At 40.7% G+C, this 54644-nt stretch carries 74 protein-coding genes, 2 pseudogenes and 1 riboswitch (1 of these 77 cut by a window edge); of the genes and pseudogenes, 12 read left to right on the top strand and 64 right to left on the bottom strand.

The features are described 5' to 3' along the window. The 60 genes and pseudogenes from rplQ to HT719_RS06600 all read right to left on the bottom strand — a co-directional run. On the bottom strand, positions 1 to 18 hold the beginning of the coding sequence (gene rplQ / locus HT719_RS06890) for a 50S ribosomal protein L17 (protein ID WP_000331493.1). The gene continues 369 nt to the left of window position 1, outside the view; 18 of the gene's 387 nt are visible here — the first part of the coding sequence; the start codon lies at positions 16 to 18; its stop codon lies beyond the left edge, outside the window. 11 nt (positions 19 to 29) lie between these two features. Continuing rightward, positions 30 to 965: a DNA-directed RNA polymerase subunit alpha gene (locus HT719_RS06885; RefSeq protein WP_000568988.1), complete on the bottom strand. Its 936-nt coding sequence runs from the start codon at positions 963 to 965 to the stop codon at positions 30 to 32. Positions 966 to 1007: 42 nt separating this feature from the next. Beyond that, positions 1008 to 1391, bottom strand: coding sequence for a 30S ribosomal protein S11 (rpsK, locus tag HT719_RS06880; protein ID WP_001118385.1), 384 nt, complete (start codon positions 1389 to 1391; stop codon positions 1008 to 1010). A gap of 17 nt (positions 1392 to 1408) precedes the next feature. Continuing rightward, positions 1409 to 1774, bottom strand: coding sequence for a 30S ribosomal protein S13 (rpsM, locus tag HT719_RS06875; RefSeq protein ID WP_000090781.1), 366 nt, complete (start codon positions 1772 to 1774; stop codon positions 1409 to 1411). 17 nt (positions 1775 to 1791) lie between these two features. Next, a complete protein-coding gene (gene rpmJ / locus HT719_RS06870) occupies positions 1792 to 1908 on the bottom strand; it encodes a 50S ribosomal protein L36 (protein WP_001808836.1) in 117 nt (38 codons plus the stop codon). A gap of 24 nt (positions 1909 to 1932) precedes the next feature. Continuing rightward, positions 1933 to 2151, bottom strand: coding sequence for a translation initiation factor IF-1 (gene infA / locus HT719_RS06865; RefSeq protein WP_001029883.1), 219 nt, complete (start codon positions 2149 to 2151; stop codon positions 1933 to 1935). A 116-nt stretch (positions 2152 to 2267) separates the two neighbouring features. Continuing rightward, positions 2268 to 2906 carry an adenylate kinase gene (locus HT719_RS06860; RefSeq protein ID WP_023932501.1) on the bottom strand — a complete coding sequence of 213 codons (639 nt, stop codon included), beginning with the start codon at positions 2904 to 2906 and terminating at the stop codon, positions 2268 to 2270. A gap of 264 nt (positions 2907 to 3170) precedes the next feature. After that, positions 3171 to 4481: a preprotein translocase subunit SecY gene (gene secY / locus HT719_RS06855; RefSeq protein ID WP_023939673.1), complete on the bottom strand. Its 1311-nt coding sequence runs from the start codon at positions 4479 to 4481 to the stop codon at positions 3171 to 3173. A gap of 12 nt (positions 4482 to 4493) precedes the next feature. After that, positions 4494 to 4934, bottom strand: a complete 441-nt coding sequence (gene rplO / locus HT719_RS06850) for a 50S ribosomal protein L15 (RefSeq protein ID WP_000766086.1) — start codon at positions 4932 to 4934, stop codon at positions 4494 to 4496. Positions 4935 to 5078: 144 nt separating this feature from the next. Continuing rightward, positions 5079 to 5261 (bottom strand): 50S ribosomal protein L30, encoded by a 183-nt coding sequence (gene rpmD / locus HT719_RS06845; protein WP_000057241.1) that lies wholly within the window; start codon positions 5259 to 5261, stop codon positions 5079 to 5081. A gap of 13 nt (positions 5262 to 5274) precedes the next feature. Then, positions 5275 to 5769, bottom strand: a complete 495-nt coding sequence (rpsE, locus tag HT719_RS06840; RefSeq protein WP_000874202.1) for a 30S ribosomal protein S5 — start codon at positions 5767 to 5769, stop codon at positions 5275 to 5277. 17 nt (positions 5770 to 5786) lie between these two features. After that, the gene (gene rplR, locus HT719_RS06835; RefSeq protein ID WP_000624044.1) at positions 5787 to 6143 is read right to left on the bottom strand and encodes a 50S ribosomal protein L18; all 357 of its coding nucleotides are present in this window, start codon (positions 6141 to 6143) and stop codon (positions 5787 to 5789) included. 83 nt (positions 6144 to 6226) lie between these two features. Next, complete coding sequence (gene rplF, locus HT719_RS06830; protein ID WP_000086635.1) at positions 6227 to 6763, bottom strand: 50S ribosomal protein L6; 537 nt, start codon at positions 6761 to 6763, stop codon at positions 6227 to 6229. 225 nt (positions 6764 to 6988) lie between these two features. Further along, positions 6989 to 7387: a 30S ribosomal protein S8 gene (gene rpsH, locus HT719_RS06825; protein ID WP_000245503.1), complete on the bottom strand. Its 399-nt coding sequence runs from the start codon at positions 7385 to 7387 to the stop codon at positions 6989 to 6991. Between the two features lie 285 nt (positions 7388 to 7672). Continuing rightward, the gene (gene rpsN, locus HT719_RS06820; protein ID WP_001085703.1) at positions 7673 to 7942 is read right to left on the bottom strand and encodes a 30S ribosomal protein S14; all 270 of its coding nucleotides are present in this window, start codon (positions 7940 to 7942) and stop codon (positions 7673 to 7675) included. Between the two features lie 17 nt (positions 7943 to 7959). Beyond that, positions 7960 to 8502, bottom strand: a complete 543-nt coding sequence (gene rplE, locus HT719_RS06815; protein WP_000013542.1) for a 50S ribosomal protein L5 — start codon at positions 8500 to 8502, stop codon at positions 7960 to 7962. Between the two features lie 23 nt (positions 8503 to 8525). After that, positions 8526 to 8831 (bottom strand): 50S ribosomal protein L24, encoded by a 306-nt coding sequence (gene rplX, locus HT719_RS06810; protein ID WP_000497691.1) that lies wholly within the window; start codon positions 8829 to 8831, stop codon positions 8526 to 8528. 182 nt (positions 8832 to 9013) lie between these two features. Beyond that, the gene (gene rplN, locus HT719_RS06805) at positions 9014 to 9382 is read right to left on the bottom strand and encodes a 50S ribosomal protein L14 (protein ID WP_000616545.1); all 369 of its coding nucleotides are present in this window, start codon (positions 9380 to 9382) and stop codon (positions 9014 to 9016) included. Positions 9383 to 9407: 25 nt separating this feature from the next. Then, positions 9408 to 9668 (bottom strand): 30S ribosomal protein S17, encoded by a 261-nt coding sequence (gene rpsQ, locus HT719_RS06800; RefSeq protein WP_000440801.1) that lies wholly within the window; start codon positions 9666 to 9668, stop codon positions 9408 to 9410. Between the two features lie 24 nt (positions 9669 to 9692). Continuing rightward, positions 9693 to 9899, bottom strand: coding sequence for a 50S ribosomal protein L29 (gene rpmC, locus HT719_RS06795; RefSeq protein ID WP_000772918.1), 207 nt, complete (start codon positions 9897 to 9899; stop codon positions 9693 to 9695). 9 nt (positions 9900 to 9908) lie between these two features. Further along, positions 9909 to 10322, bottom strand: coding sequence for a 50S ribosomal protein L16 (gene rplP, locus HT719_RS06790; protein WP_000960946.1), 414 nt, complete (start codon positions 10320 to 10322; stop codon positions 9909 to 9911). Between the two features lie 3 nt (positions 10323 to 10325). Next, entirely contained in the window at positions 10326 to 10979 is a 654-nt protein-coding gene (rpsC, locus tag HT719_RS06785; RefSeq protein ID WP_000529936.1) for a 30S ribosomal protein S3, read from the bottom strand. Positions 10980 to 10991: 12 nt separating this feature from the next. Then, positions 10992 to 11336: a 50S ribosomal protein L22 gene (gene rplV / locus HT719_RS06780; RefSeq protein WP_000818137.1), complete on the bottom strand. Its 345-nt coding sequence runs from the start codon at positions 11334 to 11336 to the stop codon at positions 10992 to 10994. An 11-nt stretch (positions 11337 to 11347) separates the two neighbouring features. Next, positions 11348 to 11629, bottom strand: coding sequence for a 30S ribosomal protein S19 (gene rpsS, locus HT719_RS06775; protein ID WP_000533766.1), 282 nt, complete (start codon positions 11627 to 11629; stop codon positions 11348 to 11350). A 103-nt stretch (positions 11630 to 11732) separates the two neighbouring features. Continuing rightward, positions 11733 to 12566 (bottom strand): 50S ribosomal protein L2, encoded by an 834-nt coding sequence (rplB, locus tag HT719_RS06770; RefSeq protein ID WP_000512911.1) that lies wholly within the window; start codon positions 12564 to 12566, stop codon positions 11733 to 11735. A 17-nt stretch (positions 12567 to 12583) separates the two neighbouring features. Next, complete coding sequence (locus HT719_RS06765; protein WP_001055347.1) at positions 12584 to 12880, bottom strand: 50S ribosomal protein L23; 297 nt, start codon at positions 12878 to 12880, stop codon at positions 12584 to 12586. Beyond that, positions 12880 to 13503, bottom strand: coding sequence for a 50S ribosomal protein L4 (rplD, locus tag HT719_RS06760; RefSeq protein ID WP_000024553.1), 624 nt, complete (start codon positions 13501 to 13503; stop codon positions 12880 to 12882). Before rplD ends, HT719_RS06765 begins: the two co-directional genes overlap by 1 nt. Before the next feature lie 24 nt (positions 13504 to 13527). Beyond that, entirely contained in the window at positions 13528 to 14154 is a 627-nt protein-coding gene (rplC, locus tag HT719_RS06755) for a 50S ribosomal protein L3 (RefSeq protein WP_172928656.1), read from the bottom strand. A 216-nt stretch (positions 14155 to 14370) separates the two neighbouring features. After that, on the bottom strand, positions 14371 to 14679 hold the full coding sequence (gene rpsJ, locus HT719_RS06750; RefSeq protein ID WP_001284513.1) for a 30S ribosomal protein S10: 309 nt from the start codon (positions 14677 to 14679) through the stop codon (positions 14371 to 14373). 257 nt (positions 14680 to 14936) lie between these two features. Further along, the gene (locus HT719_RS06745) at positions 14937 to 15554 is read right to left on the bottom strand and encodes a phosphoribulokinase (RefSeq protein ID WP_172928654.1); all 618 of its coding nucleotides are present in this window, start codon (positions 15552 to 15554) and stop codon (positions 14937 to 14939) included. Beyond that, complete coding sequence (gene nrdG / locus HT719_RS06740) at positions 15551 to 16141, bottom strand: anaerobic ribonucleoside-triphosphate reductase activating protein (protein ID WP_033678521.1); 591 nt, start codon at positions 16139 to 16141, stop codon at positions 15551 to 15553. The genes HT719_RS06745 and nrdG overlap by 4 nt, the downstream gene beginning before the upstream one ends. After that, entirely contained in the window at positions 16134 to 16640 is a 507-nt protein-coding gene (locus tag HT719_RS06735) for a GNAT family N-acetyltransferase (RefSeq protein ID WP_172928653.1), read from the bottom strand. Before HT719_RS06735 ends, nrdG begins: the two co-directional genes overlap by 8 nt. 43 nt (positions 16641 to 16683) lie before the next feature. Beyond that, positions 16684 to 16824, bottom strand: a complete 141-nt coding sequence (locus HT719_RS06730; protein ID WP_000521615.1) for a hypothetical protein — start codon at positions 16822 to 16824, stop codon at positions 16684 to 16686. Positions 16825 to 16835: 11 nt separating this feature from the next. Next, positions 16836 to 19043, bottom strand: a complete 2208-nt coding sequence (nrdD, locus tag HT719_RS06725; RefSeq protein WP_172928651.1) for an anaerobic ribonucleoside-triphosphate reductase — start codon at positions 19041 to 19043, stop codon at positions 16836 to 16838. A gap of 119 nt (positions 19044 to 19162) precedes the next feature. Continuing rightward, entirely contained in the window at positions 19163 to 20701 is a 1539-nt protein-coding gene (locus HT719_RS06720) for a damage-inducible protein CinA (RefSeq protein WP_172928649.1), read from the bottom strand. Between the two features lie 255 nt (positions 20702 to 20956). Beyond that, positions 20957 to 22489 carry a cardiolipin synthase gene (cls, locus tag HT719_RS06715; protein ID WP_166731305.1) on the bottom strand — a complete coding sequence of 511 codons (1533 nt, stop codon included), beginning with the start codon at positions 22487 to 22489 and terminating at the stop codon, positions 20957 to 20959. A 145-nt stretch (positions 22490 to 22634) separates the two neighbouring features. Further along, positions 22635 to 23099, bottom strand: a pseudogene (locus tag HT719_RS06710) (SP_0198 family lipoprotein). A gap of 83 nt (positions 23100 to 23182) precedes the next feature. Beyond that, a complete protein-coding gene (locus HT719_RS06705; protein ID WP_172928647.1) occupies positions 23183 to 24433 on the bottom strand; it encodes a folylpolyglutamate synthase/dihydrofolate synthase family protein in 1251 nt (416 codons plus the stop codon). A 195-nt stretch (positions 24434 to 24628) separates the two neighbouring features. Then, positions 24629 to 25143, bottom strand: a pseudogene (tnpA, locus tag HT719_RS06700) (IS200/IS605 family transposase). A 302-nt stretch (positions 25144 to 25445) separates the two neighbouring features. After that, positions 25446 to 25751 (bottom strand): DUF1292 domain-containing protein, encoded by a 306-nt coding sequence (locus tag HT719_RS06695; protein WP_000017620.1) that lies wholly within the window; start codon positions 25749 to 25751, stop codon positions 25446 to 25448. 15 nt (positions 25752 to 25766) lie between these two features. Then, positions 25767 to 26186 carry a Holliday junction resolvase RuvX gene (gene ruvX, locus HT719_RS06690; protein WP_001808830.1) on the bottom strand — a complete coding sequence of 140 codons (420 nt, stop codon included), beginning with the start codon at positions 26184 to 26186 and terminating at the stop codon, positions 25767 to 25769. 3 nt (positions 26187 to 26189) lie between these two features. Then, on the bottom strand, positions 26190 to 26456 hold the full coding sequence (locus HT719_RS06685; protein ID WP_000507059.1) for an IreB family regulatory phosphoprotein: 267 nt from the start codon (positions 26454 to 26456) through the stop codon (positions 26190 to 26192). Positions 26457 to 26542: 86 nt separating this feature from the next. Continuing rightward, positions 26543 to 27112: an SP0191 family lipoprotein gene (locus HT719_RS06680; protein WP_172928645.1), complete on the bottom strand. Its 570-nt coding sequence runs from the start codon at positions 27110 to 27112 to the stop codon at positions 26543 to 26545. Positions 27113 to 27177: 65 nt separating this feature from the next. Next, positions 27178 to 27576, bottom strand: a complete 399-nt coding sequence (spx, locus tag HT719_RS06675) for a transcriptional regulator Spx (RefSeq protein WP_000591165.1) — start codon at positions 27574 to 27576, stop codon at positions 27178 to 27180. Positions 27577 to 27707: 131 nt separating this feature from the next. Beyond that, entirely contained in the window at positions 27708 to 28769 is a 1062-nt protein-coding gene (locus HT719_RS06670; RefSeq protein WP_023939696.1) for a Xaa-Pro peptidase family protein, read from the bottom strand. Further along, the gene (gene uvrA, locus HT719_RS06665) at positions 28762 to 31593 is read right to left on the bottom strand and encodes an excinuclease ABC subunit UvrA (RefSeq protein ID WP_172928643.1); all 2832 of its coding nucleotides are present in this window, start codon (positions 31591 to 31593) and stop codon (positions 28762 to 28764) included. The genes HT719_RS06670 and uvrA overlap by 8 nt, the downstream gene beginning before the upstream one ends. Positions 31594 to 32061: 468 nt before the next feature. Beyond that, a complete protein-coding gene (locus tag HT719_RS11925) occupies positions 32062 to 32196 on the bottom strand; it encodes a hypothetical protein (RefSeq protein WP_275690479.1) in 135 nt (44 codons plus the stop codon). Between the two features lie 53 nt (positions 32197 to 32249). Continuing rightward, positions 32250 to 32642, bottom strand: a complete 393-nt coding sequence (locus HT719_RS06660; protein ID WP_138700093.1) for a transcriptional regulator — start codon at positions 32640 to 32642, stop codon at positions 32250 to 32252. A gap of 111 nt (positions 32643 to 32753) precedes the next feature. Then, positions 32754 to 33068 carry a hypothetical protein gene (locus tag HT719_RS06655; RefSeq protein ID WP_049523637.1) on the bottom strand — a complete coding sequence of 105 codons (315 nt, stop codon included), beginning with the start codon at positions 33066 to 33068 and terminating at the stop codon, positions 32754 to 32756. A 54-nt stretch (positions 33069 to 33122) separates the two neighbouring features. Further along, positions 33123 to 33626 (bottom strand): hypothetical protein, encoded by a 504-nt coding sequence (locus HT719_RS06650; RefSeq protein ID WP_172928641.1) that lies wholly within the window; start codon positions 33624 to 33626, stop codon positions 33123 to 33125. A gap of 82 nt (positions 33627 to 33708) precedes the next feature. Then, positions 33709 to 34167 (bottom strand): hypothetical protein, encoded by a 459-nt coding sequence (locus HT719_RS06645; RefSeq protein WP_172928639.1) that lies wholly within the window; start codon positions 34165 to 34167, stop codon positions 33709 to 33711. Positions 34168 to 34192: 25 nt separating this feature from the next. Further along, the gene (locus HT719_RS06640; protein WP_172928637.1) at positions 34193 to 35017 is read right to left on the bottom strand and encodes an ATP-binding protein; all 825 of its coding nucleotides are present in this window, start codon (positions 35015 to 35017) and stop codon (positions 34193 to 34195) included. Between the two features lie 15 nt (positions 35018 to 35032). After that, a complete protein-coding gene (locus HT719_RS06635; protein ID WP_045605149.1) occupies positions 35033 to 35821 on the bottom strand; it encodes a DnaD domain protein in 789 nt (262 codons plus the stop codon). Further along, entirely contained in the window at positions 35808 to 36089 is a 282-nt protein-coding gene (locus HT719_RS06630; protein ID WP_172928635.1) for an XRE family transcriptional regulator, read from the bottom strand. The genes HT719_RS06635 and HT719_RS06630 overlap by 14 nt, the downstream gene beginning before the upstream one ends. After that, a complete protein-coding gene (locus HT719_RS06625; protein ID WP_050146686.1) occupies positions 36082 to 36423 on the bottom strand; it encodes a DNA-binding protein in 342 nt (113 codons plus the stop codon). The genes HT719_RS06630 and HT719_RS06625 overlap by 8 nt, the downstream gene beginning before the upstream one ends. After that, complete coding sequence (locus tag HT719_RS06620) at positions 36420 to 36635, bottom strand: hypothetical protein (protein ID WP_172928633.1); 216 nt, start codon at positions 36633 to 36635, stop codon at positions 36420 to 36422. Before HT719_RS06620 ends, HT719_RS06625 begins: the two co-directional genes overlap by 4 nt. A 1-nt stretch (position 36636) precedes the next feature. Next, positions 36637 to 37146 carry a hypothetical protein gene (locus HT719_RS06615; protein WP_172928631.1) on the bottom strand — a complete coding sequence of 170 codons (510 nt, stop codon included), beginning with the start codon at positions 37144 to 37146 and terminating at the stop codon, positions 36637 to 36639. 266 nt (positions 37147 to 37412) lie between these two features. Further along, positions 37413 to 38039, bottom strand: coding sequence for a Rha family transcriptional regulator (locus tag HT719_RS06610; protein ID WP_172928629.1), 627 nt, complete (start codon positions 38037 to 38039; stop codon positions 37413 to 37415). After that, a complete protein-coding gene (locus tag HT719_RS06605) occupies positions 38030 to 38776 on the bottom strand; it encodes a BRO family protein (protein ID WP_172928627.1) in 747 nt (248 codons plus the stop codon). Before HT719_RS06605 ends, HT719_RS06610 begins: the two co-directional genes overlap by 10 nt. Before the next feature lie 19 nt (positions 38777 to 38795). Further along, positions 38796 to 38990 carry a helix-turn-helix transcriptional regulator gene (locus tag HT719_RS06600; protein ID WP_000794674.1) on the bottom strand — a complete coding sequence of 65 codons (195 nt, stop codon included), beginning with the start codon at positions 38988 to 38990 and terminating at the stop codon, positions 38796 to 38798. Positions 38991 to 39174: 184 nt separating this feature from the next. On the opposite strand from HT719_RS06600, the gene HT719_RS11610 reads away from it, so the two are divergent. From HT719_RS11610 to HT719_RS06570, 6 genes are all read left to right on the top strand, one after another. Continuing rightward, complete coding sequence (locus HT719_RS11610; RefSeq protein ID WP_240148099.1) at positions 39175 to 39663, top strand: helix-turn-helix transcriptional regulator; 489 nt, start codon at positions 39175 to 39177, stop codon at positions 39661 to 39663. 422 nt (positions 39664 to 40085) lie between these two features. Continuing rightward, a complete protein-coding gene (gene dinD, locus HT719_RS06590) occupies positions 40086 to 40937 on the top strand; it encodes a DNA damage-inducible protein D (protein ID WP_172928625.1) in 852 nt (283 codons plus the stop codon). Between the two features lie 177 nt (positions 40938 to 41114). Then, positions 41115 to 42281 (top strand): site-specific integrase, encoded by a 1167-nt coding sequence (locus tag HT719_RS06585; protein WP_172928623.1) that lies wholly within the window; start codon positions 41115 to 41117, stop codon positions 42279 to 42281. A gap of 160 nt (positions 42282 to 42441) precedes the next feature. Beyond that, the gene (locus HT719_RS06580) at positions 42442 to 43386 is read left to right on the top strand and encodes a magnesium transporter CorA family protein (protein ID WP_000815629.1); all 945 of its coding nucleotides are present in this window, start codon (positions 42442 to 42444) and stop codon (positions 43384 to 43386) included. A gap of 11 nt (positions 43387 to 43397) precedes the next feature. Next, entirely contained in the window at positions 43398 to 44075 is a 678-nt protein-coding gene (locus tag HT719_RS06575) for a DUF1129 domain-containing protein (protein WP_172928621.1), read from the top strand. A gap of 272 nt (positions 44076 to 44347) precedes the next feature. Continuing rightward, positions 44348 to 45379 (top strand): S66 peptidase family protein, encoded by a 1032-nt coding sequence (locus HT719_RS06570; protein WP_172928619.1) that lies wholly within the window; start codon positions 44348 to 44350, stop codon positions 45377 to 45379. 154 nt (positions 45380 to 45533) lie between these two features. Here HT719_RS06570 and HT719_RS06565 read toward each other — a convergent pair whose 3' ends face one another. Genes HT719_RS06565 through ruvA form a run of 3 tightly spaced genes read right to left on the bottom strand, consistent with a single transcriptional unit; the run spans position 45534 to position 47374 of the window. Continuing rightward, a complete protein-coding gene (locus HT719_RS06565) occupies positions 45534 to 46211 on the bottom strand; it encodes a type II CAAX endopeptidase family protein (protein ID WP_172928617.1) in 678 nt (225 codons plus the stop codon). Then, the gene (locus HT719_RS06560) at positions 46208 to 46771 is read right to left on the bottom strand and encodes a DNA-3-methyladenine glycosylase I (protein WP_119946706.1); all 564 of its coding nucleotides are present in this window, start codon (positions 46769 to 46771) and stop codon (positions 46208 to 46210) included. The genes HT719_RS06565 and HT719_RS06560 overlap by 4 nt, the downstream gene beginning before the upstream one ends. Positions 46772 to 46780: 9 nt before the next feature. Beyond that, the gene (gene ruvA / locus HT719_RS06555; protein ID WP_172928615.1) at positions 46781 to 47374 is read right to left on the bottom strand and encodes a Holliday junction branch migration protein RuvA; all 594 of its coding nucleotides are present in this window, start codon (positions 47372 to 47374) and stop codon (positions 46781 to 46783) included. A gap of 156 nt (positions 47375 to 47530) precedes the next feature. Then, positions 47531 to 47645, top strand: a riboswitch (FMN riboswitch). 132 nt (positions 47646 to 47777) lie between these two features. On the opposite strand from ruvA, the gene ribD reads away from it, so the two are divergent. Genes ribD through ribE (HT719_RS06535) form a run of 4 tightly spaced genes read left to right on the top strand, consistent with a single transcriptional unit; the run spans position 47778 to position 51191 of the window. Beyond that, a complete protein-coding gene (gene ribD, locus HT719_RS06550) occupies positions 47778 to 48878 on the top strand; it encodes a bifunctional diaminohydroxyphosphoribosylaminopyrimidine deaminase/5-amino-6-(5-phosphoribosylamino)uracil reductase RibD (RefSeq protein ID WP_001284104.1) in 1101 nt (366 codons plus the stop codon). Then, entirely contained in the window at positions 48863 to 49498 is a 636-nt protein-coding gene (gene ribE, locus HT719_RS06545) for a riboflavin synthase (RefSeq protein ID WP_000493842.1), read from the top strand. Before ribD ends, ribE (HT719_RS06545) begins: the two co-directional genes overlap by 16 nt. Positions 49499 to 49517: 19 nt before the next feature. Then, the gene (locus HT719_RS06540) at positions 49518 to 50723 is read left to right on the top strand and encodes a bifunctional 3,4-dihydroxy-2-butanone-4-phosphate synthase/GTP cyclohydrolase II (RefSeq protein WP_031222701.1); all 1206 of its coding nucleotides are present in this window, start codon (positions 49518 to 49520) and stop codon (positions 50721 to 50723) included. Beyond that, positions 50724 to 51191, top strand: coding sequence for a 6,7-dimethyl-8-ribityllumazine synthase (ribE, locus tag HT719_RS06535; protein WP_001099497.1), 468 nt, complete (start codon positions 50724 to 50726; stop codon positions 51189 to 51191). Positions 51192 to 51515: 324 nt separating this feature from the next. Here the strand turns inward: ribE (HT719_RS06535) and mutL are convergent, their stop codons facing one another. Continuing rightward, the gene (gene mutL / locus HT719_RS06530; RefSeq protein ID WP_172922145.1) at positions 51516 to 53465 is read right to left on the bottom strand and encodes a DNA mismatch repair endonuclease MutL; all 1950 of its coding nucleotides are present in this window, start codon (positions 53463 to 53465) and stop codon (positions 51516 to 51518) included. Positions 53466 to 53670: 205 nt separating this feature from the next. On the opposite strand from mutL, the gene HT719_RS06525 reads away from it, so the two are divergent. Together HT719_RS06525 and HT719_RS06520 are read left to right on the top strand one after the other, a co-directional pair. Continuing rightward, entirely contained in the window at positions 53671 to 54111 is a 441-nt protein-coding gene (locus HT719_RS06525; protein WP_172922146.1) for a LytTR family DNA-binding domain-containing protein, read from the top strand. Beyond that, positions 54108 to 54566: a DUF3021 domain-containing protein gene (locus tag HT719_RS06520; RefSeq protein ID WP_172922147.1), complete on the top strand. Its 459-nt coding sequence runs from the start codon at positions 54108 to 54110 to the stop codon at positions 54564 to 54566. Before HT719_RS06525 ends, HT719_RS06520 begins: the two co-directional genes overlap by 4 nt. Positions 54567 to 54644: the final 78 nt, after the last annotated feature.

Genomic DNA, 54644 nt, shown 5'->3' with positions numbered 1-54644 from the left:
TAGTTTACGGTAAGCCATGTATTCCTCCTTTATTTATCTTTTAATCCAAGACCCAAATCAATGAGTTTGAGTTTCACTTCTTCCAAACTCTTGCGTCCAAGATTTCGTACTTTCATCATCTCTGCTTCAGATTTTTCTGTCAAATCATGCACAGTATTGATACCGGCACGTTTCAAACAGTTGTATGAACGCACAGACAAGTCCAGTTCCTCAATCGTACGATCCAAAATACGATCGTCAGATTCAGTATCAGCTTCTTTCATCACTTCAGTTGACTTAGCAATCTCAGTAAGATTTGTAAACAAATCAAGATGTTCTGTCAAAATACGTGCTGAAAGCCCTAAAGCATCTTCTGGAATAATTGTTCCATTTGTCAAGATTTCAAGGGTTAGTTTGTCAAATCCATCATTGCTACCTACACGAGCAGGTTCCACTTGATAGTTGACTTTTGTAACTGGTGTATAAATAGAATCTACAGCAAGTGTTCCAACTGGTGCATTATCTTTTTTATTTTCATCAGCAGGTACATATCCACGACCACTGTTAACAGTCATAGTCGCTTTTAGAGAAGAACCTTCACCGATTGTAAAGAGATAATGATCTGGATTTACAATTTCAATATCGCTATCTGTCAAAATGTCACCAGCTGTTACTTCAGCAGGGCCTTCAACATCTAGTTCGATGATTTTTTCGTCTTCAACGTACGATTTCACTGCAATTCCTTTAATGTTCAGAATGATTTGCATCACGTCTTCACGAACACCTGGAACTGTGTCAAACTCATGTAACACACCATCAATATTGATAGATGTCACAGCTGCTCCTGGTAGAGAAGCTAGAAGTACACGACGAAGAGAGTTACCAAGAGTTGTACCGTAGCCACGTTCAAGTGGTTCGATTACAAACTTGCCATAATCTTTATTTTCATCAATTTTTGTTATATTTGGTTTTTCAAACTCGATCATTTAGTTACTCCCTCTTAAACGAAAAGCAGTGTAATGCGATGATTATACACGGCGACGTTTTGGAGGACGAGCACCATTGTGTGGCACTGGAGTCACATCACGAATTGCTGTTACTTCAAGACCAGCGGCAGCAAGCGCACGAATAGCTGACTCACGACCAGAACCTGGACCTTTTACAGTAACTTCAACTGATTTAAGACCGTGTTCTTGTGCAGATTTAGCAGCAGCTTCAGAAGCCATTTGAGCAGCGAATGGTGTAGATTTACGAGAACCTTTGAAACCAAGAGCACCAGCTGATGACCAAGCAATTGCATTACCATGCACATCAGTAATCATAACAATAGTGTTATTAAATGTAGCGTGAATATGAGCAATACCAGATTCGATATTCTTTTTCACACGACGTTTACGTGTTGGTTTAGCCAAGACTTTTACCTCCTATATTATTTTTTCTTACCAGCAATCGCAACAGCTTTACCTTTACGAGTGCGAGCGTTGTTTTTAGTGTTTTGTCCACGGACAGGAAGTCCACGACGGTGACGGATACCACGGTATGAACCGATTTCCATCAAACGTTTGATGTTCAAGTTTACTTCACGACGAAGGTCACCTTCAACTTTGATTGCATCCACTTCACGACGGATAGCATCTTCTTGATCTGATGTAAGATCACGTACACGAACATCTTCTGAGATTCCAGCAGCAGCCAAAATTTTCTTAGATGTTGCAAGTCCGATACCATAAACATAAGTCAATGAGATTACTACGCGTTTGTCATTTGGAATGTCAACTCCAGCAATACGAGCCATGTTTTCTCCTTTCTATCTTATCCTTGACGTTGTTTGTGTTTTGGATTTGCTGGGCAAATTACCATAACACGACCATTACGACGAATAACTTTACAGTATTCGCAAATTGGTTTGACCGATGGTCTTACTTTCATTTCTTATCCCTCCAAGTTTTTCGATTATTTAAAGCGGTAAGTGATACGTCCACGTGTCAAGTCATATGGACTCATTTCGACAGTAACACGATCTCCCGCTAAAATACGAATATAGTTTTTACGAATTTTACCAGAAACTGTTGCTAAAATCTGATGTCCATTTTCAAGTTCAACCGTAAACATTGCATTCGGCATTGTATCAACTACTTTGCCTTCAACTTCAATCACATCGTCTTTTGCCACGCAAAAGCACCTCCATAAATTTCGATTCGATGCCTCTAGACACAGAGACAACAATTATAAGTCAGACTATCTCAGTATAACATTTGTAGCGGATTTTTGCAAGTGTGAAAAACGCTTTATTTCAAATTTGTCAATACTTTTTCGATATCTGAGAAGACATCGTTAATATCTTGATTACCTTCGATGTCATGAACCAAACCTTTGGCACGGTAGTGAGCAATGATTGGTTCTCCTTGTGCAATATTCACATCCAAACGACGTTTGACTGTCTCAGGCTTATCATCTTCACGTTGGTAGTAATCTTCTTCTTTATAGTCAACTGGTGGGTTAAAGACCTTGTGGAAAGTTTCCCCAGTTACGCGGTGGATGATACGACCACTCAAACGTTCTAAGAGGCTATCTGGATTTACTTCAATGTTGATGACACCTTCTAGTTCAATGCCAAGTTCAGCCAATGTTTTGTCCAAGGCATGAGCTTGTTCGATTGTACGTGGGTAACCATCCAATAAGAATCCTGTTTCTTTAATATCATCTTGTGAAAGACGTTCTTTTACGATTCCATTTGTAACTTCATCAGGAACCAATTCACCCTTGTCAATGTATGACTTAGCAAGAACACCCATTTCAGTTTGATTTGCTATTGCAGCGCGGAACATATCACCTGTTGAGATATGTGCAACATGGAATTGTTCTACGATTTTTGCTGCTTGAGTTCCCTTACCTGCACCAGGTAAGCCCATAATCAAAAGATTCATGATCTGATCTCCTTATTTTATTTTCAAATAGAAGCAAAAATTCTTTTCACCCCTATTTAAAAACAAAATAGAAGAGGGGAGACCAAACTCTCACAAATGTTAGAGTTTAAACCTCCACTCCCTCAGCATTTACTGCTTCATACTCAATGAAAATCAAAGAGCAAACTAGGAAGCTAGCCGCAAGTTGCTCAAAGCACTGCTTTGAGGTTGCAGATAAAGCTGACGTGGTTTGAAGAGATTTTCGAAGAGTATCAGTAAATACTTTTATTCTGTTCTATCCATGAAACCAACATACTTACGTTTCAATAGGTAACCTTCCAATTGTTTGATTCCTTCGATACCTGTAGAGATAATGATCAAGAGACTTGTTCCCCCAAAGGCAACAACATCAGAAAGACCAAATATATCTTTAGCTGCAATCGGCAAAATGGAAATCACACCAAGGAAGAGGGAACCAACCGTTGCAAGACGACGAAGAAGTTTAGACATATATTCTTCTGTACCTTTACCAGGACGAACTCCATGGATATAGGCACCGCTCTTTTGTAGGTTCTCTGCCGCTTTTTCAGGATTAATCTGTACAAACGTATAGAAGAATGTAAAGAGAATAATCAACAAAGCATACATGGCAATACCAGTTGGAGAAGTGGTTGCCAACATCTCTTGTGCTACCCTTACCCAAGCCCAATCATGACCTGTAGCGCTCAAAAACTGAAGAATCGCCGCAGGCGCTGCAGTAATGGAACTGGCAAAGATAACAGGAATAACTCCAGCAGGGTTTACCTTCAATGGAAGGTAAGAGCTGGATGGAGCACCTTGTGCAACCTTAGTATATTGGATTGGAATTTTGTATTCTGCTTGTTGAACATAAGTTGTAAAGTAAATGATCAACAATACAGTAATAATCAAAATGATTACGAAAATGATAGATGAAGTGATACGGCTACTTGGGACGTTCACAAAGTAGTCCACATAGATACCCTGAATCATCTCTGGAATTGAGGCAACAATCCCGGCAAAGATAATCATAGAAACACCATTTCCGTATCCCTTATCTGTAATTTGCTCTCCCAACCAAGTTACAATCATACTACCAGCTGTTAAGATGATACCAATCGTCAGAAAAACTTGGGGAGTTAAAGCAGTTTTAATCAATTGAGCTCCAGCCAAGGTATTAAAACCAGCTGTAATCCCGATAGATTGCACAAAGGCTAGACCAAGGGCAATATAACGAGTAGCTTGGTTCAATTTTCTTCGACCTACTTCCCCTTGTTTTCCCCACTCTACAAATTTCGGTAAAATATCCATTTGTAAGAGTTGGACAACGATAGAAGCAGTAATATAGGGACTAACTCCTAGGGCAAAAATCGAAAAGTTTTTTAGGGCATTCCCCGACACCAAGCTCAACATGTTTAAGAAGGATAATCCACTTAAAGCATTCAAGCTATTGGCATTCACACCAGGAACTGTAATGCTAGTTCCGATACGAAAGACCAAAACGATAAAAATTGTAAATAAAATTTTTGATCGAACCTGCTTGACTTTAAGAGCTTCTCTTAATAATTTAAAAAACATAGGTCACCTCTCTTAGATGACTTCTACTGAACCACCTTTAGCAGTGATAGCTTCTTCAGCTGATTTAGAGAATTTAGCTGCTTTCACAGTCAATTTCTTAATCAACTCACCGTTACCAAGAATTTTAATACCTGACTTTTCAGCTTTAACAATTCCTGCTTCGATAAGAACAACTGGAGTTACTTCAGCACCATCTTCAAAGACGTTCAATTGGTCAAGGTTCACAATTGCGTATTCTTTAGCGTTGATGTTAGTGAATCCACGTTTTGGAAGACGACGGAACAATGGAGTTTGTCCACCTTCAAAACCAAGGCGAACTCCGCCACCGCTACGAGCTTTTTGACCTTTTTGACCACGACCAGATGTTTTACCGTTACCTGATGAAGTACCACGACCAACGCGGTTACGTACTTTACGAGAACCTTCTGCAGGTTTCAATTCATGAAGTTTCATTTTTATTTTCTCCTCTTTTGTAAAATGCTAGCGCCGATAAGGGAGAAAAGGTTGTCTCCCCCATCAACTCGCCTATACGACGTCATCCTAGATGACTATATCTAGTTTTAGGGGATGGTATAGTGCACATCCCCTAAAAATTCATTAGTTTACTTCTTCAACTGTTACCAAGTGAGATACTGCAGTGATCATACCACGGATAGCAGCGTTATCTTCTTTAATAACAGAGCTGTTCAATTTGCCAAGTCCAAGTGCTACAACAGTTTTACGTTGTGATGGAATGCGTCCGATTGGAGACTTAGTCAAAGTAATTTTAATTTGAGCCATTTTATCCCCTTTCTTATGCCAAATCAGAAACTGAAATACCACGAAGGGCAGCAACTTCTTCAGCGCGTTTCAATTGTTTCAAACCTTCAACAGTTGCACGAACAATGTTGATTGGAGTGTTAGAACCAAGTGATTTAGATGTAATATCTGCCACACCTGCCAATTCCACAACGGCACGAACTGCACCACCAGCGGCAACTCCAGAACCTTCTACAGCAGGTTTCAACAATACTTTAGCTCCACCGAATTCTGAAAGAACTTCGTGTGGGATTGTTGTTCCAACCATAGGAACTTCGATCAAGTTTTTCTTAGCATCATCTACTGCTTTACGGATTGCTTCTGGAACTTCTTGAGCTTTACCAGTACCAAATCCTACGCGACCGTTGTGGTCACCAACAACAACAAGAGCTGCGAAACGAAGACGACGTCCACCTTTAACAACTTTTGTAACACGATTGACAGCAACTACGCGTTCTTCTAATTCAACTGCATTGTCTTTAAATGCCATTTTCTAGTGTCCTCCTATTAGAATTTCAATCCGTTTTCACGAGCTGCATCAGCCAAAGCTTTCACACGTCCGTGATATAGATATCCACCGCGGTCGAACACCACTTCTGAAATACCTTTAGCGTTTGCACGTTCTGCAACGAGTTTACCGACAGCAACAGCTTGTTCAGTTTTAGTTCCTTTTGAAACTTCTTTGTCAAGAGTTGAAGCACTTGCGAGCGTTACACCCGCTACGTCATCAATCACTTGAGCGTAGATGCCTGTATTAGAACGGAATACGTTCAAACGTGGGCGATCAGCAGTTCCAGAGAGTTTTCCGCGAACGCGACGGTGGCGTTTTTGGCGGAGTTTGTTTTTATCTGGTTTTGAAATCACAGTTTTCACCTCTTTAGTTTTAAATCGTGTGCTATGCACAAAGTTGGAAAATAGGTTGGTGGTTGAGAATCAACCACTCAACATTATTTACCTGTTTTACCTTCTTTACGGCGAACGAATTCACCAACGTAACGGATACCTTTACCTTTATATGGTTCTGGTGAACGAAGGCTACGTACGTAAGCAGCTGTTTGTCCAACTACTTCTTTTGAAATTCCGCTAACAACGATTGTTGTTGGGTTTGGAAGTTCAAAAGTAATTCCTTCTGGAGCTTCAACTTCGTCTGGGTGAGATTTACCAACAGCCAAAACAAGTTTAGATCCTTGAAGTTGTGCACGGTAACCAACCCCACGCATTTCAAGTTCTTTCTTGAATCCTTCTGATACACCAACAACCATGTTGTTCAAAAGGGCACGAGTAGTTCCGTGGATAGTTTTCATTTCTTTTGAATCGTTTGGACGGTGAAGGGTTACTTCAGTACCTTCCACACGGATTTCAATATCTTTTGAGAACTCACGAGTAAGTTCTCCTTTAGGTCCTTTTACAGTTACAAGGTTGTCATTGTTAGTGAGTTCAACACCAGCAGGCAACACGATAACTTTATTACCAATACGTGACATGTTTATTTTCTCCTGTTAAATTGTCAGGCCAGAACGGCCAGTTTTCACGGGGTTCAGATACTTATTTAGTTCAAGAGCTGAACTGAACACGCTCTAACGAGCTTTGTATCTTGATTTGAGTTCGAGCTAAGAATTTGGTGAAAAAGATAAGTTTGTCTTGGAGCATCGCTCCTGCTACAAACTTCCTATTTTCACTGCATTCTTTTAACGCTCTCACATCATCAATTACCAAACGTAAGCGATAACCTCGCCACCAACATTCTTTTGGCGTGCTTCTTTATCAGTAAGCAAACCTTCAGAAGTTGAAAGGATAGCAATTCCAAGTCCGTTAAGAACTTTTGGAAGGTCTTCACGTTTTTTGTAGACACGAAGTCCTGGTTTAGAAATACGTTTCAAGTTAGTGATAACTTTTTCACCGTTTGGTCCGTATTTAAGAAATACACGGATGATGCCTTGTTTGTCATCTTCGATGATTTCAACGTTTTTTACAAAACCTTCGCGTTTAAGGATTTCAGCAATCCCTTTTTTGATGTTTGATGCAGGTACTTCAAGTACTTCGTGTTTAGCTTGGTTAGCGTTACGAATACGAGTTAGGAAGTCTGCGATTGGGTCAGTCATAACCATTTTGTTTTTCTCCTCTTACTAGTAGTTTGCAAGTTGCACTTGCTAGTTAATACATGATACAAAGAGCGTAACAGCAAGAGCAAAAATAGGCAATTTGATGCAGGAGCGATGCTCCAAAGAAAATTGGTCTTTTTTTGCCAAAGCTGTAGCTCGTGTTCAAATTGGCTAGCCCAACTGAACCCGGGCTAAACTCTGTGTGAAAAAGATAAACTTTCCTAGAAACCTCAGTTTCTTCGTCAAGTTTCCTATTTTCACTTAGAGTTTTGACGCCCTTGATATCTTAAATTACCAAGATGCTTTTGTTACACCAGGAATTTGACCTTTATGCGCAAGTTCGCGAAAAGCGATACGACTCAGACCAAATTTGCGGTAAACTGAATGTGGGCGCCCCGTAACTCTACAACGATTATGTAAACGAGTCGGTGAGGCGTTGCGAGGTAATTTAGATAAACCTTCATAGTCCCCTGCTGCCTTTAATGCAGCACGTTTTTCAGCATAACGGTCAACAATTTTTTGGCGTTTAGCCTCTCTAGCTACCATTGATTTTTTAGCCATTAGATTTACCTCCTATATTATTTTGCAAAAGGCATTCCAAGGCCTGTAAGCAATGCACGTGACTCTTCGTCAGTGTTAGCAGTTGTTACGATAACAATGTCAAGACCACGAGTTTTGTCAACGTCATCGAAGTTGATTTCTGGGAAAATCAATTGTTCTTTCACACCAAGTGTATAGTTTCCGCGTCCATCAAATGATTTTGTTGGAACACCGTGGAAGTCACGTACACGTGGAAGTGAAACTGAAACCAATTTATCCAAGAATTCGTACATCCGTTCACCACGAAGGGTAACTTTTGCACCGATCGCAACACCTTCACGAAGACGGAAGCCGGCGATTGATTTTTTAGCTTTAGTGATAAGTGGTTTTTGACCTGAGATAAGTGCCAATTCTTCAGCAGCTTTTTCAAGGCTTTTAGCGTTTGATACAGCTTCACCAACACCCATGTTCAAAACGATCTTATCTACTTTAGGCACAGCCATCACTGATGAGTAGTTGAATTGTTCTGTCAAAGCAGGAACTACTTCATTAAGATATTTTTCTTTTAAACGATTTGCCATTATACTTCTCCTTTCCTTCGTGATTAATCAAGCACTTCGCCTGATTTTTTGTTGTAGCGAACTTTTTTACCGTCTACAAATTTGTAACCAACACGACCAGCTACACCATTTTTGTCCAAAACTTGAACGTTTGATACATGGATAGCTGCTTCTTTCTCGATGATACCACCTTGAGGAAGCTCGTTAGTTGGACGTTGGTGTTTCTTAACGATGTTAACACCTTCAACGATAACTTTGTTTACTTTTGGAAGGGCAGTAAGGACAACAGCTTCTGTTCCCTTATCTTTACCAGCGATTACGCGAACTTTGTCGCCTTTTTTTACAAACATTAGGTTTCTCCTTGATTTTTCTTACGCCCATAAGGGCACCCTAGCTTGAAGCTAGGGGACTAGTTTGTTTGTTTTTGCTCTTCGAAAATCAAAGCAATCCTTCGTCAGTTTCAACTCACTTAACTTAAGTTATGCTTTCGTTTTACTTCCTAGACTTGTTTTAATTTTCTTTGAGCAACCAATTAAAGTACTTCTGGAGCAAGTGACACGATCTTCATGAAGCCACCTTCACGCAATTCACGTGCAACTGGGCCAAAGATACGTGTTCCGCGAGGAGTTTTGTCTTCACGGATGATAACTGCTGCGTTTTCGTCAAATTTGATGTATGAACCATCAGCACGACGAGCACCTGATTTAGTACGAACGATAACTGCTTTAACAACGTCACCTTTTTTAACCGCACCACCAGGAGTAGCTTGTTTTACAGATGCCACGATAACATCACCGATGTTTGCAAATTTACGTCCTGAACCACCAAGAACTTTGATAGTCAAGATTTCGCGAGCACCGCTGTTGTCTGCGACTTTCAAACGAGTTTCTGTTTGAATCATTTCAGTTTTCTCCTTTCAGGTTTGATTAGATGATGACCGCTTCTTCAACAACTTCTACAAGACGGAAACGTTTTGTAGCTGAAAGCGGACGAGTTTCCATGATACGTACGATATCGCCTTCTTTGGCAACATTGTTTTCATCATGAGCTTTGTATTTTTTAGAGTAGTTAATACGTTTACCATAGACTGGGTGGTTACGTTTTGTTTCAACTACAACTGTGATTGTCTTGTCCATTTTATCAGATACAACACGTCCAACAAGAACTTTACGATTATTGCGTTCCATTGAAATTTCTCCTTCCCTAGTCTATTATTTCGCTTCAGATTGAACTGTTTTGATACGAGCGATTTGTTTTTTAACTTCTTTCAAGCGAGCTGTTTGTTCCAATTGACCAGTAGCAGCTTGGAAACGAAGTTCAAACAATTCTTTTTTCAATTCGTTTTCGCGCTTCGCGAGTTCTTCTTGAGAAAGACCACGAAGTTCTTTAACAAATTCTTTTACTTCATTAAGTTTCATGCCTTCTCCTTATTCTGCTTCACGTTTTACGAATTTACATTTAACTGGCAATTTGTGGCTAGCAAGACGAAGCGCTTCGCGAGCGATCTCTTCAGATACACCAGCGATTTCGAACATCACTTTACCACGTTTAACTGGTGCTACCCAACCTTCAGGTGCCCCTTTACCAGATCCCATACGCACACCGATAGCTTTAGCAGTGTATGATTTGTGTGGGAAGATTTTAATCCAAACTTTACCACCACGTTTCATGTAACGAGTCATGGCGATACGAGCAGCTTCGATTTGGCGGTTAGTGATCCAGTGGCTAGTTGTAGCTTGAAGACCGTATTCACCGAATGCTACTTCTTTTCCACCTTTTGCTTCACCGCGCATTTTTCCACGGAATTCACGACGGTGTTTAACACGTTTAGGTACTAACATTGGTTATTTACCTCCTTTAGTGTTTTTGCGAGCTGGAAGAACTTCACCACGGTAGATCCATACTTTAACACCAAGTTTACCGTATGTAGTATCTGCTTCTTCCCAAGCGTAATCGATATCTGCACGAAGTGTGTGAAGTGGAACAGTTCCTTCAGAATATCCTTCAGCACGGGCGATATCTGCACCGTTCAAACGACCTGATACTTGAGTTTTGATTCCTTTAGCTCCAGCACGCATTGCACGTTGGATTGCTTGTTTTTGCGCACGACGGAAAGCAACACGTTGCTCCAATTGACGAGCAATTCCTTCACCTACAAGGTGAGCATCCAAATCAGGTTGTTTGATTTCGATGATGTTGATGTGTACTTGTTTTCCAGTCAATTTGTTAAGTTTTGCACGGAGTGCATCAACGTTAGCACCACCTTTACCGATAACCATACCTGGTTTAGCAGTGTGAAGTGAAACGTTAACTTTGTTTACTGCGCGTTCGATTTCGATAGTTGAAACTGCTGCGTCAGCAAGTTCTTTTTGAACGAATTTACGGATTGCAAGATCTTCATGAAGGTAATCCGCGTATTCTTTTTCAGCATACCATTTGGCATCCCAATCACGGATGATGCCGACACGCATACCAATTGGATGTACTTTTTGACCCACGATTTTACCTCCTTATTTTTCTGCAACAGCTACAGTGATGTGAGCTGTACGTTTGTTGATTGGTGAAGCTGAACCTTTCGCACGTGGACGGAAACGTTTCATAGTTGGTCCTTCGTTTGCGAATGCTTCAGATACTACCAAGTTAGCTTTATCCAAACCAAAGTTGTTTTCAGCGTTAGCTACAGCTGAGTTCAAAACTTTCAAGATGATTTCAGCAGCTTTGTTTGGAGTGAATGTCAAGATTGCGATTGCATCGGCTACGCTTTTACCACGGATGTTATCAAGAACAAGACGTGATTTACGAGGTGAAACACGTACTGTACGAGCCATTGCTTTAGCTGAAGTAATTTCTGCCATTTATGTTCTCCTTATTTTCTACGTGTTTTCTTGTCGTCTGCAGCGTGACCTTTGTAAGTACGAGTTGGTGCAAATTCACCAAGTTTGTGACCTACCATGTCTTCTTGGATATAAACAGGCACGTGTTTACGTCCGTCATAAACTGCGATAGTGTAACCAATGAAACTTGGGAAGATCGTTGAACGACGTGACCAAGTTTTAATAACTTTTTTCTTTTCGTCGTTAGCTTGAGCTTCAACTTTTTTCATCAAATGCTCATCGACGAAAGGTCCTTTTTTAAGACTGCGTCCCATTTTTATATTTTCTCCTTTAAATGTTGTACCACAGCGGCTTGCGCTCACATGGAGCGCTACCGAGCTGGCGGATTTACTAGTTGCTTAAGCGACTAGTTTAATATTATTTCTCGTTGCGACGACGAACGATAAGTTTGTCAGATTTCGCTTTCTTGTTACGAGTTTTAAGACCAAGAGCAGGTTTGCCCCATGGAGTAGATGGTGCTTTACGACCAACTGGTGCTTTACCTTCACCACCACCGTGTGGGTGATCGTTAGGGTTCATTACAGAACCACGAACTGTTGGGCGGATACCTTTCCAACGGCTACGTCCTGCTTTACCAAGGTTTACAAGTCCATGTTGTTCATTTCCGACAACACCAACTGTAGCACGGCAAGTTCCAAGAATCATACGAACTTCACCTGATTGAAGACGAACAAGAACGTATTTGCCTTCAGAACCCAATACTTGAGCAGATGCTCCAGCAGCACGTACCAATTCACCACCACGACCTGGTTTTAACTCGATGTTGTGGATCAAAGTACCAACTGGGATGTTAGCAAGTGGAAGAGCGTTTCCGACTTTGATATCTGCTTCTGGACCTGAAACGATACGTTGACCTACTTCAAGACCTTTTGGAGCGATGATGTATGCTTTCACACCGTCAGTGTAGTGTACAAGAGCGATGTTTGCAGAACGGTTTGGATCGTACTCGATTGTTTTAACAACTGCTTCAACGTTGTCTTTGTTACGTTTGAAGTCAACCAAACGGTAGAAACGTTTGTGTCCACCACCTTGGTGACGAACTGTGATACGACCGTTGTTATTACGACCAGCCTTGCTCTTCAATGCAACAAGCAATGATTTTTCAGGAGTGCTTGTTGTGATTTCAGCGAAATCCAAAGAAGTCATATTACGGCGACCGTTTGTTGTTGGTTTATAAACACGAATTCCCACGATATTTCCTCCTTAGATTATTCAGCTTCAGCAGCAAACAACTCGATTGCTTTAGAATCAGCTGTAAGTGTGATGATAGCTTTTTTAGTTTTGTTAGTAAAACCAGTGTAACGTCCAACACGTTTAGCTTTTGGTTTTACGTTGATTGTGTTAACATTAGCAACTTTAACACCTTCGAAAGCAGCTTCAACAGCTTGCTTGATCAAAAGTTTGTGTGCACGAGTGTCAACTTCAAATACATATTTTCCTGCTTCAAGTTGAGCCATTGAGCTTTCAGTGATGACAGGTTTTTTGATAACATCATACAAATTCATTATGCAAGAACCTCCTCGATTTTAGAGATAGCTGCTTGTGTGACAAGAAGTTTGTCGCTATTTGCGATGTCAAGAACACTTGCAGTTGTAGCAGTTGCAACTTTCACATTTGGAAGGTTACGAGCTGAAAGAGCTGCGAATTCATTTCCTTCTTCAAGGATAACAAGAACTTTAGAATCGATGCTCAATGCTGCAAGAACTTTTGCAAATTCAGCAGTTTTTGGAGCTGTAAATTCAAGAGAATCAACGGCTACAAATTTGTTTTCAGCAACTTTTTCAGAGTAAACTGATTTAAGAGCTAGGCGACGAACTTTTTGTGGAAGTTTGTAGCCGTATGAACGTGGAGTTGGCCCGAAGACAACACCACCACCACGCCATTGTGGTGAGCGGATAGAACCTTGACGAGCACGTCCAGTTCCTTTTTGACGCCATGGTTTGCGTCCACCACCTGATACTGCAGAGCGGTTTTTAACAGCGTGTGTTCCTTGACGAAGGCTTGCGCGTTGGCTGATGATTACATCAAACACAACTGATTCATTTGGTTCGATACCAAATACTGCATCGTTAAGAACAACTTCGCCCGCTTGTTTACCAGTTTGGTCGAATAATGTTACATTTGCCATTTTGACTGTATTCCCCTTTCCTTATTATTTACCAGCTTTAACTGCTGACTTGATAGTGATAAGAGATTTCTTAGCACCTGGTACGTTACCTTTGATAAGGATGACGTTCTTTTCTGGAACAACTTGTACAACTTCAAGGTTTTGAATTGTTACGCGGTCGCCACCCATACGTCCTGCAAGGTTTTTACCTTTGAATACGCGGTTAGGTGCAACAGGTCCCATAGAACCTGGACGACGGTGGTAACGAGAACCGTGAGCCATTGGTCCACGTGATTGTCCGTGGCGTTTGATAACACCTTGGAAACCTTTACCTTTAGAAGTACCAGTTACGTCAACAACGTCTCCAGCTGCGAATGTTTCAACTGTGATTTCAGCGCCAACTTCCAAGCCTTCAACGTTTTTGAATTCACGAATGAAGCGCTTAGGAGCCGTGTTAGCTTTCGCTACATGTCCTTTAGCAGGTTTGTTGCTCAATACTTCGCGTTTATCATCGAAACCAACTTGGATAGCGTTGTATCCGTCTGTTTCAACAGTTTTAACTTGAAGAACAACGTTTGGAGTTACTTCAATAACTGTTACAGGGATCAATTCGCCAGCTTCAGTGAAGATTTGAGTCATTCCCACTTTTTTCCCTAAGATTCCTTTTGTCATGAGAAAATAGTTCCTTTTCTATATTTTTTATTCAAAAAGTTTTTAACGAGCGTTTTTTATGCTCAGGTCTAAGATACAAAGGGCGTCAAACTCAAAGTGAAAATAGGAAACTGACGCAGTGTCTAGCAGACACTAGGAAGTTTGTCTTTTTCACACCGAGTTTAGCCCGTGTTCAATTAGATTGAAACACCAGCCTCTGCTCTTTTATATTTTAGATTAAAGTTTGATTTCTACGTTTACACCACTTGGAAGATCCAATTTCATCAAAGCATCAACTGTTTTTTGAGTTGGGTTAACGATATCGATCAAACGTTTGTGTGTACGCATTTCAAATTGTTCGCGAGAGTCTTTATATTTGTGAGTCGCACGAATGATTGTGTAGAGGCTACGTTCAGTTGGAAGTGGGATTGGACCCGCAACTTGTGCACCTGTACGAGTAGCTGATTCTACGATTTTTGCAGCCGCTGTATCAAGCGTACGGTGTTCGTAAGCTTTCAAACGGATACGGATTTTTTTGTTTGCCATCTTTTTCTCCTTTTCGTCTATTTAAGATAATAGGCTAGCTCCACAAGAAAACCGACGCGGTGTTGCGTGGCAATGCAACCGAGCGTGTCGCAACCTCTTGCATCAAAGCTAAAGCTGTAATTTACAGCACCATAATAGAATAACACAAAGCCCCTGCGATTGCAAGGGATTTGTTGCTGTTTTTTCGTTTTTTTACGATGAAATTGTTTTCCTATTTTTTCTTTCTAAAATTAGGGATTTTCTTCTATATAAATAACTCAAGTTCTCTTGACCTCAAATTTATCTTCTGATTGTTTCACTAGAATGTCCGCCTCTGACTCGGTTTCTTTATAGTAGTGTAGATATTGCTCCCGTCTCATCTGATGGCTAACCAATATAAAGGATGCATCGCGATTTCTCACTGTCGTATCTCGATCTAGACGCCTTTTTAATTCGGTCTCCTCATCCGTGTAGAAACAGATGGTTTTGTCAAAGAGTTCCTTTGGCAGAAAGCCAACAGACATCCCTTCGACAATCAGAATTGGCTTTGCTCCAGACAAGACCTCACTAGCTTTCCAAGGTTCTTCAATTATTAAGATATCCATACCTGCCTGCAAGGCTAAGATATCTCTCCGCAAACTTGCCAATTCATGTGCCACCGGCAGACAGGCTGTCACCTTTTGATTTGGCTCGTCCTTGGGTACTACCAGATGGCGTTCTGAGGTGATATAGGGATCTGTTTCTAGCAAATTTACTGTAGTAGAATCTAAAGCTTGGTACAATTCCTGTGCAAAGGTTGATTTACCTGAAGCCCCATGACCGTATATTCCCAGTGTCCTGACTTTCCCCGTCTCGATATCTGAGACTAGTTGGTCTACTAAGTCTTTTTTCTTCATTCTCTCTTCACCTGTTCATAGCTTTCTTTTCCGTCATTAAGCTTGTCCCAAATCACTACTTGCCCACTTTGGAGCGATTTTTGCACATCGATAATTCGTTGGTTGGACGACCCTCGAAACTGGAGCATGAGATTTCTCTTAGTTCGGTCATACCGTCCATCGACAAGAATGTCAATCAGTGATAAGAGTTCCAGTTTGTCTGGAGTCTCCAGCATCATTTCTTCCCAAGTGTAGCCCGTCCAGGACCAGATGTCCTTGTCTGGCAATTCCTTCCGAATGCGCTTAACGAGTGGCAAGAGAATGCCAGTATTGAGAAAAGGCTCTCCTCCCAACAAAGTCAAGCCCTGAACATAGGGCTGGGCAAGGTCTGCCATGATCTGTTCTTCTAATTCTGCTGTATAGGGAATGCCAGCATTGAAGGACCAGGTGGCAACATTATAACATCCCTCGCAGTGAAACATGCAGCCTGATACATAGAGAGAGTTGCGCACACCTTCACCATCCACAAAGTTGAAGGCCTTGTAGTCAATGATACGCCCTTGACTGAGTTCCTCGCTTTTCCATTCTTGTGGTTTTGGATTATTCATTCGCTACCTCTATCCAATAACGCTCGACCCCATTACGAACATCCTCAATGAGACCTCCATTTGCTAGAATAACTGCTCTGCTAGCAGAGTTATTCACGCTACAGGTTACAAGAGTTTTCTTGATGTTCTTTGCCTTAGCAACTTGCAAGCCCTGACGGAGAGTCTCTTTTGCATAACCCTTGCCTCTTTCAGATGGACGAATGGAGTAGCCAATGTGGCCAGCATAATTCAGTAAACCCTCATCCAGTCTCAATCGCAAATTCAAAAATCCTAGAGCACGACCTACATCATCAAATGATACAAATTGAATAGAAGGAACACGATTTTCAGGCAAGTTTATTCCCATCTCTTTTTGCATATTTGTTTCCAACCACTCTTCGTACACAAAGTTCTCTGTATCCCAAAATCCTCCATCATGGGCTGATTGGCTCTTTTCAAACTCTGCCATCATCTCTAAAACTGTTTCTTTATCTGCTAATCTTGGTCTGCGTAGTTCCATCCTTACCTCCCACTATGAGAAAAGCGAGAGCTGACTCTCACTTTTATTTTTTCTTGTTCTTGTTTAAAAATTGTTCTTTGAGGTTGAGCAAGCGTTCTTTCTTACCAGCTCCACCTTTAGAGTGTTTCTCGTGATAACGTGTCACTTGTGCGCGACCCTTATCGTCTAATTGATATTTTCCCATTTCATTTCTTTCTAATTTGTTACTTGATGGCCAGCTATTTTAATAGTTGAGCCATTCATGTGTTTGACACGCGCAGCGATTTCCTTGTGACGTCCATTAACCATCGGTCTCGCTTGAGGATTACCTAGATAGCCACAAGTCCGTTTAACAACGTCTACTGTTTTAGGGTCGCTATTGCCACAGTTGGGACAAGCAAAGCCTCTTTCAGTCGGTTCAAAATCCCCTTCAAAGTCACACTTATAGCAACGGTCAATCGGAGTATTGGTCCCTAGATAGCCTACACGGTCATAGGCATAGTCCCAGACAGCTTCCAAGGCCTTTGGATTTTGCTGAAGGACTGGATACTCACAATAATGGATGAAACCACCTGACGCACCTGCTTCTGGATAGACTTTTTCAAAATCCAATTTTTCAAACGGTGTTGGATTTTTACGAACATCGTAGTGGAAAGAATTGGTGTAGTATTCCTTGTCTGTGATATCAGGAATAGAGCCAAACTTGTCTGTATCTAGTCGGCAGAAACGGTCTGTCAAACTTTCAGATGGTGTTGAGTAGATAGAGAAATGATAGCCATACTGGTCAGACCACTCTTCTACACGGCGTTTCATATCGCGAATGATGTCTAGCGTGAATTCCTTGGCTTCTGGATTGTGTTCCCAGCTATTTCCAAAGAAGACGGTAGCCACTTCGTACAAACCGATGTAACCCAGCGAAACGGTTGCCCGACAATTCTTAAAGAGCTGGTCAACGCTTTCTTCTTTACCTAGACGATGGCCAAAAGCACCGTACTGATAGAGGATAGGAGCATTCGCTGGTGTCGCCTCTTTAGTGCGTTCGACACGATAAACCAGAGCATCTTCAGCGATATTCATCCGCTCGTTGAAGATTTCCCAGAACTTATTCATGTCGCCCTCAGACTCGAGGGCAATACGAGGAAGGTTGACCGTCACAACACCTAAATTCATCCGACCTGAATTAACTTCTATACCATTCTCATCCTTCCATCCTTGAAGGAAAGAACGGCAGCCCATAGGAACCTTGAAAGAACCAGTCAACTCGATAATCTTATCGTAAGACAAGACGTCTGGATACATCCGTTTAGTTGCACATTCTAGAGTCAACTGCTTGATATCATAGTTGGGAGTTCCTTCCTCTAAGTTGAGACCTCGTTTCAGAGTAAAAATGAGTTTAGGAAAGATAGCCGTACGATGTTCCGAACCAAGCCCCTTGATGCGAATGTTTAAAATAGCTTTTTGAATTTCCCGTTCGAAACGGCTAGTTCCTAAACCAAAACCGAGCGAAGTAAAAGGTGTTTGTCCATTTGAAGTGAAGAGGGTGTTGATTTCATACTCAAGAGATTGCATGGCATCGTAGATGTCCTTTTGCGTTTTCTTCCAAGCGTAATCTTCCCGTTTTTCAGGCAAGACCCACTCTTCTGCATCTTTGAGATGTTTTTGATAGTTCTTCTCTGCATAAGGCGCCAGGATTTCATCGATACGGTCAGCTGAACAGCCACCGTACTGGCTAGAAGCAACGTTGGCGATGATTTGAGAAATCTGTGCTGTCGCAGTCTGGATAGACTTGGGACTTTCTACCTCTGCATTTCCAATCTTAAAACCATTTTCCAACATCCCCTTGAAATCAATCAAACAGCAGTTGGTCATAGGGGTATAGGGACTGTAGTCCAAATCGTGATAGTGAATATCCCCCTTTTGGTGGGCATTGGCTACGTGCTTGGGAAGCATTTGCAGTCCGATTGATTTCCCAACAATCCCTGCTGTCAAATCACGCTGGGTATTAAAGACATCGCTGTCTTTATTGGCATTTTCATTGACAACTGTCTGGTCTTTGTTGAGAAGTTTATGAATACTAAAGTTGATATCCGTCGCTTTTGAGCGCTCAAAATCCCTTTGCGTCCGATAAGTAATATACTCCTCAGCTAGCGCATATTCTTTGGCTTCAAGGAGTTCATGTTCTACGATATTTTGAATTTCGTAAATCTTAACCCCCTGTGGAAAGCGACTATGAATTTCTGTGACAATTCGCTCGGTCAGAGCATTTAGGCGCTTTTCGACTAAGGGTGTCACATCCATAACCTTGTCTGCCGCCTTGTGGAGAGCCTTGTCAATCTTGTCCACATCAAATACAACACGTCTCCCATCTCGTTTCTCGACGAAGAGAGTTGGCAAAATTGTAATTTTTTCTTCTAGTGCAATCATATGCATGCTCTTTTCTAAAATGTTCTTTCTAAAAAGTATTATACCACTCTAAAAAGAAAAATCAATATCTTGTGGTAAAAATCCTAAAATTTTTAAAAATACACAAGATATTGATTTAGTTATTTAATTTTATAGACTTTAAACTCTGAGTAATCTGTCTTTACTGGTTGATAATTTTCTTTTAAGAGTGTTTCTACTTCAGACCAGACTGGCACCTTGTCATTTACCACAATCACCTTGGGTTGTTTTTCTTTCAAGTCATTGAGTAGCTTATTCCGGTTTTCCTCAGTTGCTGTATAGTGCACGGGAGACAAAATCACCGATGGCGACAAGCGCTCACTCTTACGATAAAGAGTCGCAGTATCATCCCATGCATAGATAGCATCTTCCGTATTTGTCTCCTCTTTTACCAAATCAGCAAGACGATTACGTTCTTGATAAGGTACCGGATAAAGGACTAACTTCATCAAAAAAGGAATAGACAAAAGATAGACAAGCCCTAAAACTGGCAGATATAGATTTCCTTTGAAGAAACGACTCCATAGACTAACTGGCGTTTCTCTTCGTCTTCGTCTAACACTACGCCCCCTCTGTTGACTCTTAATATTGGTTACCAATAAAAGTAGAAAAACAGGAAAGACGACCATCAAACAGGAAGCGTGCAGAGGCTCCTGTGAAAAGAAAAGTAAAATCAAACCTAAAATTGTCACAAGACTTGCAGGAACCGAAATGACGTATAGTTTAGAGGGTTTGGATTGAAAGAGACCTAAAAAGATACAAACCACAAATCCCAAACCAAGGGACAACAAGCCATAAAAAGCCATATTCTCTAAAATTTTAGAAGTGAAATCAAAGCGAATACTGTCAATGGGATAGCGAATACCACTAATAGCATCCCCAAAACTTCCTGTTGCAACACTATAGTAGGCAGTTGGATAAAAGACAAGTGAAAAACCTAAAGCCACTGCAAGAAACTGATAAAACCCATGCACAAAGCGTCTATGCCCAAGGTTAAAGACCAACAAGCCTAAACTCACTACAGCAATAAACAGGAGCGATGATAAGGGAGCAAAGAAAAATCCGCCTGCCAAAGCTAGCCCAATCCGTACAAATCCCTTATCATGACTTGGATTGCTTAGGTAAGCCGCAACTAAACTAAAGGCTGCGAATAAGAAAGGAAGCGCTAAAAGAGTCGCATAGCCTCCACCAAAAGCAAGACCTGTAACTAGCATGTAAAAAATAGTCACCAGTTGTCCAGCTTGGTCTCCTTGATTTGTCAAGGTGTCCGCTGATCTAAAAAGGAAAAATCCGCCTGCTACCAAGGCTAACCACTCAAAGATGGCAAAGAAAAATCCGCCCTGACTCACGTAAGTCAGCAAATAATAAAGCAAACCTTGACTTCCATAATAGTCGCTGTAAATCTTCCCTGTCTGATGAAGCGCCCAACCTGCATAAAAATCCTGCACTTCCTGTGCACTCATTAAGTCGAGTAATAGCGGTACTCCTAGAGTTATCCCCGTTACAAGCGTACTCCATAGTAAAATTTTCACCAAAGGAAGACGACTTGATTCACGATGATGCGATTCTTGTTCGATTTGGTATTCTAGAGGTTCACGATTCTCCTGATGAACTTCTTCTACTCTACCATACACACTCATATCGTTTCTCCTATTCAATTTATCTGTCTTAGTATATCAAAAAGTCCTAGGATTGTCAGCTTGCGATGGCTGTTTGAGTGATTTTTTGCATAGTTTCACAAAGGTTTCAATTTCCCGAAAGCGATGTAAATTCGTCTGTTTAAATGTTATGATATAATCCAATTCTTTCTGAGTCAGCATCGTCCCTCCCTATATCTTTCTATTCGTAAAAAGCAAGAAAAAGAGGACTCGGTCATTTCCTAAGTCCTAGATTTCTTATAAGATTGGGGCGAATAACTGGGCGATTTCTTTTACAAGCTTTTGATACCAGCTCGTTTTGATAGAATGAGGATAGACTTCCTGAGAATCTGCAAATATATTTTGAAAATCTCGGGCGATTTCTATTATAGAAGGAGTTTTATAGAGTAAAACTGCATTTTCATAATGGTGTACCAAGCTTCGGTAGTCGAGATTGATCGTCCCCACCACCGCAAAATCTTCGTCTACCAACATCTGCTTACTATGAATAAAACCTGGGCTATACTCATAAATTCGAACACCAGCAGAAAGAAGGTCTGGATAAGCCCCTCTTGTGACTAACTGAATGAACTTCTTATCTGGTATGTAAGGGGTGATAATTCGAACATCGACCCCTCTCATAGCAGCATTTTTGATTGTCTCCGTTAAATCATAGTCTATGATCAAATAAGGTGTCGTAATATAAACCGATTCAGTTGCTTGATTGATCAAACTCTGATAAACCTTTTTCCCTACCTGCGTTCGAAAAATTGGCTTGGGTCCACTTCCGTATGGAATGGTTAATCCATCACTTGGGATAGAATGATTTTCTAAATGATATTGATCAAAATCACTAATCTCTCCTCGATTGATGTACCAAGTGGTTAAAAACAAGCGTGTCAGGGCTTTTACTGCTAGTCCGTCTAAGCGAATTCCACTATCCTTCCAATAACCAAATCTCTCGACGTGGTTAATGTACTCATCTGCCAGATTGACCCCACCAGTATAGGCTATCTGACCATCAACAATCAATATTTTTCTATGATCTCTGTTATTATAGGCCACTGTCAAACGAGGAATAACTTTATTGAATTTATGGGCCTCGATGCCTAGCTGACGAAGTCGATGTGCATAATCTCCTGTTAAAGTAGCCATACAGCCAATATCGTCATAGAGCAGTTTAACTTCAATGCCTTGAGCAACTTTTTGCTCCAAGATTTCTAAAATACGATTCCACATCAAACCTTCTTCTATAATGTAATATTCCAAGAAGATAAATTTCTCAGCCTTTTTGAGATCTTCTACCATCTTTTTCCACATAGCTTCTCCGTTAGGAAAAAATGTAGAGGCAGTTTGATCATAGACATCAGCATTGGTATCCATACTCAATAAGGACTTAATGACGCCATATGCCGCCTTGTCACTTTCTTTTAATTCCTCTTTTAGTAGCTGGCTATTTGCTTCTTGGAAATGCATGGAGCCTAGCTTCTTCAGTTGTTTGATTTCTTTTTTGGACAATCGCCTCTCACCAAACATCAGATAGAGCAAGGGGCCAAATACTGGCACAAAGGCTACTAATAACCAGGTTACCTTATTCTCAGGAGTCGTATTACGGTTGACTATCGAAATGATTGTGATGATACTCAGTAGAATGAGGACAGTAATCCATAAAATGGGGGCCATGCGCCCTAAATAAAGAAAGAGACCAAAAACCAGACAAAGTTCAAGTAGCATAATCGAAAGACTAAAGCCATACTTGGACATCAATAATTGAAATTTCCTATATTTCATATCCCCTCCTTGATATTTTGAATGCTAAAAACAAGTAATTGATACTAGTATAACTCAGCTATTCGACAGAAGGCAAGTATTTATGATTATTTTCTAGGTAAAAGTAAAAAGGATGAAAAATCCAGCCTTTTCTACTTGCATAGTCTTATTTAGTTAAAACGATTTGGTCCGATGGGTCTCTATCCATATCATCTACGATGATTTGATTACCGTTTACAGTGTAAATTTTGACATCATCACCAATAATCATGCGTTGATTTGCTGCATCAAATGTGACCTGTTTGACTTTCTGATCCCCGTCAGATTCGAGCTCAGTCCATGTACCAGTCGTTCCAGTGACCACTAAAGTGATACGGTCTCCGTCATCTTGGCCTGTATAAGTCCCATCAATATCAGTCGGTTGAGCCTCAGGTGCATTTTGTGAAGAACTTGTTGCTACCTGGTTTGTATTTTCTGTAGACGATGAAGCAGCAGGTTGTGATTGCTGAGTTTGTTATATTTGTGCTTGAGCTGCTGGTTGTTGAATCTGTTGAGCTCTTTGTGAACAAGCTACTACGAGACTAAGACTTGCTAGAGAAGCAAGAGAAAGTGTGAATCTTTTTAATTTCATGATGGATTTCCTTTCTACTACCAATTTAGAGAAATTTTCTCTAACCAGCAATTCCCCTAGTATAACAAAGACAAAAGAAGAGGTCAATTTATCTGCTCACGTTCCAGCAAGTAGCCCCGTACTTCTGAGATAAAATAGAGAGACCCTGTAATGAATAACAAGTCCTGCGTATTTGCTCTTTCTTCAAAACTGCTGATAAATTCTCGGTAAGAAGAAACTATATCGTAACCTGTTACATCTGTCTCATCCAAAGAACCTTGATAGTCAAAGCCAGTCACCTTGAGTTCCACCTGAGGTAAATTTTCAGTCAGATAACCCAACATCCCTTGATAATCCTTCCGTTTCAAGGCTCCAAATAGGATTTGAGGACGATAGGCTTCCTGCTCTTTTTCTTTGATAAACTCAACCAAGCGAGTCAAGGCAGGGAGGTTATGAGCACCATCCAAGTAAATCTGTGGGCGAATACGCTCCAAACGCCCAGCCCAATGGGTCTTCTCCAAAGCCTGTCTTACAACCTGCTCATCAACAACTTCCTTTCCTTCTCCCATAAAGAGAAGAAATGCTTGCAACGCCAAGGCCGCATTTTCCTGCTGATAAGCTCCTTCTAAGCCTATGTTCAACTGTGAAAGATTTAGTAAAGAGCTTGAAAAATTACCATTCAGCATTGAAAAATCTTGACCTGCCTGATAAAGATCAACAGCTAAAGAGTCTGCTTTTTTCTGACAGACAAGCCTAGCTTCTGGAGGCAATTTCGCAATCACTGCCTTCTTACCAGCCTTGAAAATACCAGCTTTCTGCTCTGCGATTGCTTCCAGACTATCACCCAAGGTTTCCTGATGGTCAAGCCCAATGGAGGTGATAACAGCAAGCTCTCCAGTTACCACATTGGTCGTGTCAAGTAAGCCGCCAATTCCCACTTCTAGTAAAACCAAATCCACTTCTTGCTCTCTAAAATAAAGAAAAGCAATCAAGGTCAGCAGTTCAAAAAAGGACAACTGATCATGGGTTTGCAGAAGCGTTTTCTCCATCTCCTTGACCTGCTCAGCCAAACGGATGAAGTCTGTGTCTGCTATAGGTTGCCCATTAATGCAGATTCGATCATTGATAGAGACGATATGAGGAGAGGTAAAAGTCGCAACTTTTTTGCCATGTCCCATAAATAACTCCCTCATAAAAGCAATGGTAGATCCTTTCCCATTAGTCCCTGTTACATGGATAATAGGATAAGACTGCTCTGGATTCCCTAACAAATCCACCGCTTGCTGTATTCTGCCTAAACCTGATCGAAAATTCAAACCAATCCGACTATAAAGCCATTCTTCTACTTCAAACATACACATCTCCTTGACAAAAGTCTAATCAATTATCTAGCAAAATTCCGTAGATAATCATGACCACCCGTCTAACGGGTGGTTTGTACCAGGGCTATAAGCCCAAATTACCAGCCAGCGCCTAAAGACGCTGGCTTTCACTTTGTTCAAGCCTTATTGCTCTTGACTCGTCACTTACCTCTTAAAGAGACTTTAGTATTACTTACCACTATCCCTAAAGGGATCCTCATATTCTTTTACACTCAATTTATCTAGTGCTATATCATGCTTTACTCGTTCTCAAATTTTCATACTCGTGAAGAAATCATCCACTGGATAATTTCTTTAATCTTGAATATATTTCCTAATTGTGGCTTCATTAAGCCCTACTGTACTTACATAATAACCTTCCGCCCAGAAATGCCGATTTCCAAACTTGTACTTGAGATTGGCGTGTTTGTCAAACATCATGAGTGCACTTTTTCCTTTTAAATAACTCATGAAACTCGAAACACTTATCCTCGGCGGAATACTTACTAACATATGTACATGATTAGGCATTAAGTGACCCTCGATAATTTCAATACCTTTATAACTACACAAACGATGAAATATTTCGCCTAAACTACTTCGATATTGATTATAGATGACTTTTCGTCTATACTTAGGGGTGAACACAATATGATAGAACACATCCACTTTGTGTGAGATAAACTATGAGCCTTTTGTGCCATATTTTTTCTCCTTTCGCTTTACAAGTGGATTGAACACCTTTATTGTATCGCGTTTGGAGTTTTTTGGTATAGCCTTCGACGCGCACCCGCATAGCGGGTGGTTTTTTTGTCTCGCACCTAGCGGAGCGAGACGGACTGAAAGTCACATAACAAAAAATGAGGTCAGGATTTTCGTCCCGACCTCTTACCTGGTTAGCTAATTACTAGCAACTATGAATGTTAACGTGGGCTAAAAACATCCACTGGACGTTCCAACTCTTCCAATTTCTAGGAGTTGGGGTAAAAATATCCCCCGGATATTTTTACTCCTCCATAAAGCTGTTGAAGACTTCTTCAATCATGTTCCATTCGTCTTCTGAGTCTTCTGGGATTGGTTGCAATTCGCCTTCTGTTCCATCTTCATTTTCAATGAATGAGTAAGCTTGGATTTCAACTTGTCCGTCTTCGTCTTCTTCTGCGTTAACTGGTACTAGAAGAACATAGTTTTTACCAAATTCTTCTTTTCCATCAATTGTCAAAAGGATTTCAAACAAGGTTTCATTTCCTTGCTCATCTACTAGTGTGATTAGTTCACGTTCTTCGTGGTCGTGGTTATGATCGTGTGACATATCCTCTCCTTTATATTAAAATTTTCTATCTAAATAATTTTGTAAAATCAGCTGAGCTGCTAACTTATCAATGACTTTCTTGCGCTTATTGCGACTGATATCTGCTTGTTCAATCAACATACGCTCAGCAGCCACTGTTGTCAAGCGTTCATCCTGATAGTCTACTGGTAAACCAAAAAACTCTTCTAGCTTTGCTCCGTAGGCTTGACTAGCTTCTACGCGCGGTCCGCTTGTATTGTTCATGTTTTTAGGCAGGCCCACTACAAATCGTTCCACCTTGTAAGTATCAACCAGCTCCTTAACGCGGTCAAAACCAAATTGGCCTTGCTCCTCATTGATTTGGATGATTTCAAGCCCTTGAGCTGTAAAACCGAGCGGATCGCTAATGGCCACCCCTACCGTTTTTGAACCGACGTCCAATCCCATAATTCTCATAGGTTACAGATCGACTCCTTGTCCTTTAAGGTAGTAGCGAACCAATTCCTCAACGATTTCATCACGCTCATACTTACGGATTTGATTTCGTGCATTATTATAACGAGGAACGTAGGCAGGGTCTCCACTCAATACGTAACCTACGATTTGGTTAATTGGGTTGTAGCCCTTATCGTTCAACGAAGCATAAACATCTGTCAAAGTTTCGCTAATTTCTTTTTTATTGGAATCGTCCAATTTAAAACGTACGGTTTCTTCAGTAAATCCCATTCTAACACCCTCTTTCCTTAGAATAGTACCATTATAGCATAATTCCTTACCTTCTACAATTCAGGCAGTTTATTTATTTGGATTTTCTATTGTTCTGTCGCACCATTTGCCAATCTGTCTGAAATATATTTGCTCGGTTCATTCTTCAAAAGATTTTCTAAGCCAATGTTCTTCAAATATTCTAACTGAGAAGCCTTCTTGACATCCAGAACTTGAAAATCAAAACTAGTCGTTGTTTGAAGTTCTGTTGCACTCAATAGTTTTGTTTCAAGCTTAAATCCTGCTAATTTACGAGCTTCTATGATGGAGTCGTCTTTCTCTTCCGCCTCGAGAAGAGCTTTTTGAGTTTCCTCCACTCCATGTTGGTCAATGTAGGTCTTCAGCTCATCTGAGACTGGACGCTTTTGTTGGATAGTTAGACTCAAAAAAATCTTGTCTTTGTAAGTAATGGTTTGGGTCTGCTGGCTACCATCATCTGACTTGGGCAAGACCAAAGTCTTGGTTACAACTGTATTCTTCTCAGCATTTTCAATAACTGGCAATGCCGACTGAAGCGTATCTTTTTCTGTTTTTGTAGCTGGTCCAGTTTCTTTTTTCTGTCCGCAACCAACCAGGACAAAAAGGAAAGCTAGACTAACAAGAACTATTTTTTTCATTTCTTTCTTCTTTCTTTTTGAAATTAAAATAGAATAAGACTGGGAATTGCTCCCAGCCTTGATGTTTATAGAGCTGCACGCAAACGTGCTTCTGCATTTTCTACATTACGGACAGAGCGTGGTAGGAAGGCACGAATATCGTCTTCCTTATAGCCAACTTGCAGGCGTTTTTCATCTACAAGGATTGGGCTCTTTAAAATTCTAGGTGTTTCCATAATCAGATTGAGGACTTCGTTAACACTCAAATCTTCAATATCCACTCCAAGGGCTTTGGCATAGCGATTTTTAGATGAAACGATACTGGCTATTCCGTTATCTGTTTTGGTTAGAATATCCAGTAATTCTTCTCGCGTAATTCCTTCTTTACCAAGGTTTTGTTCTTTATAACTTAACTGGTGGGCATTAAGCCAGGTTTTTGCTTTTTTACAGCTAGTACAACTTGAGACTGTATAAATTTTAATCATGTACCTACCCCTTTCGCTACATGTTACTATCAGTTTAGTCTATTATACCATAAAAAACATCCGACTTGCGACCTATTTTTAATTTTTTTTGACTTTTTTCGTCATTTTCGTACTTTTTTCTTGACAAACAACTAAATGACTATCAACTCTTTTGGAGCTAGGGTCAATAATTCACAACCTGTCTCTGTAATCAGGATATCATCCTCGATACGAACGCCATATTTGCCTTCGATATAGATACCTGGTTCATCGGTCAAGGCCATACCTGCCTTAATAGTTTCTGTAGAAGTTTGGCTAAAGTAAGGCTCTTCATGGATATCCAGTCCAATACCGTGTCCGATACCGTGGGTAAAGTAGTCACCATAGCCTGCCTCGATGATAATATCACGAGGAATTTTGTCAAAGTCACGGAAACCTAAGCCAGCCTTAGCCTGTTCAATCAAGGCTTGGTTAGCTTTTAGAACTGTATTGTAAATCTCTGCTTGCTCGTCGCTGACATGCCCCAGATAGATAGTCCGTGTCATATCACTGACATAGTGGTCGTAGAGGCAACCGAAGTCCATGGTAATAGCTTCTCCTAGCTCCACTGGTTTGTGCATAGGATGGGCATGGGGTTTGGAAGAATTGATACCGCTAGCTAGAATGGTGTCAAAAGACAAGCCAGATGCTCCTAGCTCCCGCATACGGAAGTCAAGGAAGTTGGCAATCTCAATTTCAGTCTTTCCTGGCTTGATAAAGTCAAGCGCATCTCGGAAAGCTTGGTCTGAGATAGAACAAGCCTTGCGAATAGCTGCAATCTCCGCTTCATCCTTAATCATTCGGAGTCCTTCAACAAATTGAGTTTGTGGAAGCAAGTCAATTCCTTCAAAGGCGGCCTGCATACGATGATAATAAGAAACTGAAATCTCATCTTCAAAACCGATTCGAGACAAGCCCATGTCCTTAACAATGCCTGCAATGACAGCCAATTCATCACGGTCAGCCACAATCTCAAAACCACTGGTTTCTTGCTTGGCTGCAATGATATAGCGAGAGTCTGTCACCAAGACCTGACGGTCACGGCTGATAAAGACTGTTCCGTTTGAGCCCCAAAAACCAGTCAGGTAATAGACGTTTTTAAGGTTATTGATGATGATACCATCTAGTTCTTTTTCTTGCATTTTAGCTAGAAATGCTTGTACACGTTTATTCATGATGTAACTTTCCTTTCAAATAATGTCCTGTGTAGCTGGCTTCATTGGCCGCTACTTCTTCTGGAGTTCCTGTTGCGATGATGGTTCCACCACCGACACCGCCCTCAGGTCCCAAGTCAATAATATGGTCTGCCGTCTTGATAACATCCAGATTGTGCTCAATGACAAGAACTGTATTGCCATCATCGACAAAGCGAGCTAAAACCTTGAGCAAGCGAGCGATATCCTCGGTATGAAGACCTGTCGTCGGCTCATCCAGAATGTAGAAAGATTTTCCTGTCGATCGTTTGTGGAGTTCACTAGCCAGCTTCATACGCTGGGCTTCTCCCCCAGAAAGGGTGGTAGCTGGTTGTCCTAGCGTTACATATCCCAGTCCCACATCCTTGATGGTCTGAAGTTTACGTTGAATTTTCGGAATATGTTGGAAAAATTCTACCGCATCGTTAACAGTCATGTCCAAGACCTGCGAGATATTTTTTTCCTTGTAGTGTACTTCTAGGGTTTCACTGTTGTAGCGGGTTCCGTGGCAAACTTCACAAGCCACATAAACATCTGGCAAGAAGTGCATCTCAATCTTGATAATCCCATCACCTGAGCAGGCTTCACAACGACCACCCTTGACGTTGAAACTGAAACGCCCCTTCTTGTAGCCTCGAATTTTGGCTTCATTTGTCTGAGCAAATAGGTCACGTATATCGTCAAAAACTCCTGTATAGGTAGCTGGGTTGGACCTAGGAGTTCGTCCAATTGGACTCTGGTCAATGTCAATCAAGCGGTCTACATGCTCAATCCCTGTAATCTTTTTAAACTTACCAGGCTTATCTGAATTACGGTTGAGCTTCTGGGCAATAGCTTTTTTGAGGATGCTGTTGATTAAGGTTGATTTCCCTGAGCCCGACACACCTGTCACTGCGATAAATTTTCCTAGTGGGAAGCGAGCCGTTATATTTTGCAAGTTGTTCTCACGCGCTCCTGTCACTTCGATAAAACGACCATTTCCTACACGGCGCTCGTCTGGTACTGGAATGGCACGTTTGCCTGACAAGTACTGGCCTGTGATAGACTTGCTGTTGCGAGCAACCTGTTTAGGCGTACCTGCGGCGACAATCTCCCCACCAAATACTCCCGCACCAGGACCAACGTCAATCAGATAATCAGCCTCACGCATGGTATCTTCGTCATGTTCCACTACTATGAGAGTATTGCCCAAGTCACGCATCTTTTTGAGACTGGCAATCAGACGATCATTATCCCTCTGGTGAAGACCGATTGACGGCTCATCTAGGATATAGAGGACACCTGAGAGGTTGGAGCCAATCTGGGTTGCCAAACGAATACGCTGACTTTCCCCACCCGAAAGGGTTCCTGCCGAACGTGACAAGGTTAGATAGTTAAGGCCCACGTTATTGAGGAAGGTCAAACGATCCTTGATTTCCTTGAGAATAGGGCGAGCAATGATGGCTTCATTTTCAGACAAGGTTAACTGGCTCACCAACTCCAAGTGGTCTGCGATAGACAGGTCTGAGATTTCTCCGATATGTGGTCCTTGCTCGCCACCAACACGGACAGACAAGGCCTGGTCATTGAGACGATAGCCGTGACAGGTTCCGCAGGTCAGCTCATTCATGTAGAGACGCATCTGGGTGCGGGTATAATCGCTGTTTGTCTCGTGATAACGACGCTTGATATTATTGATAACTCCCTCAAAAGGAATGTCAATATCGCGCACACCACCAAATTCATTCTCATAGTGGAAATGGAATTCCTTGCCATCTGAGCCGTAGAGAATCAAGTTTTTATCTTCTTCTGACAAGTCCTCAAAAGGCTTATCCATATCCACTCCAAAGGTCGTCATAGCCTGCTCTAGCATGTTTGGATAGTAGTTGGATGAGATAGGATTCCAAGGTGCTAGCGCTCCCTCACGTAAGGTCTTGCTGGCGTCTGGCACTACCAAATCAGTATCCACCTCCAACTTGATGCCCAAACCGTCACACTCACTACAAGAGCCAAAAGGAGCATTGAAGGAGAAGAGACGTGGCTCTAACTCTGGAACAGTAAAGCCACAAACTGGGCAGGCATAATGCTCAGAGAAGAGCAACTCCGAATCGTCCATAGTGTCGATAATGACATAGCCTTCTGCGATACGAAGGGCAGCCTCAATGGAATCAAAGAGACGACTACGAATGCCCTCCTTGATGACAATACGGTCAACCACGACATCGATATTGTGTTGCTTGCTCTTGGACAAGTCTGGCACTTCGGTCACATCATAGACTTCCCCATCCACACGGACACGGACATACCCATCTTTCTGAACCTTCTCGATAACACTCTTATGTTGACCTTTTTTCTTGCGGATGACAGGGGCCAAAATCTGCAAGCGCTGGCGTTCAGGTAACTCCAAAACCTTATCAACGATTTGCTCCACAGAAGAAGCATTGATAGCTCCATGTCCGTTGATACAGTAAGGCGTCCCCACACGTGCGTAGAGGAGACGCAGATAGTCATTGATTTCAGTCGTCGTTCCCACCGTCGAGCGAGGATTTTTACTAGTCGTTTTCTGGTCGATGGAAATAGCTGGGCTGAGACCATCAATGGCATCTACATCTGGTTTTTCCATATTTCCCAAGAACTGACGAGCGTAGGCGGACAAACTCTCTACATAGCGACGTTGTCCCTCCGCATAGAGGGTATCAAAAGCCAGACTGGACTTCCCTGAACCTGACAAGCCAGTCACGACAACCAACTTGTCTCGCGGAATCTCCACATCAATATTTTTTAAATTATGGGCACGCGCCCCATGAATGACAATTTTATCTTGCATCTTTGTTCTTTCTAGTCCATTATTGCTTACCATTATACCAAAAAAAGTGAGATTCTATTACCCAAAAGGCTGAATTTGTAGTATAATCAAGAACTGCTTGTTTTATGTTTCTTTAGAGCTTCCTAACCCTTATATCACGCGCTTTTTAATAAAAATTACTAACATTACTATTTACTACTTGCTCCCCTAAAGTACGCAAAAAGGGGAGCAAAAAAGCCCTCGAAAGGGCTACTAATTCGATGAGTTCAGCAGGCAAGAAACTAGCACGGTCAAACGTGCTTTTTTTATTGCTGGTTGCTGATAGGTATATTATACCATGAAGCGCGTGGTTTATAAGATTATGACCTCACAAAAGCCCCCAGATTCGTTTCTGAGAGCTTCTAGTTTATCCATGGTGTTTTAGTTGTCCAGTACGAAACCAAGTGAAATAGGGGCGAATATGAAGCCTACGCCTACATTTGCCAACATTTACGCTTCTAATTCTTGTAGTAAGGTTAAATCTAAACCATCAAGGTCAACATCTATTTCAAAATCCATGTTTAAATCTATCTCCATACCCTCTAATTGGATATTCTCCAAATCAATCAAAAAATATTCAATCATGTCATCCCCCCTCACTTAAATCTCAACATTTCTCAACAAAACACCACAAACGCCTACTTATACACTTCTAGCTCTCCGTTCTGGTGGATTCTCGCAAAGTTTAAGACGGCTATCTGTTTGTATCGGTGGTAGCTAGTGGAGCTAGTACCTGCCATCTCTACGCATTCGCTTATAGTTTTCTTTCTCATGTAGCAATAATGGATAATAAAGTATTTTCTGGCTCGTTTGTTCTCTATACTGTTGATGTCATGGGCGAATATCTCCAACCCCTCACGGATTGCCTTTTCATGTTCACCACTCAAATTCCACCGATCAGGTAAGATAAGTTTCCAAGCCTCTTCGTCTATCCTAACTTGGTTTTCACTCCCTGCCATCCTCTGGAAACGTAGAAAGTAAGTCATCCGCTCTCTGACGTTCATCATCGTTTTAAACTTATCCAGCTCCATTAGTTCGCTCCTTTGTGATATAATAATATTATTGAGATTATAGCTGAGGCGGAGCGCCTTGGCTTTTTTTCGTTTTCTCGGCGTTCGCTCGGAGTTCAAGTATATGCCCCCTTACCATTCTTCTGATTCGCTAAACATACTCTCAGGTAAGCCACAAACCGAAATCAAATACTGACAAGCGTTATAATCTACCCAAAGCGCCCCATCTTCAGAATGGTGGAAATACTTGTCTGGTAGTGTTCCAAGGTATGCACCATTTTTATATATAGACACCCCACCTTTTCGGCTTGGTAACAGTCCAGTGTATCCTCTGCATAGTCCATGCTTCAAAGCGTTGCTATTGCCATATTTTGGCTTTCTGTTGCCCCTGTTGCCTTTTGCTACTTGGTTACCTGGTAAAAATCTCCCTCGGCTATCACGTTCCATATTTCCCCCTTATACGGTGTTCGTTTTGTAAATTGCACACTACTTCATATTGTCTCACAATCTAGAACCATTCAGCCAAAATCTATCCCCTTTTTTAATATACTTCAAAAACTTCTTATAGTGCTTATGATACCTGTCACGTTTCATATACCTTGGTCTTTCAGGGAAACCATCAAACATATATCCACCACGTCTAGGACTCCACCCTGGTTCTACCTTTCTAGCTTCCCTAAGCGCAAGCTCCCAGTAGTATTGGCAATCCGTTTTACTACGGTTAAGAGTGCTCTTGTGGATATCTAGACAAGTACCGCAACTAAAATACAAATACCGTTTATAAAGCAACCTGCACCGTCTACCACAATCAGGGCAAAGAAAGAAATAGCGATAACCTCCCTTAGTTCCTGCTATTCTGTCTAATTCAAATGACTCTCCACCAAAATCAATCATTAAATTATCCAAATCAATCTCTAAACGTTGACCGTCCAACTCAGCTATACCCTTAGTTATTCCTCTCAGCTTCATTGGTTTAGTGATTGTTTCTATTGCTAACTGCTTCATTATTTCCCTCTATATGGAAAAACCCAAAACTATTGGGTTCAGTAGTAGTGAAACCACAAAAAGAGGCAATGCCCCTTTGCTACTATTCTTCACTGAGTAAGCCACTTACTACCACATCACGGACAAATTGAGCTTGTTTTTCTTTGGGTAGTTGCAAAGCTTCAAGTAAAGACTCTAGAACTTGCTTGTCAGTTCCTGCAATCAACTTCTTAATGATATTCTGGAATTGTCCTTCCAAGTACTCGCAAAAATGTATCCGATGTGCTTGTGTCGGCTGCACTGGTACTGGTGAGCTATCTACAATCAGCAAGAAGCAGGCTTCCGCGATTTGGGCGAATAACTTTGCACGCGCTTCAGGGTGTCTGTATAACTCATAGGCATTTATGCTGGTGTCTTCCGTCCGGAGCTTCTCACCTAGTTCAATCAGTTTAGGCGTATCTTCAATACATACTGGTGTAGCATCCGCCATAAAATCGTCACGTTTGCGATTGAGTTCCTCCAGTTCCTGATCTGCCTGTTCAAAGTATGCTGGTTCTATCATAGGGCTTCCTCCTTTCTTTATTTGGTTAAAAATTGCGCTTCATCCTCTTATCTTTAATGTCTGTAATAATAAATACGTTCCCCTCTGATTGTTTTCCAATGCGACTGACTAGCTTATCATTATAGATTCTGGCCAGCTCTTTTCCGTTGTGATTGGTGTTGATGATAGTTGTGTCTCGCTTATCAAAAATCTTGAAAAGAAAGGCCTGTACCCAATTATTAGCTTCATTTTTTTGGCTGTTCATAACGCTTTCTGTGCCTAGATCATCAATAAAGAGATAGTCAACCTCTGTCAGTAGCTTCAAGGCATCATACTCTGTAAAATCACTCTGTCTATACTGCCAACCTGACTGAATGCGCGTGATAATCTCAGTAATACTGACAAAAAGCACACTCTTAGGCTCATTCCTAGACTTATAGCCCTCGTTAATGGCTTTGGCCATAGAATAGCATAAATGACTTTTGCCAGTACCTGGATTGCCCATAATCAGCGTGTTTCCTGTCATACCGTTTAGGTACTCCTTAGCTTGTTTGATAGCAAACTCCTTGGCCTCGTGTTCCTCTTTTGTCTCGGCTTTGAAAGTGCTAAAAGAGGCCTCTCTCAGCTCATTTGACACCGTACTTTCACGCGCTAGCACATCATAGGTTGAAGAGTCCAGATCATGACCTAGGGCTTTTTCTATGCCCTCTAGCTCCGTCTGTTTGATGTTCTCCCTAGTACATTCCATGCAGTAGGGTGATGTATAACCATCTGGCTTTTTGAATTGTACTAGGTTAATCTGATGGGTGGGGCAAAGCTCATCAGTGACCTTTATTTTTTCATTGAGCTGGTCTGTATTCAGTAATTCCATTGTTTCTCCTCTCCGTCAGTAGATAAACGGGTCTTGAATATCATCGTCAGACTGACCTTGTTTCTTTTGCTGAAACAGTCTCTGTTCATCTTCGACTTGTACCATGGTTCTAATACCATTCTGTCTCCAGTTCTTGAGTATTGAATTGATATAGCTAAAAGATCGCTTGCCGTTATCTGCAGCCTTGTCTATGGCAATCTTGATAACCTCTAGCTCCATACCGTCAAGAGTGAGATAGTCAGTCAGTATTTGATATTGTTGCCCATCCATAACCCCTATACGCTTTTGGTAATAGTTAGAGATTTCAGCAGTAGGAGCAGAAAAAGTTTTTTTCTCTATCTCTTCTTCTAACTCTTTCTCTATCTCTATCTCTTTCTCTATCTCTGTTGGACACGAATTGGAAATTGTCAAAGATGGTTGGACTTCTTCCAATTTTGCTTTTTTTCGTTGTTCACGTTTATAGTTTGCCCAGTTTGTTTCACTCTCAACCAAGGCTTTTGCCTGTGGTAGTTCTGCGTTTTTATCTTCATCAACTTGTATTAGACCACACTTAGTAAAGTATGCCATGGTCATATCTATATCATCTTCCGATACGTCTAATTTTAGGGCTAACTCTTCCTTGAGATTGTCAAAGTAACCCTCATAGTATAAAATACAGTCACTTTCTAAGCTCTCTAGCATGAGCCTAATATAAATCACTGTCATAGTGTACCCACCAGGTACCGTTTTTAGTCTCTTGATAAAAATATTATCAAAAAATTTCTTATCAATTTTTAGCCAAAAATATATTTTAGTTTTTGCCATTCTCCACCCCCAGAAACTTCCAGATGTCCGTCACTTTGTAATAGATTTTCCTAGTATCTTCTAGCGGGGGCTGGTATCGTCTTAGCCCAGCTTTTTCCCACTTTTGGAGCGTCAAATATTTTATATCTAACTCGTCCATGACTTCCTGAGCTGAGATTAAACCTGTCAGTCGTGGTTTGAGTCTATCACGCGCTTCCAGGTATCTTTCCACTACCTCCAGAATGCCATGCGATAGGTCTTGCTCACTTTCTCGGCTTAGGCTAAACATATCCGCCCACCTCCTTCAAGGTTTCTTTGTAACTCTCTAAATCAGCATTTAAAAGGACAGTTAGGCGCTTTTCTTCTTCTCGTATCTGATTGTAAAATGTTTTTGCACCGTCCAGTAACTCCTCTTTGTTAGCTGGAATAAAATATCCTCTAAATGTTCCATGACGTACCCCGATGATAGGAACGCCGTAGCGCGTGATCAGACGGCTGATAATATCTTGCACGGTTCTTTCTGCTAGCTTAGTGATCAGGCTGATTTCTGCCCCTGTTATGGAGTTCTCAGCCCCCACTTTGATTAGTCTTAATACTCGTTTGTCATTCTCTGATAGACTCATTCAGTTTCTCCCCATACGTTGACCCCTGCAAGCTGGATATATCGCCCATATTCAGGGTTTAAATCCTCGTTAGGTGTTTCTATCGTCTGTTGGTTTTCTCGCTCAAATTGGGCGCTTTTTTTGCGATCTCGGTGGTTTAGATAGACCAGTAAGCCAATCAGTACCACGGAAAAGGTAAGCGCCTGTGTATTGGTTAAATCTAGTTCATTCATGTCAGTTTTCCTCATAAATCATCTTGCTACGGGTGTACTCAGTCGAACTTGTCCATAAATCCAAGAGGTTCTTTTGCCCTCGTTTTTTCTTTGCAATATCAACTGCCAAAAGTTCCCAGACGTAATTTAATAATTGACTTCGATTCATAGGATAGCCATTTTCTTTAGTTATTTCAGCTAGGTAAGTACTCAAAAAAAGAAATCCATCAAAATTAGAAAGGCATTTTAAAAGATCCATATCCCCCCAAAAATTTTTATAATATGAATATTCTCTCCACTCTAATTCTCCTATTACCTCAGATACTACTCTCTGTTTCATCCTTTCCGTCTGTTCCTTGAGTGTTTCCTGTTGTTCATGGTATTCTGTGCTAGTTAGTTCATTATAAATATCGTCTAAGTCGTTCAATACTTTACTGATTTCCCTTTTAGCTAATGCAGTTCCATCTCCTACAAGAATTTCTTGTATTTCTTCTAAATTTGTTGAAATAGCTTCTAATTGATCTGCTATCATATTTTCCTCCGTTGGCCTTTTAATGGTTGTTTACTATACAGGATATCCTCACGCTCAGAGTCGCCAAATTGAAAGCGTGAGAAAGTACCAGTTTTAAGAGTTGGCGCTCTCCGTATGGTCAAATTGCCCTAAATATGCTATAATCTAGGTATAAATCTTACTAAAACCTCTTTGATAATAGCTTGCCTGCTTTTTGTTAAATTCGTTTTAGTGTTAGTGTTAAAGGCTCTGCGGTGTGGTTATTGCTAAGCCTTTTTTTGTTGCTCTCACGCGCTTCTTTGGCGTGTATTTTTATTTCTGAATGCCATAGCCTTGATTTCTTGGTAACTCATATTCAAGCCAATCATGGCTATTACCATATCCTCAAAGGCTTGATATTGCTCCAGCTCGTCACTGGTCAAGCTATCGATGCCATTGTAGCCCCCACGTTCTTCCCTTAACTGCTTAGCGTTCCTGTCGGTCACTGCCTTCAGTAGCAAGTTGTTCATGGTGCTATGCGCGTGCTTTGGGGCTTGTTCCCAATTCTCAATGCTGTCATGCAGTGTTTTTCTTTTTGGCTTTTCTAGCGCCCTCTGCATACGAAACTTAGAAAGTTCCTCACGCATTTCAAAGAAGGATTTGACCAGGTTGGTTTTGAAGTTGGCCACTTGCTCGGTGTTCTTTAAGAATGTAACTAACAAGGTCGCTTGTTGTTCGTTCAAAATATAGTCCTTGGTATTCTGGCCACTTTCCATAGCTTGGATTTTAAATCCAACCTTTCCGAACTGTTCAAATCTTACTTGATGTTTGCGGATCGTCTTGGTTATTGTGTGATGGTGCAATCCCGTGCATTCTGCAACGATACTGCTTAGTGTATACGGCTCTTTCTTACCGTCCATGTAGACTAGTTCCATTGTGCTTCTACCTCCTGCATGAATCTGGTTAGCTTGCTTGTCAGACGGCTCTTCTCGTCCATATTTTGAGCCTCTGCAATGGCTTTGGCTAGTGTATCGATATAATACCGCTCTGCCTCTACCAACGTGTTAGGGGCTTTTATAGTGGTCTGTGGTTCTTCCACCAGTTCCCCTTCCATGTAGTAGCCTTGTTTTCTAATATCTTTTAATACTTGCTTAACCCATTTCTTAAACTCTTTTGCTTTTGGTTTGCGTGATTGGAATAGAATCTCATATAATCCTTGCTCAGTTAAAAACCAGACTTGCTGAACGCCTCCAGGGGTAAGAACTTTCTTCTTGTCCTTTTCGTCTTGGTCTACCATTTCAAGAAACTTGCTCAAACTACTATTTGAGTAGTCAATCATTCTAGCAACCTCCCCAGCTCTAAAAAGTGGGTTGTCAAAATCTCCGTAGATATCCAACGCTTGACCGTGGAAAATAGTAGTAGTGACAACCTGCAATAGTTGCCCTTGGTCTGTTGTCTCTTCAAAAATACTTACTTGTGTTGTCATGTCTTGCTTGACCTCTCTGTATAACTTGTTTAGTCTTTTTCTGCTTTCCTTGTTGGGCTTATGCTTGCCCTGTGCCCACTTGCCAACCGTTCGGGGGTCTATGCCTATTCGTTGGCCAATAGCTACCAAGTTCAACCCGTGAGTGGTTCGCATTTCATCGATGACCCTTGTATAGTTCCTCTTCATTGCTTGCCTGCCTTTCTATTTATCCAACCTTTAACAAGTCATCAATCGTAACTTCTAAAAAGTCAGCTACTTTCTGCAATGTCTCAAAAGTCGGATTTTTTGAACGCTCATAATACAATGCCGTCAAAGTGCTTTTTGATAGCCCTGTTTCTCTTGCAACATCTGCCACCTTCAAGCGTTTCTTTGCTAAAATAACACGCATATTATTTTTCAAATGTCTTACCTCTTTCTATTATTTTTAAAATCAACCTCCAGCAGAATAGATTGAAAAGTGTTATGCTGGAGGTTCTGTTCAGACACTTTTTGTCTTTGTCAAGGATATTTTTTATTTTATTGGACTTTTTTTGTCTGGTTCAAGAAAAAGAATGATATAATACATTTGAAAGGTGTTGATATAAATGAATAGATTAAAAGAGTTACGTAAAGAAAAAAAGCTATCTCAAAAGGAAATAGCAAAAGAAATGAGCATATCAGAAAAGACTCTATCACGCTGGGAAAACGGAGAAAGCCAAATTAAACCAGAAAAAGCCCAGCAACTTGCTAAATACTTAGGGGTAAGCGTTGGATATCTGTTAGGCTATGAAAGTTTAGATATAATTTTAAATATGTCAAGAAACGGAGAGTTTAAAAATCATGATGAAAAAAAAGAAATGATAAATTCATTAGCTTTTGTAGAAGGTTATTTAGAATCTCTTACAGGTAATAAACGATTCATCAAGAAAGTTTTCGAATCTCCTGACGCTCTTGATGTTTTACCTGCCGTTTATAATTTACTTCTTCAAAAAAAAGAGCGCGAGGCTTTATTACTCGTAGGCTTTCTTACTCTTGGAGAAAAGGAAAAAACAATATTGCTTGATTTACTAGAATCACTTTGTAGAAAAATGTAAATAATAGTACCTCTATTTTGCAAAAAACGAAAAAATAGCAAATAGTTCTCCACTTCTTACTATCTATTGTGCAAAAACGGGGGAAATTGACGAATAGAAAGCCGATTTTACAGACTAAAGCGCAAAAAACGGCAAAATTGTAAAATAGCAACAAAAAAGACAAGCTAGCTACTGCCAACTTGTCTAATAGTACCTAACTGAAAATAAGCGAAAGGTTAGGTATTTACAACATGATTATACCACTCTTGCATTTAAAATGCGACCTATAGCATACCCACGCGCCACAATGTCCAACAATCCTGAAGCGCGTGGATTCTCGTGGTTCGCTCAAGCTTCAAGCCTATATAAGCCCCATATCTACCAATTTTGTTGATGTCAACAAATGTCAACCACTTACAATATTTTAGAAAGGATACTTTATTATGGAACTTCAACAGTACGATGAATTAACTTTTGAAAATATCAAACACATAGACGAAAATGGAGTAGAATTTTGGTACGCCAGAGAACTACAAACCATTCTAGAATATATGGAGTGGCGTAACTTTAACCAAGTTATAGACAAAGCAAAAATAGCCTGTGAAAACTCCGGAAAGCGCGTGGTTGCCAATTTTGTTGACGTCAACAAAACTGTACAACTTAATTTTGGAACGCGAGAAATTGCAGATATTAAACTCTCTCGCTATGCCTGCTATTTGATTGTCCAAAATGGCGACCCTAGAAAAGAGGTCATTGCACTAGGGCAATCATATTTTGCTATTAAAACCCGTCAGCAAGAACTACACGATGATTTTAATCAACTTACTGAAGATCAGAAACGCATTGCTATCCGTGATGAAATAAAACATCACAATAAATCGTTATCTGAATCTGCTGGCAATGCCGGTGTTAAAAACTTTGGCCGATTTCACAACTCAGGATATCAGGGCTTATATGGTGGGTTGACTATGCAGGATATCCATAACCTCAAAGAACTAAATGAAGGTGAACATATTTTAGACTTTATGGGAAGTGCTGAATTAGCCGCTAACTTATTCCGTGCCACTCAGACCGACGAAGTTCTACGACGTAGAAACATAAAAGGCGAAGACCTCGCAAATGATACCCATTTCAACGTAGGCCGAACCATTAGAAATACCATGAAAGAACTCGGAACAACTATGCCGGAGAATCTCCCTACTCCTCGTGAAAGTATACAAGAGTTGAAAAATAAACAGAAAGAACTTGAAAAACAAGCTGATAATAACCAACTTTCATTATTTGATGATATGTAATAGTGGGCCATATTAACCCCATATCCGCCTTGTTTCAAACTCTGGTATTATTTGCCGCCTGACTCTTTAAAATTGAATACAGGGCAAACTATGAAGCCCTAGCATGATTTAAACCACAATCTAAAACCTTTTTAATAATGGCTTGCCTGCTGATGTATTTTAGAAAGGTTTATCATCATGAAAATAACTGAAGTTATAAAAAAAGACGGTAGTAAAGTCTATCGTGCTAATGTATATCTAGGAGTTGACCAGGTAACAGGAAAGAAAGTAAAAACCAAAGTAACAGGTCGGACACATAAAGAGGTAAAGCAAAAGGTCACTAAAGAAAAAATAGCTTTTCAAAAAGCAGGATCTACCAGACAAAAGGCTGTTACCATAAAAAACTATCAAGAATTAGCTAATCTCTGGTTGGAAAGTTATAAGAATACGGTTAAGCCAAACACTCAAGGCAATGTTAGAAAGCTAATCGATAATCATATATTGCCTATTTTTGGGGCTTATAAGCTCGATAAGCTCACTACTCCACTTATCCAGTCAATTATCAACGAACTTGCTGACAAGACTAATAGAGGGGAAAAAGGGGCTTTTCTACATTATGACAAGATACACGCTTTAAACAAACGTATCTTACAGTATGGCGTAACCATGCAAGCTATACCGTCCAACCCTGCCCGTGATGTTGTTTTACCTCGCAACACTCAGAAAGCAAAGCGCCGAAAGGTAAAACACTTTGAAAATCAAGAACTAAAAAAATTTCTTGGTTATCTCGATAATTTAGATAGCGATAGATATCGTTACTACTATGAGACAACGCTCTATAAGTTCCTATTGGCTACTGGTTGCCGTATCAATGAAGCTTTAGCCCTTTCTTGGTCTGATATAGACTTAGATAATGCCGTTGTGCATATTACCAAAACACTAAATCGGGATCTAGAAATCAATAGCCCAAAATCTAAGGCTAGTTATCGGGATATAGATATAGATCAAGCGACTGTTAGCATGCTAAAGCAGTACAAACTGCGCCAAACTAAAGAGGCCTGGAAGATAGGGCAACGTGAAAGCGTGGTATTTTCTGATTTCATTCATGAGTATCCTAGCAGTTCAAGGCTTAAAAGAAGATTGCAAACACATTTTAAGCGTGCTGATGTTCCTAACATTGGCTTTCACGGATTCCGTCACACTCACGCTAGTCTCTTGCTTAACTCTGGAATACCATACAAGGAACTCCAGTACCGCCTAGGTCATTCCACTTTATCAATGACCATGGATATATATAGCCACCTATCAAAAGAGAACGCAAAAAAAGCAGTCTCATTCTACGAAACTGCACTAAAAGCACTATAGGGGGAGCAAAAAGGGGAGCAAATTCAAAAATCAACGTTTCAAGACAAAGCAAAAAGCCAATAATAACGGTGTCTTTGTAAGATTTTATTTGAAAAAAGCCGATTTTGTAGTATAATAGTACGGTGTGAAAAAATCTGAAAAACGAGAAAGGATAAGGGATATGAAACAAGTTTTTCTCTCTACAACAACTGAATTTAAAGAGATCGATACGCTTGAACCGGGTACTTGGATCAATCTCGTCAATCCGACTCAAAATGAATCACTCGAAATCGCCAACACCTTCGATATTGATATTGCCGACCTTCGAGCACCGCTCGATGCGGAAGAAATGTCTCGTATTACCATTGAAGACGAGTATACCCTGATTATCGTAGACGTGCCGGTCACGGAGGAAAGAAATAACCGCACCTACTACGTAACCATACCGCTTGGTATTATCATCACTGAGGAAACCATTATCACTACGTGTTTGGAACCACTACCTGTCCTTGATGTCTTTATCAACCGTCGATTGCGTAATTTCTATACCTTCATGCGTTCACGTTTTATCTTTCAAATTCTTTATCGCAATGCAGAGCTTTACCTAACAGCCCTTCGTTCAATCGACCGCAAGAGTGAACAAATCGAAAGTCAACTGCATCAATCAACTCGTAATGAAGAATTGATTGAGCTCATGGAATTGGAAAAAACTATCGTCTATTTCAAAGCCTCCCTCAAAACAAATGAGCGCGTGATTAAGAAATTGACCAGTTCAACCAGCAATATCAAGAAATACCTTGAGGACGAAGACCTGCTTGAAGACACCCTGATTGAAACCCAACAGGCCATCGAGATGGCAGACATTTATGGAAACGTCTTGCATTCTATGACAGAGACCTTCGCCTCTATCATTTCTAACAACCAGAACAACATCATGAAAACCTTGGCTCTTGTGACCATCGTCATGTCCATCCCAACCATGGTCTTTTCTGCCTACGGGATGAACTTTAAGGATAATGAAATCCCCCTAAACGGAGAGCCAAATGCCTTTTGGTTAATCGTCTTTATCGCCTTTGCTATGAGTGTCTCGCTCACTCTCTATCTCATCCATAAAAAATGGTTCTAAGAGGAGTTCCTATGTCTCAAATTGATCTACAAAAATTAACTAAGAAAAACCAAGAGTTTGTCCACATTGCTACCCAACAATTCATCAAAGATGGGAAAACAGACGCTGAAATCCAAACTATTTTTGAGGAAGTCATTCCCCAAATCCTTGAGGAGCAATCTAAAGGTACAACTGCCCGTTCCCTCTACGGTGCACCAACTCACTGGGCTCACAGCTTCACTGTCAAGGAGCAATATGAAAAAGAGCATCCAAAAGAAAATGATGATCCAAAACTCATGATTATGGACTCAGCCCTTTTCATCACTAGCCTCTTCGCCCTCGTCAGCGCCCTCACAACCTTCTTCTCAGCAGATCAAGCTTTCGGCTATGGATTGATTACCCTCCTCTTAGTTGGACTGGTTGGTGGATTTGCCTTCTACTTGATGTACTACTTTGTTTACCAATACTATGGACCAGATATGGACCGCAGCCAACGTCCGCCTTTCTGGAAATCTGTACTAGTTATCCTAGCTTCTATGTTCCTTTGGTTGCTTGTCTTCTTTGCAACAAGCTTCCTACCAGCTAGCCTTAACCCCGTACTCGCTCCAGTGCCACTGGCTATTATCGGAGCAGCCCTCCTAGTCCTTCGCTTCTATCTCAAGAAACGCTTGAACATCCGCAGCGCAAGTGCAGGACCAACACGCTATTAAGAATAATCATAAAAGCAACTGCAGGTGCGGTTGCTTTTTACTACTTTCTTAATTTAAAAGCATTCTTCTGAAATCCCACATAGCTTTCTCTTATCTTTTGTGATAAAATAGGCTCATACTCAATGAAAATCAAAGAGCAAACTAGGAAGTTAGCCGCAGGTTGCTCAAANNATAGAACTGACGAAGTCAGTAACATATATACGGCAAGGCAAAGCTGACGTGGTTTGAAGAGATTTTCGAAGAGTATCAATCTATTTCTAGGAGGATCAGATATGATTTCTACTATTGGTATTGTTAGTTTATCTAGTGGCATTATCGGAGAGGACTTTGTCAAACACGAAGTAGACTTGGGTATCCAACGTCTCAAGGATCTGGGACTCAATCCTATCTTTTTGCCCCATTCGTTAAAAGGATTAGACTTTATCAAGGACCATCCTGAAGCGCGTGCAGAGGATTTGATTCATGCCTTTTCTGATGATAGCATCAATATGATCCTATGTGCCATCGGTGGAGACGATACATATCGCTTACTACCTTATCTTTTTGAAAATGACCAACTCCAAAAGGTTATCAAACAAAAAATTTTTCTTGGCTTCTCGGATACAACCATGAACCACCTCATGTTGCATAAATTAGGAATCAAGACTTTTTATGGTCAATCCTTTTTAGCAGACATTTGTGAATTAGACAAAGAAATGCTAGCCTATAGCCTTCACTACTTTAAAGAATTGATTGAGACGGGAAGAATTTCAGAAATCCGCCCTAGTGACGTTTGGTATGAGGAACGAACTGATTTTAGTCCCACGGCCCTGGGAACACCTCGTGTCAGTCATACAAATACAGGTTTTGACTTGTTGCAAGGAAGTGCCCAGTTCGAGGGGAAAATCCTCGGTGGTTGCCTAGAATCCCTCTACGATATCTTTGACAACTCTCGATACGCAGATAGCACGGAGCTCTGCCAAAAATACAAACTTTTCCCTGACTTGTCAGACTGGGAAGGGAAAATCCTCTTGCTCGAAACAAGCGAAGAAAAGCCTAAGACAGAAGACTTCAAAAAGATGTTGCTAACTTTAAAGGACACTGGCATATTCGCGGTCATCAATGGACTCTTGGTCGGAAAACCTATGGATGAAACTTTCCATGACGACTATCAAGAGGCACTATTGGATATCATTGACAGCAATATCCCGATTGTCTATAATCTGAATGTCGGCCACGCAACTCCAAGAGCAATTGTACCCTTTGGGGTCCATGCTCATGTAGATGCACAGGAACAAGTCATTCGCTTTGACTATAACAAATAAAGCTGGGAAAAGTTTCTCAGCTTTTTTCTCGGTATCATTACTGGCATTTTCATCACATATTACAGCACATTGAAACTAGAATAGTACACCTCTACTTCTAAAACATTGTTAGAAATCGATTTGACTGTCCCGATCGATTTGTCCTGTTCTTATTTCATTTCTCTATACTGATAGCTAAAATGATTAAGGAGAGGCTGTTGCTTAACATGTGAACAAGTAGGGGATAATAGATATTCTCCTTTTCTTTCACAAAAATAATAGAAAGGGCAAGACCAGCACCTAGATAACCGACTGCACCAACCCACTCGGACAAATCCAAGCTGTGCATATGAGTCAGAGCAAAAACAAGTCCTACCAGAATAATGCTTAGTAAACCTGACAACCGTTCCTGCAAGTAATGCAATAAGACCTGACGGAAAAATAATTCTTCTACCAGAGGTCCAATGACACAAGCAAAAACAGCTATCAGTAGTGGTTGTTCTTGAAAGGTACTTTGAATATTCGACTGGTTTAGACCTTGTCCATCTAGTCCCACAAACTGCTTCAACATCTCTGATACAAATTCAAAGACAACAGTCATCAGAATGAGAAAGAGCCATCCTGTTAAGACTCCAAAGAAGAATTTTCTTTTAGTCTTTCTAATCTCCTTCCATTGTTGGATCAATCTATCCTTGAACAAGAAGGAGCCATATAGAGCTAAAACTACATAAACAAGATAATTTGCAATGGCAGATGGCATTAAAGAAGCCAGCAATTTAACGCCATCAAACACAGAGAGGACTGTATAGAGAATCGCAAAAATCAGAATCCCCTTATTTTTGTTAGACATCATTTAAGACCTTTCCACTCACAATCATTCTCGTGGTCATCAACTAGCCCTGCAGCCTGTAGAAAAGACAATACGGCGACTGGGCCTGTGAACTTGAAGCCTCGTTTTTTGAGATCTTTGGCTAATTTCTCAGATAAGGGCGTTTTAGCTGGGGCTTGGCGATAATCAGGAACATCGTTAACGACAGTTTTCCCCTTAACAAAAGACCAAAGATAGGCATCAAAAGAGCCGTACTCTGCCTGTAGTCGTAAAAATGCTTGGGCGTTAGCGCGTGTAGCAAAAATCTTGGCTCTATTTCGGATAATGGCTGGATTATCCAGCAAGTTTTCCAATTCGGTGTCGGTCATCTCTGCGACCGCTTGAATTTGATAGCCATGAAAGGCTTCTCGGAAGGCTTGTCGTTTGTTGAGCACCGTTTCCCAAGACAGGCCTGCCTGATAGGTTTCCATACACAACAACTCAAACAATGCTTGGTCATCATGGAGGGGCTGGCCCCACTCCTCATCATGATAGGCGATGTAGAGCGGATTGGTCATCTTGACCCACGAACAACGTTTTGTCATGCTCTACTCCTATTTGACCAACATCTTAAGGGCCGACTTGATATAGTTCTCAGCTGTATCTGTCGTTCCTTCGAAGAATTTCTTGATTTTCTTGAGCTCGGTTGCCTTGTAGCCCAGCGCCAACATGGCTTCCATGGCTTCTTCCAGTTCTTGGTTTTCAGCGCTAGCTTGCACTGCCACCTTGTCAGGAAGGTCATCTCCTGCAACTACTACCTTGCCTTCCAAGTCCAGCACCATCTGCTGGGCTGTTTTCTTGCCAATTTTAGGGAATTTGGTCAAGTAGGTGATGTTCTTAGTTTCAATGGCTTGAACCAAGCCAGCATTGTCATCAGCAGCGATAATAGCAAGAGCTGATACAGGACCAATTCCAGAGACCGAAATCAGACTAAGAAAGAGCTTTTTCTCATCCTCTGAGCGAAATCCATAAAGCAAATGGGCGTCCTCACGCACAACCTGATGCACATAAATCTGAGCCTCCTGATTAACCTGACCTGAATAGGCATAAGGATTGGCCACATGCAGGATATAACCAATACCATTGGTTTCAAGAACAATGTATTTGGCAGTAATTTTGGTAATGATTCCTTTTAAATATGCGTACATAGTGTTCCTTCTCTCTTATTTCGTTTATCTAGTATATCATATTTTCTTTATCCGAGGAGCGAGAATCGATTATCACAAATACAGTATATCAAAAACAATCGGTATTTATCTGTTGACATATTCAAAATTAAGTACTATAATCATCTGTAATTGAATAACTATCTTCAGGGCAGGGTGCAATTCCCTACCGGTGGTATAGCCCACGAGCCGAAAGGCATGATTTGGTGAAATTCCAAAGCCGACAGTATAGTCTGGATGAAAGAAGATAAAAGTATATTTGTGCTTTTTGCGTGCTCTGAAATGATTACTTGTCATTTCAGAGCATTTTTGTTAATCGCATAAGTTTTCTTTTGTATGCCTTGAGTAGTTCCCTATTCAAGGTATATTTTTTGGAGGTAGTGAGATGAGCGATTCAAAATATATGAAATTAGCAATAAAACTGGCACAAAAAGGGGCTGGTTACGTCAACCCCAATCCTATGGTCGGCGCAGTTATTGTAAAAGATAATCACATCATCGGACAAGGTTATCATGAGTTTTTTGGTGGCCCACATGCTGAGAGAAATGCTCTTAAAAACTGTAGAAAATCCCCTGTCGGAGCGACGCTTTATGTAACACTTGAACCCTGTTGTCACTTCGGGAAAACACCTCCCTGTATAGATGCTATAATCGATAGTGGTATTACAAGAGTAGTCATTGGAAGCCTAGACTGTAATCCTATTGTATCTGGAAAAGGAGTAAAGATACTTGAGGAAAATAATCTTCAAGTTACTGTTGGAATTTTAGAAAATGAGTGTCTTAACTTAATAAAAAGTTTTAGAAAGTATATTACCCAGCATGTACCCTATGTTTTTATGAAATATGCAATGTCAATGGATGGAAAAATAGCCACTAAAACAAATCAATCCAAATGGATTACTGAAGAAGAAGCAAGAAAGCATGTGCATCAGTTACGACACCATGTTAGTGCAATTATGGTGGGAGTCAATACTGTTATTCAAGACGATCCTTTGCTGACATGTAGATTGGAGGAAGGGAAAAATCCTATCCGTATCATATGCGATACACATTTACGAACTCCTCTTACCTCTAAAATCGTAAAAACAGCAAATGATATTAAAACTTACATTGCCACTTCCTCTGAAGACAAAAATAAAATGAAGCTATATCAAAATCATGGCTGTGAAATACTTTCCATAAAGAAAAAAGGCAATCATATAGACTTATCGAGTTTAATGCAACATCTAGGAAACATGCAGATTGATAGCCTAGTTCTAGAAGGGGGCAGTCTAATGAATTGGAGTGCTTTGGAACAACAAATTGTTGATGAGCTGAAAATATATATTGCACCAAAAATTTTTGGAGGCAGTGCCAAGTTTCCTGTCGGAGGTGAAGGCATTTCTTTGCCAAATGACGCTATTAGATTGAAACCTTATGCTTTTTCTCAAATAGGAAATGACTATCTCATAGAAAGTGAAGTGATTTATCCATGTTCACAGGAATAATTGAAGAAATCGGAAAAGTTGAAAGAATACAGAAAGACTCTCGTAATTGTAAACTATCAATTAAAGCCTCAAAAATATTAACGGATATCCATTTAGGCGATAGTATAGCAGTAAATGGTATCTGTCTTACAGTTACTCATTTCAATCATCAATCCTTTACAGTTGATGTAATGAATGAAACATGGAGTCGAACAGCTCTTACTCTATTAAAACATGGAAGTGAGGTGAATCTAGAAAGAGCCTTATCTGTCAACGGTCGACTTGGGGGTCACGTCGTTACAGGACACATTGATGGTACAGGAAAAATCTCGTCAATAAAAAAAGATGATAATGCTGTATGGTATCAAATCAACACACAAAAAGAAATTTTAGATTTAATAGTTGAAAAAGGATCTATTACAATTGACGGCATTAGTCTGACTGTCGCTAAAGTCTCCAAAGTAAACTTTTCAGTATCTGTTATCCCTCATACCTTGGAACAAACCATTCTTAAGAGTAAACAAGTCGGGAGTACAGTAAATCTTGAAAATGATATCTTAGGTAAATATGTGCAAAAACTGATGGATAATTCTCCAAAATCAGAAATATCTAAGGAACTATTATATCAAAATGGATTTTAGCAGAAAGGATAATCAGTCAATGGAATATCGAAAAATACAAGAAGCATTAGAAGCATTGCAGAAGGGACGACTTGTTCTTGTTATAGACGATAAGGATAGAGAAAATGAAGGAGACTTAATTTGTTCTGCACAAGCAGCTACAACAGAAAATGTTAATTTTATGGCTACTTATGCCAAAGGATTAATTTGTATGCCTATGAGCGAAAGTTTAGCTAATCAATTAATGCTTTCACCTATGGTTGAAAACAATACAGATAATCATAAGACTGCTTTTACAGTTTCAATTGATTATAAAGAAACGACCACAGGTATTTCTGCCGAGGAAAGAGGACTGACCGCACGTATGTGTGTAGCTGAAGATATAACACCCTCTGATTTTCGCAGGCCAGGACACATGTTTCCTTTAATTGCAAAAAAAGGTGGTGTTCTAGAAAGAAATGGACACACAGAAGCAACTGTTGATTTATTAAAATTAGCTGGACTAAAAGAGTGTGGCCTATGTTGTGAAATAATGAATCATGATGGCAAAATGATGAGAACAGATGATTTAATTCAGTTCTCGAAGAAACACAAGATTCCACTAATTACCATCAAAGAATTACAAGAATATAGAAAAGTATATGATCAGCTGGTAGAACGAGTTTCAACTGTCAATATGCCTACTAGATACGGTAATTTCAAAGCAATTAGCTATATAGATAAACTAAATGGGGAACATCATCTTGCTCTTATTATGGGAAACATAGAGGATGAAGCCAATGTATTATGTCGGGTCCACTCCGAATGTTTAACAGGAGATGTTTTAGGCTCTTTACGTTGCGATTGTGGACAGCAATTCGATAAAGCTATGAAAATGATTGTTGAGAATGGTTCGGGTGTCTTACTTTACTTGCGACAGGAGGGACGAGGAATTGGACTTATCAATAAATTAAAAGCCTATCATTTACAAGATCAAGGCATGGATACGCTTGATGCCAATCTTGCATTAGGCTTTGAAGGTGATTTAAGAGAATATCATATTGGAGCACAAATGCTTAAAGACCTAGGACTACAGTCACTACATTTACTGACAAATAATCCTGACAAAGTTGAACAGTTAGAAAAATATGGAATTACCATTTCCAGTAGAATACCAATCGAAATAGAAGCCAATCCTTACGATAGTTTTTATTTAGAAACAAAGAAAAATCGAATGGGTCACATTTTAAATATGGAGGAAAAATAAATGAACACTTATGAAGGTAATTTAGTAGCGAACGATATTAAAATCGGTATTGTTGTAGCGAGATTTAATGAATTTATAACTTCAAAATTATTATCTGGAGCACTGGATAATCTCAAAAGAGAGAATGTAAACGAGAAAGATATCGAGGTAGCCTGGGTTCCAGGAGCTTTTGAAATACCTCTGATTGCATCAAAAATGGCAAAAAGTAAAAAATATGATGCAATTATCTGCTTGGGAGCTGTCATTAGAGGGAATACAAGTCATTATGATTATGTATGTAGCGAGGTATCTAAGGGAATCGCCCAAATCAGTTTAAATAGCGAAATCCCAGTTATGTTTGGTGTGCTAACGACAGATACAATTGAACAAGCCATAGAACGAGCTGGCACTAAAGCAGGAAATAAGGGTTCTGAGTGTGCACAAGGCGCTATTGAAATGGTCAACCTAATTCGTACATTAGACGCATAGAACAGACTCTACTTTTAGACGAATAAAGAAACTTGGCAAAATCGCAATTTAATACTCTGTGAAAATCATAGAGCAAACTAGGAAACCAGTCGCAGAGTGGTAAAACACAACTTCGATGTTACAGACAAAACTAGCAAAATTAGCTCAAAACACTGTTTTGAGATTACTGATAAAACTGACATGGTTTGAAGAGATTTTCGAAAAGAATTAGGAAAAAATGAAGTAACTATTTCCATGATAAAACGCATAAAATCAAGGTTTTTGAACACCTGATTTTATGCGTTTTTCTGATTTTGAAAATTTTTCCCAGACTTTTTTATACTTTTAATATTTCCCCAACTCACGGAGACTGGTGTGATTTTCCTGAATACGTCGGAACATCTTTTCCATATCCGACTTGGTAAAATGCACCAAAACAGGACGTCCGTGAGGACAGTTATAGGGATTGTCACATTGAGAAAGCTGATAGAGGAGTTGTCTAGCTGAATGATCATCAATACGATGATTGGCCTTGATAGATCGCTTGCAAGACATCATGATAGCCAGCTCTGCTCGGTATTTCTTGATAGAAACTTCCTTGGTCAAAAGGAGCATGTCGCACATCTCATAGATGCCTGATTCAATCTCTTCTTCTGCCATCCAAATAGGATGTTCACGTAAAATAAATTGATTTTCTCCGTACTCTGCTAGAAAGACGCCCACTTCCTCTAAGAGAGGCATTCTTTCCTTGAGACGCAGGGCATCATCCGCAGGAAATTCAAAGATATAGGGCACTAGGAGTTGCTGCTGACTCTGGTCAACATTGCCAATGCTTTCACGGTACTCCTCGTACTTGACCCGTTCCTGAGCAGCGTGCTGATCTATGATGTAAAGTCCATCTCGCCCTTGGGCAAAGAGATAAGTCCCGTGCATTTGTCCGAAAAACTCCAACTCTGGGAAGCTGGATGCTTCTTCTCGCTCCAGTTTGTCATAAGCCTTATCGATGCTAGCAAGATCTAACTCTGGATGGTCTAGCTGGTCGTAGTTAGCAGGCTTTCTCTCTGCAAAATGCAGTTTTGCTGGCTTGGTCAATCGGTCCAAGGTTTCCTTGGCAAACAGGGTCAAATCCTGCCCTTCATCAGTCAATTCTACCTGATAATCAGCTACTTCAGTTTGACTAGGTCTTGACGGCTCAGTTTTCTCATAGTAGAGCGTATTTTCTTTGAGTGGGAGAATAGTTTGCTCCACCTTCTCACGATTGCGCACGGTCGATTTGGCAAGATTTTCCAAGGCATCTGGAATCAAGGTTTGTTCCTTGAGACTATTTGCAATAGCTTCTGAAACCAGGGTCATCAGTTCTTTTTCCTTGGAAATCCGCACCTCTTGCTTAGTTGGATGCACATTGACATCCGCTAGATAAGGGTCGATATGGATGTGAATGACAGCCAGTGGAAAACGTCCAACCATAAGCTTGCTTCCGAAACCATCCAAAATAGCACGATTGAGCAGGAAGTTCTTGATATAACGGCCATTGATGAAGAGGCTGATATAATTGCGGTTAGCCCGAGTCAACTCAGGTAAAGACACAAAACCTGAAATTTCGAAATCTAGGTCAGAGTTCTCAATTTCAATCATCTTCTTGGCACTGACCAAACCGTAAATCCCTGCGATTGCTTGGCGCAGTTGACCAGTCCCTGCTGTCCGCGTCATTTCCTTGCCATCACTAATCAAGCTAAAAGAAATCTCAGGATGGGCCAAGCCCAGACGGTTGACAATATCAATGATATGAGACAACTCCGCTTGCTGGCTCTTCATATACTTGAGACGGGCAGGCGTGTTGAAAAAGAGATCCTCCACACAAACCTTGGTTCCCACAGGACTAGTCGCTGGGATGACTTCCTCAGCTTCACCCCCACGCGCGACTAACTTGGTTCCATGACTAGCACCATCCACCGCCGTTAACAGAGTCAAGACACTAACAGACGCAATAGAAGGCAAGGCTTCACCACGAAAACCAAGCGTCCGAATCCGAAAGAGATCTGCTTGATTTTTTATCTTACTGGTCGCATGGCGACGCAGGGCCAACTCCACCTCATCGTGGGCAATTCCATGACCGTTATCCGTGATTTGAACCTTTTTGAGACCAGCTTCCTCAATCTCAATGATAATCTGACTAGAGCCCGCGTCAATGGCATTTTCTACCAGCTCCTTAACAACGCTAGCTGGACGCTCGATAACCTCTCCAGCTGCAATCTGGTTTGCCAGCACCTCTGGCAATTCAATAATATGAGACATCTTTCAGCCCCTTTCTATATCTGTTTTCCTAGAAATTGATTAGTGCTATTATACCATATTTCAGATAGGACAAAAAAGCTCCACCACATAGGAGCCAAATCTCTCCACATAGACAAAGTCCCTTGCAAGGGTCTGGAAAATAGTGTTTAATAAAGATATACAGGAAGTGATCACAACCTTGTATAACGAAAAAGGAGAGAAATTTATGAAAGTAGAACTACAGATTAGTGAAACTTACGAAGAGGAAAAGCTGATTGTTCAAGCACCTCAGCCAACAGATAAAGTCCAGAAAGTCATCGAGTTCGCAGAAAATCTGGATCTAACAGAAAAAATCAAAGGGAAAATCAATAATCAGGTCTATCTCGTTGAGATTGGCAAGATTCAACGCTTCTATATCGAGAATCGGAAGGTTCTAGCAGAAACAGCAAGTCAGACCTACACCATTGACTTACGACTCTATCAGATCCTTGAACTCTTGCCAAGCAATTTTATCCAAATTTCCCAATCAGAAATCATCAATATCGACTCCATCTCCCATCTCAAGCTTACGCCCAACGGCCTAGTAGAAATCTTTCTAAAAAATGAAAACTTCACCTACTCTTCACGCCGTTATCTAAAAACCATCAAGGAGAAATTAGAACTATGAAAAAACAAATCTTCCACGACGCAGCTACTGGTGTCCTCATCGGCCTCATCCTCTCTATCATCTTTTCACTCATTTATGCACCAAATACCTACGCACCACTAAATCCCTACTCTATCATCGGCCAAGTGATGGCTCAGCATCAGGTTCACGGTGCCCTGGTCTTGCTCTACTGTACTCTTATCTGGGCAGCCATCGGTATTCTCTTCAACTTTGGTAAACGATTATTCAGCCGTGACTGGAGCATGCTCCGTGCCACTCTGACTCATTTCTTCCTTATGCTGGCTGGCTTTGTCCCACTGGCAACTCTGGCAGGTTGGTTCCCTTTCCACTGGTTCTTCTATCTCCAGCTCATTATCGAGTTTGCGATTGTCTACCTCATCATTTGGGCTATTCTTTATAAAAGAGAAGCTAAAAAAGTAGATCACATCAATCAACTCTTGGAGCATAAAAAGTAAGAACCTCATAATAAGCAAATCCGAGAAAGAAACTTCTCGGTTTTTCTTTATCCTGCTGCACCTTATACTCAATGAAAA

Origin of the sequence: Streptococcus sp. k-378 (genome assembly GCF_013277505.1) — a bacterium.
In the GTDB taxonomy this organism is placed as follows: domain Bacteria; phylum Bacillota; class Bacilli; order Lactobacillales; family Streptococcaceae; genus Streptococcus; species Streptococcus pseudopneumoniae.
The sequence above is the reverse complement of the archived record's forward strand: the minus strand, read 5'-3'. Positions and strand labels throughout refer to the sequence as shown.

Bases quoted from the DNA above. Each gene is read 5' to 3' on its own strand.
- HT719_RS06885 (WP_000568988.1), bottom strand. From the start codon at position 965: ATGATCGAGTTTGAAAAACCAAATATAACAAAAATTGATGAAAATAAA.
- rpsM (WP_000090781.1), bottom strand. From the start codon at position 1,774: ATGGCTCGTATTGCTGGAGTTGACATTCCAAATGACAAACGCGTAGTA.
- rpmJ (WP_001808836.1), bottom strand. From the start codon at position 1,908: ATGAAAGTAAGACCATCGGTCAAACCAATTTGCGAATACTGTAAAGTT.
- HT719_RS06860 (WP_023932501.1), bottom strand. From the start codon at position 2,906: ATGAATCTTTTGATTATGGGCTTACCTGGTGCAGGTAAGGGAACTCAA.
- secY (WP_023939673.1), bottom strand. From the start codon at position 4,481: ATGTTTTTTAAATTATTAAGAGAAGCTCTTAAAGTCAAGCAGGTTCGA.
- rplO (WP_000766086.1), bottom strand. From the start codon at position 4,934: ATGAAACTTCATGAATTGAAACCTGCAGAAGGTTCTCGTAAAGTACGT.
- rpmD (WP_000057241.1), bottom strand. From the start codon at position 5,261: ATGGCTCAAATTAAAATTACTTTGACTAAGTCTCCAATCGGACGCATT.
- rpsE (WP_000874202.1), bottom strand. From the start codon at position 5,769: ATGGCATTTAAAGACAATGCAGTTGAATTAGAAGAACGCGTAGTTGCT.
- rplF (WP_000086635.1), bottom strand. From the start codon at position 6,763: ATGTCACGTATTGGTAATAAAGTTATCGTGTTGCCTGCTGGTGTTGAA.
- rpsH (WP_000245503.1), bottom strand. From the start codon at position 7,387: ATGGTTATGACTGACCCAATCGCAGACTTCCTAACTCGTATTCGTAAC.
- rpsN (WP_001085703.1), bottom strand. From the start codon at position 7,942: ATGGCTAAAAAATCAATGGTAGCTAGAGAGGCTAAACGCCAAAAAATT.
- rplE (WP_000013542.1), bottom strand. From the start codon at position 8,502: ATGGCAAATCGTTTAAAAGAAAAATATCTTAATGAAGTAGTTCCTGCT.
- rplX (WP_000497691.1), bottom strand. From the start codon at position 8,831: ATGTTTGTAAAAAAAGGCGACAAAGTTCGCGTAATCGCTGGTAAAGAT.
- rplN (WP_000616545.1), bottom strand. From the start codon at position 9,382: ATGATTCAAACAGAAACTCGTTTGAAAGTCGCAGACAACAGCGGTGCT.
- rpsQ (WP_000440801.1), bottom strand. From the start codon at position 9,668: ATGGAACGCAATAATCGTAAAGTTCTTGTTGGACGTGTTGTATCTGAT.
- rpmC (WP_000772918.1), bottom strand. From the start codon at position 9,899: ATGAAACTTAATGAAGTAAAAGAATTTGTTAAAGAACTTCGTGGTCTT.
- rplP (WP_000960946.1), bottom strand. From the start codon at position 10,322: ATGTTAGTACCTAAACGTGTTAAACACCGTCGTGAATTCCGTGGAAAA.
- rplV (WP_000818137.1), bottom strand. From the start codon at position 11,336: ATGGCAGAAATTACTTCAGCTAAAGCAATGGCTCGTACAGTACGTGTT.
- rpsS (WP_000533766.1), bottom strand. From the start codon at position 11,629: ATGGGACGCAGTCTTAAAAAAGGACCTTTCGTCGATGAGCATTTGATG.
- HT719_RS06765 (WP_001055347.1), bottom strand. From the start codon at position 12,880: ATGAATTTGTATGATGTTATCAAAAAACCTGTCATCACTGAAAGCTCA.
- rplD (WP_000024553.1), bottom strand. From the start codon at position 13,503: ATGGCAAATGTAACATTATTCGACCAAACTGGTAAACAAGCGGGCGAA.
- rplC (WP_172928656.1), bottom strand. From the start codon at position 14,154: ATGACAAAAGGAATCTTAGGGAAAAAAGTGGGAATGACTCAAATCTTC.
- rpsJ (WP_001284513.1), bottom strand. From the start codon at position 14,679: ATGGCAAACAAAAAAATCCGTATCCGTTTGAAAGCTTACGAACACCGT.
- HT719_RS06745 (WP_172928654.1), bottom strand. From the start codon at position 15,554: ATGAAGAAAAAAGACTTAGTAGACCAACTAGTCTCAGATATCGAGACG.
- nrdG (WP_033678521.1), bottom strand. From the start codon at position 16,141: ATGAATAATCCAAAACCACAAGAATGGAAAAGCGAGGAACTCAGTCAA.
- HT719_RS06735 (WP_172928653.1), bottom strand. From the start codon at position 16,640: ATGGAACTACGCAGACCAAGATTAGCAGATAAAGAAACAGTTTTAGAG.
- HT719_RS06730 (WP_000521615.1), bottom strand. From the start codon at position 16,824: ATGGGAAAATATCAATTAGACGATAAGGGTCGCGCACAAGTGACACGT.
- nrdD (WP_172928651.1), bottom strand. From the start codon at position 19,043: ATGATTGCACTAGAAGAAAAAATTACAATTTTGCCAACTCTCTTCGTC.
- HT719_RS06720 (WP_172928649.1), bottom strand. From the start codon at position 20,701: ATGAGTGTGTATGGTAGAGTAGAAGAAGTTCATCAGGAGAATCGTGAA.
- cls (WP_166731305.1), bottom strand. From the start codon at position 22,489: ATGAAATATAGGAAATTTCAATTATTGATGTCCAAGTATGGCTTTAGT.
- HT719_RS06705 (WP_172928647.1), bottom strand. From the start codon at position 24,433: ATGTTTGAAGTAGAAGAATGGCTTTATAGTCGGATTGGTTTGAATTTT.
- HT719_RS06695 (WP_000017620.1), bottom strand. From the start codon at position 25,751: ATGTCACACGATCATAACCACGACCACGAAGAACGTGAACTAATCACA.
- ruvX (WP_001808830.1), bottom strand. From the start codon at position 26,186: ATGAGAATTATGGGATTGGACGTCGGTTCAAAAACGGTAGGGGTGGCC.
- HT719_RS06685 (WP_000507059.1), bottom strand. From the start codon at position 26,456: ATGGGATTTACTGAAGAAACCGTACGTTTTAAATTGGACGATTCCAAT.
- HT719_RS06680 (WP_172928645.1), bottom strand. From the start codon at position 27,112: ATGAAAAAAATAGTTCTTGTTAGTCTAGCTTTCCTTTTTGTCCTGGTT.
- spx (WP_000591165.1), bottom strand. From the start codon at position 27,576: ATGATTAAAATTTATACAGTCTCAAGTTGTACTAGCTGTAAAAAAGCA.
- HT719_RS06670 (WP_023939696.1), bottom strand. From the start codon at position 28,769: ATGAATAAACGTGTACAAGCATTTCTAGCTAAAATGCAAGAAAAAGAA.
- uvrA (WP_172928643.1), bottom strand. From the start codon at position 31,593: ATGCAAGATAAAATTGTCATTCATGGGGCGCGTGCCCATAATTTAAAA.
- HT719_RS11925 (WP_275690479.1), bottom strand. From the start codon at position 32,196: ATGATTGAATATTTTTTGATTGATTTGGAGAATATCCAATTAGAGGGT.
- HT719_RS06660 (WP_138700093.1), bottom strand. From the start codon at position 32,642: ATGGAGCTGGATAAGTTTAAAACGATGATGAACGTCAGAGAGCGGATG.
- HT719_RS06655 (WP_049523637.1), bottom strand. From the start codon at position 33,068: ATGGAACGTGATAGCCGAGGGAGATTTTTACCAGGTAACCAAGTAGCA.
- HT719_RS06650 (WP_172928641.1), bottom strand. From the start codon at position 33,626: ATGAAGCAGTTAGCAATAGAAACAATCACTAAACCAATGAAGCTGAGA.
- HT719_RS06645 (WP_172928639.1), bottom strand. From the start codon at position 34,167: ATGATAGAACCAGCATACTTTGAACAGGCAGATCAGGAACTGGAGGAA.
- HT719_RS06640 (WP_172928637.1), bottom strand. From the start codon at position 35,017: ATGGAATTACTGAATACAGACCAGCTCAATGAAAAAATAAAGGTCACT.
- HT719_RS06635 (WP_045605149.1), bottom strand. From the start codon at position 35,821: ATGGCAAAAACTAAAATATATTTTTGGCTAAAAATTGATAAGAAATTT.
- HT719_RS06630 (WP_172928635.1), bottom strand. From the start codon at position 36,089: ATGTTTAGCCTAAGCCGAGAAAGTGAGCAAGACCTATCGCATGGCATT.
- HT719_RS06625 (WP_050146686.1), bottom strand. From the start codon at position 36,423: ATGAGTCTATCAGAGAATGACAAACGAGTATTAAGACTAATCAAAGTG.
- HT719_RS06620 (WP_172928633.1), bottom strand. From the start codon at position 36,635: ATGAATGAACTAGATTTAACCAATACACAGGCGCTTACCTTTTCCGTG.
- HT719_RS06615 (WP_172928631.1), bottom strand. From the start codon at position 37,146: ATGATAGCAGATCAATTAGAAGCTATTTCAACAAATTTAGAAGAAATA.
- HT719_RS06610 (WP_172928629.1), bottom strand. From the start codon at position 38,039: ATGGAACTAGTCTACATGGACGGTAAGAAAGAGCCGTATACACTAAGC.
- HT719_RS06605 (WP_172928627.1), bottom strand. From the start codon at position 38,776: ATGAAGAGGAACTATACAAGGGTCATCGATGAAATGCGAACCACTCAC.
- HT719_RS11610 (WP_240148099.1), top strand. From the start codon at position 39,175: ATGAATAGATTAAAAGAGTTACGTAAAGAAAAAAAGCTATCTCAAAAG.
- dinD (WP_172928625.1), top strand. From the start codon at position 40,086: ATGGAACTTCAACAGTACGATGAATTAACTTTTGAAAATATCAAACAC.
- HT719_RS06585 (WP_172928623.1), top strand. From the start codon at position 41,115: ATGAAAATAACTGAAGTTATAAAAAAAGACGGTAGTAAAGTCTATCGT.
- HT719_RS06580 (WP_000815629.1), top strand. From the start codon at position 42,442: ATGAAACAAGTTTTTCTCTCTACAACAACTGAATTTAAAGAGATCGAT.
- HT719_RS06575 (WP_172928621.1), top strand. From the start codon at position 43,398: ATGTCTCAAATTGATCTACAAAAATTAACTAAGAAAAACCAAGAGTTT.
- HT719_RS06570 (WP_172928619.1), top strand. From the start codon at position 44,348: ATGATTTCTACTATTGGTATTGTTAGTTTATCTAGTGGCATTATCGGA.
- HT719_RS06565 (WP_172928617.1), bottom strand. From the start codon at position 46,211: ATGATGTCTAACAAAAATAAGGGGATTCTGATTTTTGCGATTCTCTAT.
- HT719_RS06560 (WP_119946706.1), bottom strand. From the start codon at position 46,771: ATGACAAAACGTTGTTCGTGGGTCAAGATGACCAATCCGCTCTACATC.
- ruvA (WP_172928615.1), bottom strand. From the start codon at position 47,374: ATGTACGCATATTTAAAAGGAATCATTACCAAAATTACTGCCAAATAC.
- ribD (WP_001284104.1), top strand. From the start codon at position 47,778: ATGAGCGATTCAAAATATATGAAATTAGCAATAAAACTGGCACAAAAA.
- ribE (WP_000493842.1), top strand. From the start codon at position 48,863: ATGTTCACAGGAATAATTGAAGAAATCGGAAAAGTTGAAAGAATACAG.
- HT719_RS06540 (WP_031222701.1), top strand. From the start codon at position 49,518: ATGGAATATCGAAAAATACAAGAAGCATTAGAAGCATTGCAGAAGGGA.
- ribE (WP_001099497.1), top strand. From the start codon at position 50,724: ATGAACACTTATGAAGGTAATTTAGTAGCGAACGATATTAAAATCGGT.
- mutL (WP_172922145.1), bottom strand. From the start codon at position 53,465: ATGTCTCATATTATTGAATTGCCAGAGGTGCTGGCAAACCAGATTGCA.
- HT719_RS06525 (WP_172922146.1), top strand. From the start codon at position 53,671: ATGAAAGTAGAACTACAGATTAGTGAAACTTACGAAGAGGAAAAGCTG.
- HT719_RS06520 (WP_172922147.1), top strand. From the start codon at position 54,108: ATGAAAAAACAAATCTTCCACGACGCAGCTACTGGTGTCCTCATCGGC.